This is a genomic window from Halodesulfovibrio spirochaetisodalis (assembly GCF_001672295.1).
Taxonomy (GTDB): Bacteria; Desulfobacterota; Desulfovibrionia; order Desulfovibrionales; family Desulfovibrionaceae; genus Halodesulfovibrio; species Halodesulfovibrio spirochaetisodalis.
In genome coordinates, this window is the sequence record NZ_JXMS01000026.1 from 43,914 (window position 1) to 97,137 (window position 53,224).

Below are 53,224 nucleotides of genomic sequence, written 5' to 3' on the forward strand. Positions count from 1 at the left end.
TCTGTAGAAAGGTTTCACCCAGCCGTCGGAGGCCACCTATCATCCTCGTAATACAGCAAATATCAAACATGCAGCCATGTAACCATGCTACACTCTTCTGCAATCATACGTACGCAGGAGAAAGACATGCGCAAAAAAATTACTGACAACATCTCATGGGTCGGAAAAATAGACTGGGAAATCCGCACAGCACACGGAAAAGAATATTCCACGCATAAGGGTACTTCATACAACGCCTATCTTATCGAAGATGAAAAAACCGCTCTTATTGATACTGTATGGGAACCATATGCTGATGAGTTTGTAACCAACCTCAGACGTGAGATTGATTTAGAGCAGATCGACTACATCATCTGTAATCACGCAGAACCGGATCATAGCGGCGCACTACCAGCCTTAATGAAATATATACCGGACACACCGATTTACTGCACAAAACAGGCAACACTGTCGCTTTCAGGACACTACCATCAGGACTGGGACTTCCGCACAGTAACCAGCGGAGACACACTGAGCCTGGGCGAAAACACCCTCACATTCTTTCCGGTTCCCATGGTACATTGGCCAGACTCCATGATGACCCACCTTTCCGGCCAGAACGTCCTGTTTTCCAATGACGCATTCGGGCAGCACTACGCACATGAACTGCTTTTCAATGATCTGGCTGACCAATGCACGCTCTACGAAGAAGCAATCAAGTACTACGCTAATATTCTCACACCGTTTTCCCCAGTTATTACAAACCGCATTCAAGAATTTCTTGCAACAGACCTTCCGGTAAATCTTATTGCCACCAGTCACGGTATCTTGTGGCGTGACAATCCTGAACAAATTATTGAGCAATATTTGCGGTGGTCTGATGCGTATCAGGAAGACCAGATAACAATTATTTATGACACAATGTACAACTCAACCAAGGTAATGGCGGAAACAATTGCAGCAGGCATCTTACAGCATAGCCCGGCAACACACGTAAAACTCTTTCATGCAGCAAAAGCAGATAAAAATGACATCATTACTGAAGTTTTCCGCTCAAAAGCTGTACTTCTTGGTTCTCCAACGTTCAATAAAGGCCCGCTGGCAAGCCTTGCCGCCATACTTGAAGAATTTAGGGGACTAAAATTCACAGGCAAAAAAGCCAGTGCGTTCACTTCCTACGGATGGAGCGGCGAAGCAGCAAAGCTTATGCTTTCAGAGTTGATTGATGCCGGTTTTGAGACCGTCGATGAAGGATTCCGCATTAATTGGCGAATGAATGCAGACCAGCGGCACGATGCACTGCAATTTGGAGTGGAGTTCGCTTCTTTAGTCTTTTAATTTTACAAAAAAATAGAAAAATATGATTTATAAGACATATAAACCTAAAATCAACAAGTAATAAGACCCATTACACTTGCCTTAGGATATACAACATTTAGTCTTATTGACATTGCCGGAGGAAGATTATGAAACGATTTCTGACTGTTGTTTGCATTAGTACAATAATTTTTCTTTTTACAGCTTGCTCTTTATTTCGACCTGTTAACCAAAAAACACCTCCAGCAACAAGTGCAGCAGAACTTTGGCAATTCATTAAACTAAAAGACAATTACTCTAAGTGGGATCAATTTGATGACGCCGAAGGATTACTGCAAGCTGCCCCGCCTCACGGCCCATTGGTGAAAATTTATGCAAATGACATCGCGACCGGCTCTACCTACACAGGCAGAAAAGGCTCCATAGTCATCATGGAAAACTACGAAAATGATGGAAAAACACTCCTTACCATAAACCTCATGCAAAAACGCCCCGGCTATGCTCCGTCCGCCGGAGACTGGTTCTGGGCAACGTATGAGCCGAGTGGAAAAGTTCTGGAAGAAGGTAAAATCAAAAGCTGTGTTGAGTGTCACGTCAGCATGGCATTTGATGATTACACGTTCATCCATAAGTGGTGATTACGCAACTCGTGTAATAGTTCTCCAGCTTTCCACTCCTGCTGCTCCAAGCCCCCAACCGGAGCAGGCAAACTCCCTCGTTTGCTGCGGCGCTGGCCCACAGTAAACAAAAAGGCAGAAACGTAGCCGCATCACTACGTTTCTGCCTTTTAGCATTCTATAGCGCTGAAAAAACTTATTCAGCAGATTCTGTTTTAATTTCGCGCAGACGCAGGCTCAAATCACGAAGCTGGTTATTAGAAACAGCAGATGGTGCGTTTGTGAGCAGGCAAGTCGCCTTCTGAGTTTTAGGGAAGGCAATAACGTCGCGGATAGAAGCAGAGTTAGTCAGGATCATAACAAGGCGATCAAGACCGAATGCGATACCACCGTGAGGAGGTGCGCCGTATTCAAATGCTTCCATGAGGAAGCCGAACTGTTCTTCTGCTTCTTCTTTGGAGAAACCAAGTGCAGAGAACATTTCTTCCTGACGCTCACGGTTATGCATACGGATAGAACCACCACCAACTTCGCTACCGTTCAGTACGAGGTCGTACGCACGTGCTTTAGCATTTGCAGGATCTGTTACCATCACGTTCTCTTCACCATCCTGAGCAGCGGTGAACGGGTGGTGACACGCTACGTAGCGTTTTTCGTCTGCATCGTACTCGAAGAGAGGGAAGTCAGTTACCCACAGGAAGTTGTAGGTATTCTCAGGAATAAGATCAAAACGTTTAGCAACTTCGATACGCAGGTAACCGAGCGCGTTGTTAACAATCTCTGCAGGGCCAGCCTGGAAGAATACGATATCGCCAACTTCGAGACCAAGCTCTTCTGTAAGGCCTTTACGCTCTTCATCAGAGAGGAATTTCGCAATAGGAGACTGCCATTCATCTTCTTTGATCTTGATCCATGCAAGACCCTGAGCACCGTAAATTTTTACGAACTCAGTGTACTGATCGATCTCTTTACGGGAAAGCACAGCGCCACCCGGTACACGCATAGCTTTAACAAGCTCTGCGGTGGAGAAAAGACGGAAGCCTGAGTCTTTTACAACATGACTTACGTTTTTAAGACGCAGATCAAAACGGGTATCCGGCTTATCAAGACCGTACTCTTCAATTGCCTGATCGTATGTCATACGCGGGAAGGTGCTTGGAACCTCAACGTCGAGACAATCTTTAAACACGCGCCCTACGAGGCCTTCCGCCATTGTCTGAACCTGCTTTTCGTCCGCAAAGCTCATTTCGATATCAACCTGAGTAAATTCAGGCTGACGGTCAGCACGAAGGTCTTCGTCACGGAAACAACGAACGATCTGGTAGTAACGATCCATACCGGCAGCCATAAGGAGCTGCTTAAAAATCTGTGGAGACTGTGGCAGAGCGTAGAATTCGCCCTGATTCACACGGCTCGGCACGAGGAAGTCACGTGCGCCTTCCGGTGTAGACTTGGTAAGACACGGAGTTTCCACTTCGAGGAAATCCAGCTCATCAAGGTAACGGCGGATAGACTGTGCAGCGCGGTTACGGATGATGAAGTTATTTGCAAGCTTAGGACGACGAAGATCAAGGTAACGGTATTCGAGACGCAGGTTCTCAGATGCTTCCACACGATCTTCAATCTGGAACGGAGTGGTTTTCGCAGTGTTAAGCAGCTTCCACTCTGTTACGTACACTTCAACTTCACCAGTCACCATGCCGGTGTTTGTCATCCCCTCAGGGCGATGACGCACTTCACCTTTAACAGCAACAACATATTCAGTACGCAGGATATGTGCGAGTTTGTGTGCTTCTTTGTTCACGTCAGGGCTGAATACTACCTGAGTAAGGCCTCTGCGGTCACGAAGGTCGATAAAAATCAGGCCACCATGATCGCGACGGAACTGCACCCAACCCATCAGGCATACTTCTGAGCCGATATTATTGGCATTCAGCTCGCAGCAATTATGGGTGCGAACCCACCCGTTAAGAGGCTCGATGTACTGCTGATGGTCCTGCTGAATATCCAGATTTTGATCGCTCATTCTCGTTTCCTTTAAAAAATGTAGTAAAGACAGCTAGGCTGTCCAACGGTTAGGGGTTCTACACGATTGGTGTTATCAGAGTGCGGAAAATACGGCCGGATCAAACGTTCCGGCCGGGTAAAATCTGCTTCTGACTATATTAAATATGCTCAATAAGTTCAGACTGGGAAACTGTGGTTTGCTCACCGGTTTCCATATCTTTGACTACAACAGTTTTCGCTGCAAGTTCGTCTCCGCCAAGGATAAGAGCTTTACGAGCGCCCTTTTTACCGGCTTGACGCATCTGCGCCTTCATGGATTTGGAGGCAAAACTTACATCACCGGTCTTTCCGGCAAGACGCAATGTCTGTGCAAGCATCAGGCCATCTTCAAGGCCATTTTCGTCAAGCACTGCAATGTAGAAATCAGGCTGCACAACTTCGCGCTCTCCGAGCATAAGCGCAAGACGCTCCATGCCGCAGGCAAAGCCGATACCCGGAACATCTGCACCGCCGAGCTGCTTAATCAGCCCGTCGTAGCGTCCGCCACCCGCTACGGAACTCTGCGAACCGATAGCGTTGGAAACAACCTCAAAGGTTGTGCGGTTGTAGTAGTCAAGGCCGCGTACAAGACGGTCATTCTGTATAAACGGAACATCTGCGGTACGCAGTGTTGAAAGCACCTTATCATGGTGAGTACGGCAAGTCTCACAAGTGTGTTCGATGATTGTCGGAGCACTTTCAGTCAATGCTTTACAACCAGGAACCTTACAGTCCAGTACGCGAAGCGGATTGGTATCCATACGGCGACGGCAGTCTTCGCAAAGCTCTTCTTTATTCAGATTAGCAAGAAAGCTGCGCAATGCTTCATTGTACTGCGGACGGCACTCACGACAACCAAGAGAGTTAACCTCAAGCACAAGCTCCTTAAGACCAATTTTGGTAAGGAACGTCATAAGCATAAGGATAACTTCTGCGTCTGCATGCGGCTCATCAGGGCCAAGGCACTCACAGTTGATTTGATGGAACTGGCGCATACGTCCTTTTTGCGGACGCTCGTACCGGAACATAGGGCCGAAGGTGAAAAGCTTGGAAATCTGCTCTGATGCGTTCACATTGCCTTCAATGTATGCACGCATAACACCTGCGGTTGCTTCCGGACGCATAGTAAGAGAACGACCTTTACGGTCATCAAAAGTGTACATTTCTTTCTGTACAACGTCTGTTTCATCGCCAATAGAGCGTTTAAAAAGCTCTGTACGCTCAAGAATAGGCGTACGCAGTTCTTTGTACCCAAAACTGCCAAAAACTTCGCGTGCAACAGTTTCCATAAAGGTAAAGGTGTCGCTCTCCGGAGAGAACATATCCGCAAAACCTTTAATTCTTTTTACTTTACTCATGCCGGTTCCTAAAAATTGTATTTTTTTCAATGTGCTGCACACCCTGCATTGCAGCAAATCAGAGATGCCGTTTGCACATAAAAAAAGCTGTGTCGGCAAAATTGTGCCGAAACAGCTTTGAGTAGTCTAAAGTCGCTTACTTGTCAAAAGCAGAAGAAGAGTTTCTGGCAGCAATATTAGTGCGACAAGCATTCATAATTGCAGGTTTTGCACCACATTTTTTAACCATCAGAGGAATTGTCATTCCTGCCTCATTGTTATCTATGCAGATGCCGGAAAGTGCGCCCACACCGTATGGAACCACACTCGAATTAAGCCAGTTATACACAGGCGCATCCTTCCATGTGCTCACAGGACCAAGCAATACAGAACGGCGCGTTAGCACACCAGAGGCAGCCTGATTGCGCACCATACGGTCAAGCGTGAGAGGACTGAGCCAGTTCCTGTGCTTACCGTACACCTCGACAGACCAGTTGCGGAACAAGTAGTATAGCGACCACTTTGAATACGCAGTCACAATAACGCCACCGGAAGCAACCCGTAGCGACTCTGCAATAACTGCTTCAGGATCGTCTACAAATTCGAGAACAGAGCCAACGCCAACGTAGTCAAACTGATTATCATCAAACGGCAGGTGTTCTGCTCTTCCTAAAAAAAACTCTGCACGACATCCAAGTAAGTCTCTGGCTGCTTCAAGCATAAGAGGAGAGCAGTCCAGCCCTGTAACATCAAAGCCGGCATGATAAAACATCTCGGTGACAAGCCCTGTTGCACAGCCAACCTCAAGAAACCGTCTGCCGCGTCTAGGCCAGCCGGAAATCAAGTCAGCCACGAGCTTCATCTTTGAGCGCAACGCAAGCACGCCTGCCGGAGACTCTGCCCATCGACGGTATTCATTCACAAGTTTTTCATCAGCCCAAATTGTCATGTCAGATCACCTTGTTGCAAAAAAGTATGCATCTCAGGATATACCAAGCAAAAACAACCTCTGCTCAATCAGCTCAAAAATAGTACTCGAACTCTCCCTCCGCAAGCAACCACAAACTGGTACTCAAACCAGTCGCCACCTATATACCAACCAACCGCCATCTTTCTGTAAAAAAACGGCACAGGAAGAAGGATATCTTTGTAACACTAACCCTATCGTCTGCATTGCAAAGAAAAGGTATACTGCCGTAAAGAAGGCATGCAGCCTCTACAGATTCTCTTGCATATTTCATTTTCCAACATTATGACTCTACTTAGAAATAAAGCAATATTAGGTAGATGTATTGCCGCAACACGTAATGAAAGATATAGAACCCAGTTATTCTGGGCAGGGAGACTCTATGGAAGGTCGGAGCGTAACCAGCAGCGAAACACTCATGACTCACCGAGCGTTACCGGGCGATACAAATGCAGCTGGTAATGTACACGGTGGTGTAATTTTAAAGCATATCGATCTCGCAGGAGCAGTTTGCGCCATGCGTCATGCAAGAGGATGCACAGTAGTAACTGCCTCTATAGACCGCATGGAATTTAAGGCACCTGTACACGTGGGAGAGCTTATGGTTTTAAAATCCTGCGTCAACTTTGTGGGATCAAAATCCATGGAAGTAGGGGTTCGGGTAGAATCTGAAAACCTGCTTACAGGAAACATCCGCCACGTTGCATCTGCGTACTTAACGTTTGTGGCAATGGATACTGATAAAAAGCCGACAACCATCCCACCTCTTGTAATTGAGACTCAAACTCAGGAACGAAGATTGCAAGAAGCTGCGCTGCGACGAGCTGCAAGGAAGGCTGAACGAAAACGGGAAAAAATGACCCAGGATCAAATGGAGCAAAGCCCTATCTACAGCCCGGAAGAGGTATTTTAGCGGTGTTTTTTGCTTCTTCCACTAAGGCAAAAAAGCACCCTGCAGTAAAAGACAAATAACTGACACTCCCATAAAGGGTTGATGCCTGCTTACCGCACTAGTCGCAAACTGTTAAACAGCCCCGACATCACAACAGGGATTATTCCTGCCGAGCAGGGATACTCTGTTACTCTTTTTGAACAAAGAAATGATATGAACAAGGCAAAATCGCCGCCTTGTTTAGGGGGCATGGGTTTATATAAGCTACGCTATGTTGTGCATCTGCACCCGGACAAGTAGCCCCCCCTACCATGTAGAGCAACTAGATGCACAATAAGTAGAATCCCCCTTCTACTGCTTATTACCCATTGCCCCCATTTATATCTTATCGACATAGATTAGTGTTTCTTTACAATCCTACGCCATTCCGCCCTATTACAACATGTATTTTCTGTTAATCATCCGTAGTTATAGGCAGTTTTGTTTTATAAAAAGCGCACCGGACTTCACCACAAAGACACCAAATCTTAATTCCGAATAAAACAGTATAATTACCTGTCCAGAAACATTACAATAACAGTTGCACCAGACTGCAAAACTAAAAAAACGGATAAAGAGTATAACCCCTCATCCGTTTTTCCAGTTCATGGCAAAGGGCAGATGACAAATTCACCCACCCCGCGGAAAATGTGCATTAATTGTGTGTCTGGCAAGCGTCACATACGCCTTCAAACTCAATATATGCAGCATGAATAGTAAAGCCGGGAGCCTCAGCACCCCGGGCGGAAGCGATGTATTCAGCGTTCATCACGTCGCCCACCTTACCGCAAATGCTACAACGAACATGAGCATGAGGATTCGTATTACCGTCAAACCGTTTCTGTGATCCTGCATGTTCGAGTTTAAGAATATCTCCACTCTCTGCAAGCACATCAAGGTTACGGTACACTGTGCCCAGACTAATGCGCGGCAACCGCTGTCTGACCATGTCGTACACTTCATCTGCTGTTGGATGTGTAGTGACCTTACACAGCTCTTCAAGGATAACCTTGCGCTGCTTGGTCATACGTGTCTGTACAGCCATACGTGCACCCCCTGTTATTAGTAATAGTTTTTAGTATCGACTTATCGATATGTTGTCAACACCCAAAAATTTTATTTCAACTGACTAAAATGCAAAAGAAAAAGCCCTCACATTATGTAAGGGCTTTTTCTCTTTGTCCTGTGTCCAGTACAACTATTCGGACTGAAACACGCCACTCTTGCCGCCTGCCTTATATACAAGCCTGCAATCGCGGATGATAATATCTTTCTGCACAGCTTTGCACATATCGTAGATTGTCATGGCTGCTGTCTGCGCTGCCATTAACGCCTCCATCTCCACTCCCGTCTGGGATGTGGTTCTGGCTTCAGCTTCAATCTCAATAGCATTCTGTGCTTCATCTATTGAAAAACGTACGTCAACGTAACTCAAAAAGAGCGGATGGCACAAGGGAATAAGTTCCCATGTCCGCTTAGCAGCCTGAATACCGGCTACTTTGGCGGTTGTCAGAACATCACCCTTAGGCAAAGCCTGACGAAGAAGCAGATCAAGGGTATTAGAAGAGACTTCAACCACAGTCCGTACAATTGCGGTTCGGCGAGTGTCGTCTTTATCGCCGACATCCACCATAGTTATGGAACCATCCGTATCCATGTGGGAAAAACTCTTCTCATCCATTAATCAACCCCCATTGCTTTTCCGGCCTTTTTGAACATCTTCTTTACTTTGGAAAGTGGCTTCTCTTCTTCAAGAGCGGCAAATTCCTGCAGCAATTCTTCCTGACGTTTTGAGAGCTTAGTAGGAGTCTTAACGATGATCTCAACCATCAGATCACCCTGCTGTGCACCGTACCCAAGGTTTGGCAACCCATACCCTTTCATACGGAAGACTTCACCACTCTGGGTTCCTTTTGGAATATCCATAGTGATAAGCTCATCAAGAGTCGGAACTTCAATTTTGTCACCAAGCGCAGCTTGAACAAAAGAAATTTCTTTAGTCAGAATCAGGTGATGCCCCTGACGACTGAATGTTTTATCTTCCTCAACGGTAAGAACAACATACAAGTCACCCGGAGGGCCACCGTGAATGCCCGGCTCACCTTCTGCACGCAGACGCAGACGGTTACCAGTATCAACACCGGCAGGAACTTTAACCTGCAGCTCCTTGGTTTCCTTTACAATGCCGACACCGCGACATTTAGGACAAGGGTTCGGAATAATCTGACCGGAACCGCTACACACCGGACAAGGGCGGGAAATAGAGAAAGGCCCCTGACTCTGGCGCACCTGTCCAGTACCGTGACAGTGATTACATGTTTCAGGCGAAGTACCCGGAGCAGCTCCGGAACCGTCACATTCATCACAGACAACGTTCTTAGGAATTTTCAGGGTAACTTCATCACCATGCGCAGCCTGACGGAAAGAAACTGTCAGATTGTAACGCAGGTCTGCACCGGCCTGAGCACGGGGACCACGAGAGCCGCCGCCCATATTAAAGCCGAAGAAATCACCAAAAATATCTCCGAATGAACCGAAGATATCTTCTGCACTGTTAAACCCGCCAAAACCGTTGCCGTCGACACCGGCATGGCCAAACTGATCGTAACGGCTACGCTTTTCCGCATCATGCAGAACTTCATACGCCTCAGAGGCTTCTTTGAATTTCTGTTCAGCTTCCGGATTATCCGGATTTCTATCCGGATGGAACTCCATAGCTTTTTTGCGGTAAGCCCGTTTAATTTCGTCTGCAGAGGCAGATCGGGAAACCCCGAGTACCTCGTAATAATCTCTCTGGCTCATAGGAACTATTCAGCGTCATCCTGTTCGTAACCGATTTTCATATCAACACCGTCAGCAAGCACCTTGCCGGCAGCAATCTCACGAAGCGCAGTTACTACTTCTTTGTTTTTGCTATCGACGAGGGGCTCGTAACCTTCACGGAACTGCTGAACACGTTTAATTGCCATCTGCACGAGAAGGAAACGGTTGTCTACACGTTCCTGACAGTCTTCTACTGTAATACGGGCCATTGAGGACTCCTTATGTATGAATGCGGCTTAGCCGTTTTTTCAACAAAAATGTTACTGATTAAAAGGAAGACGTGCCCGCAGATCATGCAATAAACTGCTTGATACGGGGTACCACACGCTTTCCCTTTGCAACCTAACCCAGCAAACCCCTTCCGGAAGCTTCGGGTCGGTATAGAAATACAATTCTACAAGTGGAACACCATCCGCAGCATAGATGTTCCAACTCAGCGACAACAGAGCACTCTCTGGCCTGTTACGCACCGGCAACCTGCGATACTGCATCTGTCCAAGTCGCCATATAAATAAATCCATTCCGGTAAGCTCCTGATTGGTAAGGTTGTCCACCCACCCTTCAGCAGTTTTCCTGATGGTAATATTCTGTACTTGTTTTCCGTCAATGCGTGTCAGCTTCTGCTCAACGGCCTCACTGACATTCACGGTAAAAATCGGTTTTTCCTGCAAAGCAAATGCAGTCACTTTCAACTGCTTGACCAGTTGAGGCGAAAGCTCAACCGGGTCAGGCTGACGACTATCCTTTGCCTTGTATGGCCCTTTAGCTCCATCACGTTTAAACACAACAAGTGATGTAGGTTCGGAAACACCATCCTGCCAGACAGAGATTGCAAAATCAGCAACAGCACCAACGAGGACTGCGGCAGTTTCGCAGGACGCTCCACCATTTACGAGCGTATGAATAAAAAGATCAGCTGAATTCTGGTTTACGGCGTGTTTCATTAACGCTTCAGGATAGGAGAAAACAAAACCATCATCAGTGCGCTCAATTTCCCATGTCCCTGTCTCGTCACCCTGCATACGAATTTTTGTAATCCGGTCAGAAGGAATAGCAAGCAGTCTGGAATCAATAAAATTTGCTACCGGCTGGGCAAGCATGTACACATATTCCAAAGGAACCATACACACCTGTCCGTTGCCTTTTCTACCATAATAGGCATCACGGCTTTTTGAAAGGGCACCTACACCTAAATGCCACAGGTCTGTTCCAGACAACGTAATTCGTATCTTAGGATTGTCCAGACCGTGTTCAAGTATCTTGTGCGGCGCAACATCACCACAATTCTGTGGCGGAGTTTCACGCATTTTGGTGAGGAGATTGTCCAGAACATCCTGCCGTGCAAGACATTTTTTTCCGTTAAACAAAACAAACCAGCGTCCTTTTTCCCGTATAAAAGAAAAATGGCCGCTGTTATTTATCAGATCAATCTTCTCTACAACCTCGGACGATTGTGTAAACCAAGAAGCATTGCTCACGCGCGTCGTACTTGTGCGCTGATATTTTTGAACTCCTGCTACAACTCCGGCAGAAAGGAGGAGCAGAGCAATTGCTACTAGTACTGTTCTTTTCATAAACAACCGTTCGACGGTATAATTTAATGATAACGCCTGGCGCGTCCGCCATCATCACCAAAATAAGCCTGTCTGCACGTGCAGGAACTCCCTGCTGAACTCAGCAATAAAAAAAATGCAGACTATCCGGCAAGCTTTGCAGTATACTTCCCGCAATAATGTCTGTCAAGAATAGCAACAATATTTCAATCTTCCTCAATAGCTACCCGTCATCTAATACGCTTTTGCAATTTGCAGTCACGCAACAGCTTCAAATCTGCAAAAACGTACTTGCGCGACAATGCCCGCACTGCTAATGCCAGTGACACCCCGGAACACTTCGCACACCTTAGTTGCGCCTGTTCAGAGGTAAAACTGACAAAAACGCTGCCCGCACAGCACGGCACCATGCACAACATGCCGAAGGCAGCGTCAGGAGCATACATGGCTAAAGAAAAATTAAGCTACGCACAGAAGCAATGTATCGGCAGCGCAGGCAAACTGATGCAGCAAACCGAGATGATCCACCCGGGCGCACGCATCGGCATTGCCATGTCCGGCGGCATGGACAGTTGGGTTCTCATGAAAACCCTTCTCCACCGCCAGAAAATCGTCCCGTTCACATTCGAGATGATGGCACTGCACATCAATCCCGGCTTTGACAACACATGCCATGCACCTCTGGCTCCGTGGCTGATCAAACACGGAATTCCGTATCATATTGAAACGACAACCGACGGGCCTGATGCACATTCAGACGTTAATAAAAACAACTCACCCTGTTTTTACTGTGCAATGAAGCGCCGGACGAGGCTTTTCGAACTCTGCAAACAGTACGGACTGACCCATCTTGCATTCGGACACAATGCAGATGATCTTGTCGGAACCTTCCTCATGAACCTATATGAAGGAGGCAGTGTTCGTGGAATGTCAATTAAAGAAGATTTCTTTAATGGCGATCTAACTATTATACGTCCACTGCTCATGGTCAAAAAAGACATCATCAGAAAATGCGTAAAGCAATGGGAACTCCCATTGTGGGACAATCCGTGCCCTTCAGCGTTTGATTCCCGCAGAAAAGACGTCATGGACGACTTTTGGGAGCTGGCCGGCAAGTATAAAAACTTGAAGCAAAACGTTTTTAACGGCCTGAGCAGATGGCAACTTGGCTTGACACTTGACTCTAAAGCGAAGTAACTTCGAAAATTATTTTTTTCACCCTAACTTTCAGAGCACACACAGATACTATGCTGTTAAATCGCTACCACGTTGTTGTCTTCAAGGACAATCAGGGACACTGCAAGAAAGTAAGTCTGCGCGGCTGGTTTTTTGCGTGTATACTGGTTCTTATTCTAGCACTATCCGCTGGTAATATTTACCTGTGGAAGTACTACCATCAGTCCCAAACCCTTGCGCAAAACCTCGCTGACTCTGAAAAAACAATTTTTGAACAGAACAGTCAAATCCTGAGCATGGTAGACAAACTGCGCATTGTTCAAAAAGATCTGCAACGCGTGCAGCAGTTCGACACAAAACTGCGCATCATGATCAACCTTGATAAAGATCAGGGTGACACAGCCTCTGCAGTAGGTGGAGCCAAAACAAAAGATTTTACTGACAACTACCTGCCGATTCACAGGCAGGAACTCCTCGCCCGAAAAATTCACAGCTTCATTAAAGACCTCAACACAGAGGTCAGACTGGAAGAAGTGAACCAGCAGGAACTGATTCAGACATTCCGCAAAAACCAGCGCCTGCTTGCCGCAACGCCATCTATCTGGCCTACTGAAGGCTGGGTGGCGTCACCGTTCGGCCCGCGTCGATCACCATTTACAGGTCGTAAAGACTTCCACAAAGGTATCGACATCGCCAACCGCATCGGCACTCCTGTGTATGCCACTGCCAATGGACGTGTTTCCTTTACAGGCACTGGTGGCGGATACGGCGTCAACCTGATGATCAACCACGGCGCTGGCGTTATCACACGATACGCCCACCTGAACCGCTACGTAGTCAAGAAAGGTCAGAAGGTAAAACGCGGAGAATTGATCGCATACATGGGTAACACAGGACGCTCCACAGGGCCTCATCTTCACTATGAAGTTAAGCTAAACGGCGTCGCACTTAACCCTAAGAAATTTATTCTGAACTAAGCATCATCAGGGGAAGCAGAAGTATCTGTTTCCCCTTTATTTTTTTTCTAATCACCTTCCCAGATCGTTCAGAGTACGTTTCATTTTATGAAATGCACTATCCTGATCGCATCGCAAAATATCCTCGGAAATACAGGCTCTTCCAGAATTATTCTGGCAAATATCAAGTACCTGACTAACGCAGGGCACACCGTATGGACTATCAGTGAAAAATGCGACAAAGAGCTGGTGGTCGAAGCTGGCGCAAAAGCCATACTTGTCCCTAAAATCAAGCTGAGCAAGTATTCCAGACGCCTTATCTTTTCCAAGTTTGTAGACCTGACTGCAGCAGTAATAAAGCCGGACATTGTATGGGGTCAGGGAGAAAACCTGAACTCGGACATCATCAGCATGCATAACTGCGTCCATCTTGCCTCAGAACGCCTTGACGGAATTGATGCTAAACAGGGTAGTGTACACCGGCTTCATAACGCATTTCTTTCAGCACATAATTTCAAATTCATTATTGCCAACTCCCACCTGATGAAAAACGACCTCATCACGAGGTACGACATTTCTCCCGATAAAATAGTCGTCATCTATCCTGGCTACTCTCCTGAGCAATTTTCCCTCGATCACAGGGAAGAAGATAGAATCGCCCTGCGAAAACAACTCAACATTGCTGAAGACAAGAAAGTCATTGGCTTGATTACGTCAGGTGACTTCAAAAAACGCGGCATTAACACGCTCTTCAAAGCCATCTCGCTTGTCCCGCAAGAAAGCAGAGACAAAATCGCCATAGTTATCGTGGGAAAAGAAAAGAATAAAAGAAAATACGTACAAGAAGCAGAAAAACTAGGGCTTGCAGAACAAACGCACATCCTGCCAGCCACCCCCGAAGTCCACAAACTCTACCACGGGCTTGACCTTATGATACACGCAGGCCCCCTTGAAGAGTTCGGTCTCATCATCCTTGAAGCAGTTGTTTGCGGCACACCAGTTCTTGCCAGCAAGGGGGTGGGCGCAATGGAACTTGCAGACCCAGAGAACACCGAATTTGTTATTCCAGATAAACCAAACCCGCGATTTTTTGCAGACGAAATCGAGCGATTCACCAAGAACCCGCAATACGGTTCACATTGGCTTGAAATCAACAGAAAGCGGTTCGTGGAATGCACTGATCGCAAACACTTTGAAGAAACCATACAATTTCTCAAAGAAAAGGTATTTGCCCCCGAAGGCGCTTCAACCTGTCTACGGTAACCATTGAATACCTATAAAGGGATCTTGCCCGTCGAAAAGCATATCAGGCAGAGCGCTAGCAATTAACGGATAGCACGCCCGCTTGTTTTAGAAGCGAATTTTGCCAACAGGTAGAGCTTTGTTCCGAGCCAATCAATGACTAGCGGCGCAGCAACAAGCGCATTCAGCGAATCCTGACATTCACTCAGCACCTCATCGAGCTTGCGCTGGCGTCCCATATCAAGCTGGGCAAATAACCTTGCCAGCTCACCGGCTTTCCTGCCTGTAATGGCATTTGTCAATTCATGCTGACAATGCACAACAAGCTGCATGGCAAGCGTCGCATCCAATGCCCCGCGCGTACCAGTTTTGGCAAGCAGACCAGTGCCTTCAACCATGAACGTTGCAAGCAAGTCTGCCCATTCACGCACTTCGTCAGAAAGCGGGGAGTCGGACTCACCTATAGGCCATGCAAGCGTTACCACCCAACTGCGCGACACGAGCGTCGGCAACAGACGTTCCCGCTGAGGCGCAAGAAGCAAAAAGCTTGTATTTGGACGGGGCTCTTCAAGAGATTTCAGCAACGCATTTGCTGAGGCAATACTCAAAGACTGTGCTTCAAAAAGCACAACAACACGCTTCTTTTCTGAACGCGGAGGTTCTCCAAGCACTGAACGCAACTCACGAATCCATTCAATTTTAATGGTTCCGGTATTATTAGGCTCACCATCGTAGCCGATGGAACCTGCACGTCCGTCAAAGAAAAAGAGATCGCGGGATGATTTGTTAATCATCTGCCTGCAGGAACTGCAATCCATGCAGGGGGCAGGAGAATTAAGGCAGTTTATTCGTGCAGCCCAGTAAAGAGCCACAGCTTCCCGTTCTTCGGTGGTTCCACCTTCGAACAAAACAACTTGTGGCGGGTCTTCTGCGAGCTGCTCAATAAAGCCCCGCACTCTGGCATGACGAGCATCCAGAGACGGGGCTATAATATCATGAGGCTCCAGAGCGGACTGGGTTGATTGGTCTTTTGACGTACCCAAACCGTTACCTCCGGTAGTTTAGCGCATGATGGTCTGATCGCGTTCAGGACCGACAGAGATGATGCTTACGCGTACACCTGTGAGGTCTTCGATGCGTTCAATGTACTTCTGACAGTTTTCTGGAAGATCTTCCCATGCAGTCGCTTTAGTGATGTCTTCATCCCACCCCGGTACGGATTCGTAAATCGGAGTGCATTCGCCAAGAGCGCCCTGCTCCTGAGGAATAATGGAAACACGCTCACCTTTGTATTCATAAGCGGTACAAATTTTAATTTCTTTCATTCCGCTAAGAACGTCAAGCTTGGTAAGAGCAATATCAGTAGGACCGTTAAGGCGTGCTGTTTCACCAAGAACTACAAGGTCAAGCCAGCCACAGCGACGGCGACGACCGGTGGTTGCACCGAATTCGTGGCCTTTTTCCTGCAAGTAGCTACCGTCTTCATCAAAGAGTTCAGTCGGGAACGGACCTGCACCAACGCGGGTTGTGTACGCTTTAACGATTGCAATAATACGATCGAGACGGTTTGCTGGAATGCCAGCACCGGCAGATGCGTTACCTGCAACAGTATTGGAAGAGGTTACGAACGGGTAAGTACCGTGGTCGATATCGAGGTGAATACCTTGGGCACCCTCAAACATCACGTTCTTACCAGAGTCGAATGCTTCCCAGATTTCACCAGTAACATCGGCAAGGTATGGCACAAGACAATCACCTGCTGCCACAACTTCTTCGAATACTGCGTCAACGGAAACAGCTTCACGACCATAGAGGGAAGTGAACAATGCGTTCTTTTCAACCAATGCAGCTTCGATCTTAGTGCGCAGAAGAGCATGGTCAGCAAGGTCTCCGGCACGAATGCCGATGCGTGCTGCCTTATCTTCATAGCATGGACCGATACCACGACCGGTTGTACCAATTTTGTTATCAGCGGATTTATGATCTTCACGAGCACCATCAAGCGCACAGTGGTACGGCATGATGAGATGCGTTTTTTTACTGATCTTCAAGCGCTCCGGACTTACATCAAGTCCTTTTTCACGAAGCCCTTCAATCTCTTTCCAAAACACGCCCGGATCAAGAACAACACCGTTACCGATGAGGCACTTTTTGCCTTCGTGCAGGATGCCTGACGGGATGAGATGAAGGATGTATTCCTTATCACCTACGATTACGGTATGACCGGCGTTATTGCCGCCCTGAAAGCGGACGATTACGTCGATGTCGCGGGTGAGGAGGTCAACAATTTTACCCTTGCCTTCGTCTCCCCACTGAGCGCCCATCACGATTACGTTTGACATTAGCCTCTCCTTCTGGAATGAAACTGCACTTTCAGCACCTTGGCTTTCCAAGGAACGCAAAAAATGCATCTTCTCTTAATACACTCTCTACACAGCCGTCAATTGATTCGAAAAGAAATTTTCAGTAGCGGGGTATTAGATACCTGTTATAGTGCATTGGAACAAAAATAATCAAAAGATGCTCACCAGCACTTTTTTCGGAGACCTCATAATGAGACGTTTTTTCACCTCGCGGGAAGCTGTTTTCCTGCTTGTACTCATCGTCGCTCAAGTGGCACTGATGCTGGGCACAGATATTATTGCCTACCTGCATCGCCTGCCTCCAGTGCGCGTCGTTGTGCCCAACGTCTCCCAGTTTTCATCTCTTGTATCCCCGTATGGACTTGGCGTTGACGGCGAACTGTTAAGCGCCTTTGCCAAAGAAAAAGGCTACACCATATCTATCCTGCGGGTAAAAACCACTGAAGAAGCATGGGATCTGGTTGCCCATGACGAAGCAGATCTGCTTGTAGGATTCGGCGGTCATGTTCCCAAAGAATACGCCTCCCAAATCACAGCGGGGCCAGCATATGACGACTATCAGTCGATTACTATCAGGGATACAAAACAAGCCGACAACAAAGAGCTGCAAGCACTGTGCACCAGTCTGCTTGCAGCAATGCCGGAAGGCGTAGATGAAGAGATTTATAGTGAAAACGACACGTTCATCTCTTCTGTTGTCGATGCGCTCCCGCAGGCAATTTCGCCACGGGAAGACAGTGAACCTTCGAGTCACACGCCGTACGCAAAAGAAAAACTGGGCGATGAAGCCATACATAAAGATACAACTGATTCTGTTGCGAAAACAGTTGCCACCAATACTTCTTCAGCGGAGGAAGCACTTGAAAATGTGGACTGTGTCGACTTTGACCGGTTCCATATGTACCACCTGATGTCATTTGATGATGACAAAAACGGTACTGCACAAATTGATGTGCGCAACTTTACTCTGCTTCAACCGTTCTTTCTGGATGTAGTACCGCGTGCACAAACTACACACAAAGAGTACTACCGCTGGTTCTGGCGTAATAAGTTCTTTGCCGGAGCGGGGCTGCAAAAAGATCTTGAAGAGTTTTGGAAAAGCGCAGAAGCCAACGGCACTGTGACAGCGCTCAAAGAAAAGCATTACGGCTTTTTTCCCGCTGACCTGAACTACTACGTTATCGGAAAATTGAAAAAAGCACTGCGTAAAAAGCTGCCAAAATATGTAAAAACAATGGAAAAAGCGAGCAAGAAGACAAAGATTGATCCTCTTCTCCTTGCAGCAGTGATCTTTCAGGAATCCCACTTCAATAACAACGCACGTAGCAGAACCGGAGTGCGCGGATTAATGCAGATTACCCAGAACACCGCAAAAGAACTCGGTATCAACCGCCTTGACCCTCACCAGTCTATTACTGGCGGGGCAAGATACCTGCGTAAGTTATGGGACAGATTCGAAGAGTATGATCTGGCAGAGTGGGACAGATGGTTCTTTACACTTGCCGCCTACAATCAGGGATTCGGGCATATTACCGACGCCATCAAATTGTCGCAGAAGCGCGGCGGCACAGGTAAAACCTGGATGGAACTTAAAGAGGTTCTGCCGCTTCTGGCCTGGAAGCGACATTACTCTCAGACCAGATACGGCTACTGTCGCGGCTATGAAGCCGTAACCTATGTAGAAAACATTCGGTATTACTACTATCTTATCAACGGATTAGTCGCCCTTTCTCGGCCGGAAGGGGAGAACCTTGGCAAGCTTAGGAGCAGCATCGGAACCATCACGTCCGGCGTTTGATGCAAGCTGTTCTTTTGAGTCTTTTTCAACAAGATCAAAAGCGGCCTGCGGTGGAAGACTGTGCATATTTCCCTGTTCAGACTCAGCCCAATGATGGTTGAACAGCTGGTTTTTCCAGCGCACAGCCTGAATCAGGGAAAAGATGAGCGCAGCTTCCTCCCATTCGCGGGTTGGTGCAAAATCTTCTGTCTTCTGAGCATACTTTTCCCATAAGTCCATGAGAGATGCTTCATCATATCCGTTAAGCTGTGCAGCTAATTTTCGAAGGGCGCGTTCCATAGCAACAATGTGCTCCTTTCTGCATGTAAAAATTGGTACTACTGAATCACTACTGCAATCTGCCATTGCCTTCAAATGAAAATTGCCCCCCGTGCTACTGTATGATACTTTCTTGCGCCTCTGGGGGTGTTGTTGCCAGATTCTGGCAACGGAAGTCGGCACTGCACCACATGTTTGTGTTTTATTCGGGCTACTAACATAAGACAAGCGGAGTCAAAACCTCATGAGCGACTTGAAGAATATGTACAAAACTATTCTCGGTGATCCTTTTCCATCCGAGATGAAAGTTCAACTGGGCGATCAAGAGCTTGTGTATCGCAAGCGCACGTGGGAAATTGACGGAGAAGAAAAGGGACTTCGCTATGGCGAAAACCCTGACCAGCCAGCAGCTGTGTATGAGCTGGCAGAAGGTTCCCTTACTCTGGGTGGCGTAGAGTTTCGTGGACCGGGCAAAGGACTTGTTTCTGCATTGACTGAAGAAAATATGATTCAGGCAGGCAAGCACCCCGGCAAGACCAACCTGACAGATGTTGATAATGCTATTAATATTTTGCAGTACCTTACTGCAAAACCGGCAGCCCTCATCTTAAAACACAATAACCCTTGCGGCGCTGCGTGGTCCGAAAAGGGTGTTGCTGACGCGCTTGAAAAAGCCTTCTGGAGCGACCGTATTGCTGCCTTTGGCGGCGCTGTGGTTGTAAACCGGCCTATGGATCTAGCGTGTGCAAAAGTCATCAACAGCGCATATTTTGAGGTGGTTGCAGCACCTGCGTTTGAAGAAGGTGTTATTGATGAACTGAAAAAACGCAAAAACCTCCGTATTCTCGAAATTCCGGGAATGGCACACCTTGAAGAACTGGTTAACGTTCCTATGCTCGACTTCAAGAGCCTTATCGACGGCGGCATTGTCATGCAGCAGTCATTCCGTAACCGCATTCTCACCGCAGACGATTTTATCCCTGCCACGGCAGAAAAAGACGGTGTGGAAGTGGCAGCGCGTAAGCCGACTGCACAAGAAGCGGACGACCTCCTCTTTGCATGGGCTGTAGAAGCCGGTGTTACCTCCAACTCTATCATCTTCGCCCGTAACGGGGCCACCGTTTCTATCGGCACCGGCGAACAGGACAGAGTCGGTTGCGTAGAACTGACCATCCACAAAGCATACACCAAATTTGCAGACATGCTTGCGTTTAAAGAACAAGGCATGTCATTGTACGAACTTAAGCTTAAAGCGCTTAAGGACAAGGATGCACAGGCAATTCTGGACGACATTGAAGCCCGCACCCGCGCTGAAAAAGGTGGACTCATGGGAACCGCAATGGTTTCTGACGGGTTCTTCCCGTTCCGCGACGGTGTTGATGCAGCACTTGCACACGGTGTAAGTGCCATTGCTCAACCGGGTGGCTCTATTCGTGACCACGAAGTTATCGAAGCGGTGAACGAAGCCTCACCACAGGTAGCTATGGTCTTTACTGCCCAGCGCTCCTTTAAGCATTAATTGAAAAAGCTTCCCGCAGGTGCAGTTACCTGCGGGAAGCTATTCCGTTTCTGCTCAAATTTTTTCGCTTCCAAGGAAGCTTTCTGAACAATGTACGGTGAGACACACACCGCATCCACAAGAATGAATACCGGAAAATCCGGTTACCAAATAAAGCAGGTTATATGAGTGCTTCTTCTCTGGTCCGCTATCCCGGGCCGGGCTGCGTTGTAGAATTTATGCACGGTAACAAGGCTCAGCAAGGCTGGGTGCTTGACGAACAAGGTGGAAAACTGCGGCTTCTTACCATCAATAAACGGGAGATGAAGCTCGCTTCATCACGTGTTCTGCCTTGGGCTGGTCCATCGTACAGCGGCGAACGTTCCCGTCAGGAAATCGGTACGCTGCTGGAAGAACATCGTGCAAAGCGTGATGCCATGAGCGCAGAAATCGATGCACTTGAGTTATGGGATTTTGCACAGGGTGAAGTCGACAAGGAATCCATCCAGTGGTTTGCAGAACTGCTGTGGGAAGACCCTACGATTGACCAGCTGGCTGCACTTGGAAGTGCCATGCTGGCTTGCAAAACTCATTTCAAATTCCAGCCACCGGAATTTGAAATCTACCCTGCTGAAAAAGTAGAAAAACGACAGGAAGAAGAGCGCAAACGACAGGAACGTGAAGCGCTGGTCACGCAAGGTGTAGGATTTTTCCGCAATCTCTGGGAAAAACATTCCAAAGGACGCACCCTTGGTAAAGCGCCTGACGAAGGAGTTGCTGAACAGCTCAAAACTATTATCCTGAACCGTATGAGCGATCCGGACAGCCACGAAATTGAGCAGGTCTGGAAACAACTTGCCAAGGGACTTCCAGAAGATCCGCATATGGCACTGCATCTTGCCCGCGCTTGGGATCTGGTGCCAGCTCATCATAACTTCTGGCTGGATCGTGCCGACTACGATTGCTCTAACAACTGGGCAGACGAATTTACTTCAGAAGTTAACGATATCAAAGAAAAGTGTCTTTCCGTTCAACAGAAACCGGAAGAACGCACATATATTTCCATAGACTCAGCTACTACTAAAGACATCGACGACGCGTTCAACATCGAACCGCGCGGTGACGGTGGCTACCGCCTTCGGATTTCCCTTGCTTGCCCTGCAGTAGCTTGGCCGTTCGGCAGTCCGTTCGACAAACATGTTCTGCGCCGCGCCACAAGCGTGTATCTGCCGGAAGGTGATTGCCACATGATGCCGACAGCGCTTGGCACTGACTTCTTCAGTCTGCATGCAAACGAAGCACGTCCGTCACTGATTCTTGATATGGAATGCAGCAGCACAGGCGAACTTGAGCGTTGTACCCCGACTACAGTCTGGGTTAATCTGGCTGCAAATCTGACATATATCGACTCAGAAGCAGTAATTAACGGCGGTGGAGAAAGTACACCAGCAGGAGCCTTTGCAGAGCAAATTAAACTTGCTGCTGAACTCAGCGATAAGCTACAGGAGCAGCGGATAGCCAACGGTGCTGTTATTATCGAACGGAACGATCCAAAGGTAAAACTCTCCGGTGAAGGGGAGCAGACCAAAGTTGAAATTCTTCCTGCCGACGATACACCGAAAGCAATGAAGCTGGTCAGCGAGATGATGATTCTCGCAAACTCCGGCGTTGCGTTATGGGCAAAAGAGCATGGGGTAACCCTGCTGCACAGAACGCAGGATGTTGCAGTTCCTAAAGAATATGTAGGCATCTGGAGTGCTCCGCACGATATCGCCCGTGTTGTAAAAGCACTCTCATCTGCTATTCTGGAAACAGCACCCAAACCGCACAGAGGTATCGGTGTAGATGCATACAGCCCGATCACTTCGCCGCTCAGACGGTACCCTGACCTTGTCAACGTAGCACAAGTAATACACTATATTGCTACAGGGGAAGCACGCTGGAGTGCAGAAGAAATTACCAACATGCTTCCTTTGCTGAATGCTCGTCTTGACTCTGTCGGACAGATTCAGCGCTTCCGCCCGCGTTACTGGAAACTGCTGTACTTCAAGCAGCAGGGTGACAAAGTATGGCGTGAAGCAATTGTCACAGAAGAAAACGATGCATTTGTCACGGTATCTTTACCGAACGAGCAAATTTTCGTACGTGGCAGACGTAAGTCATTTGGCGATAAGGTGAATCCGGGGCAATATTTTATGGTTCGCATCGGTAAGGTTCACCCTTTGAATAACGAAATCCAGATTCTGGATGCAATGGAAAGTTAACTGACTGTTCTTCAATTATCCGCAATCACTGCGTAGAGAACAGATTATTGAATTATCGCAAGGAGAGTGAACATGCTGGCAAAACTTCTCTGGCTTGGTATCGCGTATGTTATGGGTTCCATCCCGTTCGGCCTGCTTATCGCTAAAGCTGCATGCGGCATTGATCCGCGTCTTGACGGCAGTAAAAACGTTGGCGCCACCAACGTAGCCCGTCTTTGCGGCTTTAAGTTCGGTGTAGCAACACTGGCATGTGACCTTCTTAAGGGTGCAGTTCCAGTAGCCATCGCGTTTACTATCAGCCACAACTGGCTCTTTTTAAGTCTTGTTGCTTTCGCAGCCCTCATCGGACATGTCCGTTCCTGCTTCCTTGATTTTAAAGGCGGCAAGGCTGTTGCAACAACCGTGGGTGTATTTATCCCGTTGGCATTCTACCCTATTCTTTTCAGCTGTCTCGCCAGCGCATTTGTCATCTGGCGTTCCGGCTACGTGTCTATGGGGTCACTGACTCTCGTAGTCACCCTTCCTGTATTCCTGTTCCTGTCCGGCCACTGGTCTTTTATCCCTCTGGCAATCGCAGTGCTCGCACTCGTATTCTGGACTCATAGAGAAAACATCGGCCGCCTCGCCCGTGGTGAAGAAAAATCGTGGCTCAAAAAGAAGCACGAGGAACAAGCATAATGAACAACGCATCAGTATTCCCTGAATATCGGGGAACAATGGAATATTTCTGTCTCGGTTGTGGAAAACGCTTCGGTATCGAAGAACTTCTGTACACCTGCCCTGAATGCGGCGGCGTATTCCTGCTCGACAACCTCGACTTTGAAAAGCTGTCTCAACGCAGCGGTGAAGAGTGGCGTGAACTGTTCGACACCCGTGCTGCTTCCAAAAACACAGCTCTTCGCGGCATCTTCCGCTTTTACGAGTTAATGGCACCTGTTCTGGAAGAAGATGATATTGTGTACCTTGGTGAAGGTAACACCCCGATTGTTGAAGCAAATGATCATCTTGCTACAAAAACCGGCATCCGCTTTGCCTTTAAAAACGACGGCCAGAACCCGAGCGCGTCGTTTAAAGATCGCGGCATGGCTTGTGCTTTTGCATACCTCAAAGCCCTTGTTCGTAAAAACGGCTGGGACGAAGTTCTTACCGTCTGCGCATCCACTGGTGACACCTCAGCAGCAGCGGCTCTGTATGCATCCCACATCGGCTCTCCGCTCAAATCCGTAGTACTTCTGCCGCACGGTAAAGTTACTCCGCAGCAGCTTTCACAGCCTCTGGGTTCCGGAGCAACCGTACTGGAGATTCCGGGTGTATTTGACGACTGCATGAAGGTTGTAGAAAACCTTGCTGAAAACTACCGTGTTGCCCTGCTCAACTCCAAAAACAGCTGGCGCATTCTCGGTCAGGAATCCTACGCATTCGAAGTTGCACAATGGTGTGACTGGGATCTCAAAGGCAAATGTGTCTTTGTACCAGTAGGTAACGCAGGTAACATTACTGCTGTTATGAGTGGCTTCCTCAAGCTGCACCGCCTCGGCATCATAAGCGATCTTCCTCGCGTATTCGGTGTGCAGTCTCACCATGCTGACCCTGTTTACCAGTATTACAGCGTAGAAGACCCTGCAAAACGTGAATACAAGCCGGTAGCAGTAACACCGTCCGTTGCACAGGCTGCAATGATCGGTAACCCTGTGTCCTTCCCGCGTGTAAAGCACTTTGCAGAGCAGTTTGAAGCAATCGGCGGCAAAGGCTCTTTTCAGGTACTGCAAGTCACCGAACAGATGATCATGGACTCCATGATTGAAGCAAACATGAACGGTCACATTGCATGTACACAGGGCGGCGAATGTTACGCAGGCCTCAAGCGTGCAAAAGAACTCGGCCTCATTGCTGAAGATGAATTTGCAATTCTTGATGCTACAGCACATGCACTCAAATTCTCCGGCTTCCAGGACATGTACTTCAGCAACAGTTTCCCTGCTGAGTTCGGCGTTACGCCGGACACCTCACTCGCCAATGCACCGCAGCTGGTCATTGAAGAGTCTGCAAAAGCAGAGCTGGCACCTGAAGCATTCACTGAAACTGCTGCAAAGACCATTGCCGGCAAACTGGGACTCCAGAGCAAATAGCGAAACACGTTTCGCACTCTCTAGCCCCTGCTATCCGCAAGCTATGGGTAGAAGTCCCACAACCTTGCCGGATACTCAGTATATCGTACAAAACAAGGCTGTCCTTTCGTATAAGGACAGCCTTTTCTTATTGTGAACCTAAAAAATGCAGCAAGCAAAACCGGAACTGCTGAAATCTTCACTCCCCTTATTGAAAAGCTATTTTTTTTGCATTACCGTTAATAACAAATTTGTAATCACACTCGGGAGCCGCATAGCATGGAGGATTTTCAGCACGTGAAAAACACTTCGCCACACACTTCAATCACATATCCTTCTCTGCTTATGTGGCACTGGTACTTTCTTGCGTGGCTTGCCGGCTTGTGGGGTGCGCGTTACTTCATCCCGTCACTCGTTCTGCTTGGCTCCATTGTGTTCTTCTACGCCCTCACAAGGCACATTGCACGGCAGCTTCCTGAAAAAAACCTGTCGCTCTCGCAAGGCTCAGTCCGGCTCGGGCTCCTTTGCGTCCTCTTTTTCATTGGAATCCAAGTCGGCTCCGCTGCTATCCCCGCACGCCCCTATGATATCCGTACGCCAGACTCCCTGCCTTCTGTTGTGCTGGGAAAAAAGCCCGTGCAGGTCACTGGCCGCATCCGTGAAGTCATTACCTCGCCGGACAGGCGCATTAAATTCATCCTGACCGACGCAACGTACAGCGTAAATGAAAGTACACACCCAGTTACCGGAGATATCGTCTGGACATGGGCAAACCGGAAAGACGCATGGAACAAGCAACAGGCTGCTGAAACGCCTAAGACAGGGCAAAGAGAGACAAAAAAAGGCACACTGGACGAAGGTAGCAGAATACAACGACTGCGTCCGATGGTAGGCGAAACAGTTTCTCTGAAAGCAAAGCTGCTTCCCATAGTCGGATTTCGCAATAAAAGCCTCTGGAACAGTCAGGAATACTGGCAGAACAAAGGCGTTTTCTGGCGTATGTGGACTTGGGGAGATAAGGCTATCCCTGTCCGTTCCGGTGATATCTCGCTGCTCACAGAGTGGCGTGAAACAATGCGCTTTACTGTCTCAAACCAGCTTGAAGAGCTTATCCATACAGATCTTGGAAAGAAGTTGGCTTCCACATTAGGAGTCACGCCATTCAGGGACGCAGTGCGGTTTATCCCAGCGCTTGTTTTCGGTGACAGATACGATATTCCGAGCAGACGGTACTCCCAGCTTTCCAGAGCATCACTCTCCCACTCCTTTGCGCTTTCAGGAATGCATCTGGCGATTGTTGCACTCAGTGTTTCCCTTCTGCTTTCCATCTGTATACGGCGGGCAAGTATCTATGAACTCATAAGCCGCCCAAAGCTGTTGGCACTTGCTATTCTTCCGGCTGCGGCTCTCTATGTATGGATTGGCGGCGGATCACCGTCTCTGGTGCGGGCATTCATAATGCTCTGCTGCTGGTGCACCCTGTTACTGTTCAACAGGCCACAAGTCTTTATGGATGGTCTTTTCTGGGCACTTGCCATCATGACTATTGCTGACCCGCTCATCATTTTTGATTTACGCCTTCAGCTTTCCGCACTGGCTATTGTTGCCATTATCATCGCTATGCCTTTGGTTGCGTCTGCCAAAGCGTATCTTTTGCCCGAAAAGAAGACACGCCTCCAACGGCTCAAACGAGCTGCTTTCGATATTTTCCTGCTGTCCATCGCTATTCAGCTTGTGCTCTATCCGGTCACTATCTGGAATTTTAATGAGCTTTCCTTATGGAACATCCTGAATATCGTCTGGCTGCCGTTGCTCGGCATGATCATTATGCCGTTAATGCTTTCAGGTCTTATCGTTGCATGCGCAAGCCTTGCCTTCCCTGCGCTGACACCGATTGCGGAAACTATTTTTGCTACTGCTGCTGCGCCCATTGCGACGCTGTTTGCTTTCCTTGATGATATGGATAATGCAGGATTTCTGGCTCCCATAATCATGCAACGTCCCGACTGGCTGGGCATTGTTGCATGGTACGGCACAATCCTTTCTGCACTTGTATGGTGGCAGATTGAAGGACGATACGCCGTGCCCGAAATGTTTACCTCCCTGTACGAAGGTGCGCCGACATGGGAAAGCAAATTGTTTACGGCTGCGGGATTACCGCTAGTTGGCGATGACATTGAAAATCAGCCAAGCACACAACGTCCTTCCGACAACACACGTCAGGATACGCCTGCAACACACCAGAACAGGCTGATATCAACACCTGTTCCGCAATCACGACTTGCTCACTGGATGGCACGACTTGCACTTACCGGCTTTATACTGCTGGCCTTTGTACCGGAGATTCAACAGGCATATTCACCTGAAACACGCACGAAGCTGAACATTCTTGATGTAGGGCAAGGGCAGGCTTTACTGCTCACGTTTCCAAACGGAAAACGCATGCTTGTTGACGGTGGCGGCTTTTCTTCCCGCTCGTTTGATATAGGACGCGCCATAATTGTTCCATCTATAACCCGACAGCACGACGATAGCCTGCAATGGATTCTTTCCACACATCCGGACACGGATCACATTCGAGGCTTATTCCACCCACTCGCGTACGCAGACGTGCAAGGATACTATGCTACAGCAGCTATTCCTCATGGATGGAATAAAAAGCAGCTGGCAAATTCACTCAAAAAATCAGGAATCAAAAAAACAGTCCTTGCTGCAGGAGATACCCTGACGATTTCAGAAAATTTGGAACTGGAGGTTCTGCATCCTTCTCAAAACTCATTTCTAGAAGGAAACAATAGATCGCTGGTACTCCGGCTGGTGGAGCACACCGGCAATGCACGTAAGGGACTTGTGCTTCTTACCGGAGATATCGAACTGAAAGGTATAGAAGAATTGCTACGATCAAACGTCGATCTCAGTGCAGAAGTGCTCATTCTCCCGCACCACGGTTCAGCAAGCAGTTATTCACCGGAATTGTATAATGCTGTTTCTCCAAAGCTGGCTATCGCCTCTTGTGGATTCATGAACAAATACAATTTTCCATCTACATTGGTCATGGGCGAACTGCATAGAAGGGGTATCCAAACTCTTACAACAGCAAAACATGGTGAAGTAGAACTCTTGTTAGAGTAAGCTACGATATTAGAAAGGGCTTGTTCTGTAATATGAAGATGTTAGATTCGAATTATTTTCATTATTTTTCGAAAAATAACATGGTTAAGGCTTGTGGAATATATGATGTGTGGTAGAAAAAAAGAAAGCATCCTGATGGGTTGGTGAGGAACAGGACTACCCCTCCGTGACTACAACCTGTCAAATGCTTCAGGAGATTGCTTCGGTCTATCCGGACATGCGGCGGCCCCATTCCGCTTAAAAAACAGGGCCGCTACACACATTATCCTGATGCTGAAGAGTGACCAGCTCTAGCAGCAAAGTCCTTGAAGGATGACCCCCTTCAAGAGACAATATCTCAAAAAGGGCACGCATGAGCGTGTCCTTTTTAGTTCGTGTATAAAAAAATAATGCTATTCAAAAAAACTTGCAACCTTAGCTTTCAACTCTGTCAAATCCACAGATTTTACCACATAGTGATCTGCCGCTATGGACTTCATATCATGTTGAAAACTGTCGTAAGCTGTACTGAGAATAACCGGTAACGTTGTATTTGTGCTCCTGATATCCTGTAATAAATCCAAGCCGGTCAGCTTCTGATTCAAACGTATATCCAGTATAACAACGTCAGGATCTTCACGCTTCAGCACATCCAGAATCGGTTCAGAACCGTCAGAAAGTGCCACAACGTATCCATCCTCTTCAAATGCATCCTTATATAACAACCGGATGTTCTCTTCATCATCAACAATAAGCACTTTTTTCTCAGCCATCTCATTCTCCCTGACACGAAAAAATGGATAATTCTCTACATGGTAATCTCGCGTAGAGGCTGATTTCGCAATGATTAAAACATAGCGCGGCTATCGTCTGTAGATGTTGCGACGTAAATATTCGCATGTGAATAGCACCGCGTATACTTGGCATACACTGCCGCCAATTGCAACGACAATTGTAACCCCTTCAATAAAAAGTATAAAACTCCAGCATGCCCAAATTACTACCTAAATATATGCACACTCCTTAAAAAAAGATAACAATGCAATTTACATGAATATTTCTGCTTACGAAAATTGAGTTTTCGTGTGCCAATACATCAGCAAGCGCTTACAGTAGCAATTCTTGTCATGCTGTAAAAAATGAGTAAAGTATGCACGGACTGTCCTGTGCCTGCGCCATGCCGCTGTATCGATACCGGCAGTAGCCGCAAGACATCCATCGTCTGAAGTAAACTCCTGTCTCGGCTCACAAGAGGCAGGAGCTGTTCATTAACTCTATTTTTTCCGGATGACCTACATGCAAGAAGAAAAGGTTGTTTACACAAGACCATACGGCGTTACTGTGACGCTTCAGCCGCAAAACGAAACACGTACTGTTAAAGCTCGCTCTGTTCGCCAACTTTTGAACATGGTGAAAGCAAGCCCGACCACAGTGCTTGTTATCCGCAACAACGAATTACTTACATCTGATCGCAAGCTCTCTCATGGCGACGAAATAATCGTGCGCACCGTTGTTTCCAGCGGCTAACTCTGTATTGCACGCACACGTCTCTGCTGTGCGGCATTTTCCACTATATCCTGATCATGTCTCCGGCGTCGGCTATCCAAGACGCCGCTTATGACCCAAAAGGAAAACACAGTATGAAATGTAAAGTATGTAAAGCAACTGCGGTTGTTTCACTTCCCAGCCATAATACAGGTTTCTGCCCCGACTGTTTTATGTCGTTCTACGAACGCTCTGTAGAACGCAGCATCCGCCGCCAGAAACTGTTTACGTTTGAAGATAAAATTCTTGTCGCTCTTTCCGGTGGTAAGGATTCTCTCGCCTGCGCTCTTGTACTGAAAAAACTCGGCTACAAGGTTCACGGCCTGCACATCGACCTTGCCATCCCCGACAGTTCTGCTGCAGCACGCGGTGTTGTAGAACGCTTCTGCGCCGCACACGATATTCCGCTTATCGTAAAAGAAATGGAGCAGGAAGGCCTGCAGATTCCACGCGTTAAAAAAGTGCTTTCCCGTTCTGTCTGCTCAGCATGCGGACGCATCAAGCGATACTTCTTCAACAAGGTAGCCATGGACGAAGGCTTTACCGCACTTGCCACAGGGCATAACCTTGATGATGAGATTGCACGCCTGTTCTCCAACACATTGCGCTGGGATATCCCGCACCTGAGCGATCAGGGCCCGCTGCTTGAAGCAGAAAACGGTTTTGCCCGCAAAGTGCGCCCGTTGTTCCGACTCACTGAATTTGAAAACGCTAACTACGCTTTTCTCAACGGTCTGGAATATCATTACGCACCATGTCCATACTCACCAGGCGCAACATCCACTGCGTACAAAAAGCTCTGGAACCAGCTGGAAGAAGAGATGCCGGGACGAAAACTTGCGTTCTACACCGCATTCCTTTCACACGGTCGTGAACCGTTCCGTCAATTCGAAAAAGCAGAAGGCACCAAGCCAGTTCCATGTGAACGCTGCGGCTACCCGACCTCTGCCGGTATCTGTGGCGTATGCCGCACACGCGATGCAGTCGCTGCCGACGAATAGGTCTCATAGCATATCTAAAAATAAGGGCTGTTCTGATTTCTCAGAACAGCCCTTATTTTATTAACAAACCAACATATCCCAGCGTCATTTCAAAAAAGTCAGACGCTCATATATGCCTATAATACCAATCGGCTACTGAACAGTCTCCGGCTTTGCAAATGAATCAACGAGCTGAACAGCCTCTGTCTCCCCAAGGTACCTTTTCAATGTTCTCAGCGGCGTTTCTGCCAGATCGATCATAAGAAATGCATCCAGTGTTCCGAATGCGCTATCTACATGGAACGCTCCTATTTTTCCAGCAAGTCGCAGATAGTGCTTAAAGAGAATAGGCATTGTCCTGCCTTCTTCCATGTCTTTCACCAGCCCGTTGAGACCGGTAAAACTCAGGTCTGCGATATTGAATGCTGACGGAATTCCTTTCGGCAATTTCAATTTAGGTACTTTTTTACCGGCAACCAGTTCTGCCAGCTCTGTATCAATGTGATGTTCTTTAAGATAGTTCACAGCCGTCACAAGGGTAAACGGATTAAACTCAAGCGGCAGACTGCACGGCCCGAAGAGATAGCGGCTTCCGGGACGACGTAGTATGTATTGGCCGATGCCCTGCCAGAGAAGCATCAACGGGCTGTAGTCCCTCTGGTATTCCGGATGGACAATAGCGCGTCCCAATTCAACAGCATGCTCAAATCTTGTGAAAAATTCCGGCTTAAATTTGAAAAGCGTACTGCAATACATACCTTTCACACCGCTTCTCGGTACAATCTTATCTGTACACCCGAGACGGTATGCGCCGGCAATACATTCTTTTTCGTCATCCCATAGAATCAGGTGATCGTATTCGTAATCATAGGTATCAAGATCAAGATCCAATCCGGTTCCTTCCCCTACGGGGCGGAAGGTCAATTCACGAAGCCTGCCAAGGTCATGGAGCATATTAGGAATCTGAAACGCCTGAGCTTCAAATACGGTGAATCCATTTTCTTTCACCAAAATCTGCTCAGAAGGAAGATTGTCTATTTCCCTCAGCAAGGAGTCATGCGGCCGCGCCTGCGCAATTTCCATCTGATCTTTTTCTTTCTTAAGCGGAATAAAAAATTTCTTTGCTGAAGGACGCTTAGCCAGAGAATAGCTACGTACACGAAGATAGTTCATCACATCATCTTCTGTAGCAAAGGTTTTAAGCATATTGGAAGGGATGATGTTCCCCACGCTGTACGTAATCTTTTTATTTCGCTTGTTATACAGCTGGGCAGGAAGCAATGCGGTGCGTGCCAGCGGGTGGACAAGCCCCATCATGTTAAAGAACAGACTGTTCCGACCGTGGAAGTATAACGGTAGCACATCTGCATTTGTTTTACGGATAATCCGCGCAACGTTTCTGTTCCAGACCGGATCAACAATGCCACCCATCTTTGGCTGAAGATGGGAAACTTCACCAGCTGGAAAAACAACAAGACTTCCACCGTCACCCACATGAGTAATGGCATTACGAAGCCCTCGTACGTTGGCACGGCGTGCTTCCTGAGATTCAAACGGGTTCACTTCAATCATGCATGGGCGTAATTCGGGCATAATTCCAAGCAAAAAATTCGCTAAAAACTTACATTCAGGACGCAGCGGCAGAAGCTCTGCCATCAACGCCACTCCTTCAATCCCCCCGAACGGATGGTTAGAAACAATCACAAGCGGATTATCGTGCGGAATATCGCGCAGCCCCCTGCCAAGCGCTTCCACCTTGATATTCAACAGTTCAAGTCCGTTCTGACAAAATTCAAGCGGCGTTTCTCTGCGGGAAATGCTGTCATACACTGAAAATAGTCCGTCAACGCGGGTAACGTGCATCAGCGGCTTTTTAATAGGTGCAAGTACCTTTTTAACCTTAGGCGGAATAAAATCCAGATTGATATTACTGTGCTCAATACTCCGTCTCATCATGGTCGACCTCTCAAGGCTTAAGTCACTTCATCAACTCACTGTGTCGCGTGCTTCTCTCACTAAATACTATAGTTCAGACTTCTATCGGAAAATTATTACACGACTGTTCCAATGCTATAGCGTGTTTCCAAAGTTTTTTCGATAATAAAACCATAATTTCGACCAATTACAACTTTGGGAAATTTTGAGCATTGTGTTTTTTATGTTACACTATTTTATTGAGGGATTCTGAATAAAGAAGGAGGATAGGCGAAAGAAAAACACTGTTTGTACATTTTTGTTATTTATAAAAAGAAGAACACCACTCTGAATGTGCATTTTTTGACAATATTGTAAATACGACTTATTTCGAGGTTGCTCTTATGACAAAATTGTCATAAATAGAAATCAACAGAAGATGACATTTTCCATAACTTGTTGATTTTACAACACTGGCATCATCTGTGCTTTATATTTTTGCAAAACAAAACGCAGACGCCAGAAAACGGCGTGTACCATTTATATTGCGCGAATCAGTGTAAAGGAGAGATTTTCATGAGTGGATCGTTAGCAAGACTTAATGCCATTTCGGCAGTAAACAACGCAACAACAACAAACAAGCCTTTAAACTTCAGCGAAGAAAAGCCAACCGATCTGTTCGGCTGCAACGTGTTCAATGACAAAGTCATGCAAGAACACCTCCCGAAGGCTGTGTACAAATCTCTCAAGCGCACAATTGAAAATGGCGAGCAGATGGACCCATCCATTGCAGATGCAGTTGCAGCAGCAATGAAAGAGTGGGCTCTTTCCAGAGGTGCGACTCACTACACACACGTATTTTACCCTCTGACCGGCCTCACTGCTGAGAAGCATGACAGCTTCCTTGAGCCGGACGGACGCGGCGGCGCTATTGCGCAGTTCTCTGGATCTACCCTTATTCAGGGTGAACCGGACGCATCCAGCTTCCCTAACGGTGGACTTCGTACCACTTTTGAAGCTCGTGGCTACACTGCATGGGACCTTACAAACCCTGCATACCTGCTTGAAAATGACAACGGCATTTTCCTGTGTATCCCGACAGCGTTCGTTTCCTGGACCGGTGAAGCACTCGACAAGAAAACTCCGCTCCTTCGTTCCAACCAGGCTGTTCACACTCAGGCCAGCCGCTTGCTCAAGCTGCTCGGTCACGAAAATTTCGATCGCATCCAGAACTTTGCCGGTGTTGAGCAGGAATACTTCCTTGTTGACCGCAACTTCTACTTCTCCCGTCCGGACCTCTACCTTGCAGGCCGCACACTCTTCGGTGCAAAGCCAGCGAAAGGTCAGGAGCAGGATGACCACTACTTCGGTACCATCCCGAAACGTGTTCTCGCCTTCATGATTGAAGCAGAGCGCGAACTTTACAAACTCGGTGTGCCGGTAAAAACCCGTCACAACGAAGTAGCACCTGGTCAGTACGAAATCGCACCGATGTTTGAAGATTCAAACCTCGCAAACGATCACAACCAGATGATCATGAGCGTGCTCAAAAGCGTTGCAAAACGTTACGGTATGGCGTGCCTGATGCACGAAAAACCGTTTGCAGGCATCAACGGTTCCGGTAAACACCTCAACTACTCCATCGGTAACGGTCAGTTCGGCAGCCTTTTCGATCCGGGCGAAACCCCGCACGAAAACGCACAGTTCCTCCTCTTCTGTGCTGCTATGATCCGTGCTGTGCACAAACACGGTTCTTTGCTCCGCTCAAGCGTAGCTTGTGCAAGCAACGACCACCGTCTCGGTGCTAACGAAGCTCCTCCTGCAATCATGTCCATCTTCCTCGGCGACCAGCTCACCGATATCTTTGACCAGATTAAAGAAGGTGCTGAAGTTACCGGTAAAGAAAAAGGCATCCTGCGTGTCGGCGTTGACACACTGCCTCCGATCCCAATGGATGCAGGTGACCGTAACCGCACAAGTCCATTTGCATTTACCGGCAACCGCTTTGAATTCCGTGCAGTAGGCTCAAGCCAGTCCATCGCTGGTGCACAGCTTGTTCTGAACACTATTCTTTCTGAGTCTCTCGCATACATCTCTGATCGTCTTGAGAAACTTGTTGAAGACGAAAGTGTTGAGCTCAACGTAGCGGTTACAAAAATTATTCAGGAAATCATGAAAGAACACGACAACGTTGTGTTCAACGGTGACGGTTACTCTGAAGAGTGGACAATTGAAGCTGCAAAACGTGGTCTTGCGAACCTTCGCACTACCCCGGAAGCGCTTCCTGCACTCAACAGCCCGTCCAGTGTTGCTGTATTTGAAGAATTTGGCGTTCTGTCCAACCGCGAACTCGACAGCCGCGTTTCCATCTTCTTCGAGCAGTACATCAACACACTGCAGACTGAAGTTGAACTTGCGATCAAGCTTGCCCGTACTTCCATTCTTCCGGCTGCTGTACGTTACCAGACTGAACTGGCACGCAACTGCCTGAACATGAAAGAACTCGGCCTCGGCTGCATCACCGGCCCGCTGACCAAGCTGACCGAAAACCTGAATGGCCTTGAGTCCGCTGCGAATGAACTCGAATCCATGCTCGCAAAGTCCCATGCAGGCGAACAGGAACATGCACACTCCCTGTGCAATGAGACACTGCCAGTGATGACAGAGCTTCGTGAGTACGCAGACAAACTTGAAGAAATCGTTGCTGACGATCTCTGGCCTCTGCCTACCTACCAGGAAATGCTGTTCATTAAATAGCGCTATCCAGCACCTCCAATTGACAAAGCCACTCCCCTGTTTTGAAAAAGACAGGGGAGTTTTTTATGCACTGATAAAATTAAGTATAGAAAAAAATTCCATTGTGTGACAATTTTGTAAACAAGGATATTGTTAACTGCTTGCTATTCATTGGGATGCTGATTAATGATGCGACCGTGAATAACAGGGATGTGGCATAAAAAACGCAATCATTTTCAATGTCACGCAGTAAGTCCCGCATAAATTGTAATATTTTCAGGAACAAGGTAGATATCTGCAGTCCACTTTATGCAGAATTTGCCTTTGGGAGGTATGTTGTGACCGAAGAATACACTGTGTTCAACTGCAAGAACGGTGATGACGTTATCCGTGCAGTAAAAGAGCACAACATTAGTTTTGTACAGTTTTGGTTTGTTGATATCCTTGGCACCCTTAAAAGCTTTCAGGTAACGCCGAAAGAGCTTGAAGCAGCGTTCGAAGAAGGCATGGGCTTTGACGGCTCTTCCATTCTCGGATTCACACGCATTGAAGAATCCGACATGGTAGCCTATCCTGACGCAACCACATTCCAGATTTGCTCATGGCGTCCGTCCGACCGCCCTGTGGCTCGCATGTTCTGCGACATTAAAAATCCGGACGGCACCCCGTATGAAGGTGATCCCCGCTATATCCTCCGCAAGCTTATCGAAAAAGCAGCACAAAAGGGATACACCTACTATGTCGGCCCTGAGCTTGAATTTTTTCTCTTCACAGATTCCAATAATCCGCAGGCTATCGACTCCGGTGGATACTTTGACGCACCACCGCTCGACATGGGCAACGATGTGCGCCGTGAAATCATTTTTGCGCTGGAAAAAATGGGCGTGGATGTTGAATACTCCCATCACGAAGTAGCTCCTTCACAGCACGAAATCGATCTCAGATACTCTGAAGCGCTTAGAATGGCAGACATTGCCATGACCTATAAGGTGGTAGTGAAAGAGATTGCCCGCAAACACGGCTACTACGCTACCTTTATGCCTAAGCCGCTGTTCGGTGAAAACGGCTCCGGCATGCACGTACACCAGTCATTATTTAAGAACGGTAAAAACGCCTTCTTCGATGCTAATGACCCGCACAACCTTTCCAGCGAAGCACGCAGCTACATTGCAGGTCTACTGAAGCACGCTAAGGAATACACCTGCATCACTAACCAGTGGGTAAACTCCTACAAGCGTCTGTTACCGGGCTATGAGGCTCCGGTGTATGTCGCATGGGCACAGTGCAACCGCTCTTCCCTTATCCGTGTACCGATGTACAAACCGGGCAAAGAGCAGGCAACACGCATTGAACTTCGTAGTCCTGACCCTGCAGCTAACCCGTACCTATGCTTTGCTGCTACCCTTGGTGCCGGCCTTGAAGGTATTGAAAAAGGGTACGAGCTTCCTGCTGCGGTTGAAGAAAATATTTTCGCTATGGAAACAGAAGATCTTACCGCAAAGGGTATTGAGTCATTACCTGGTTCTCTCCATGAAGCGGTTGAACACCTCGAACAGTCAGAGCTTATGAAAGGTATTCTCGGAGATCACATGCACTCCAACTTTGTGAACAACAAACGAATAGAGTGGGACGAATACCGTACCCATGTTTCCGAGTTTGAACTTCGCAAATACTTGCCGATTCTCTAGTGCTCAAGACCAAAACTGCCTTTATCTGACAGATCAGGCAGTGCAAAATATACTAAAAAAGTCAGATGGTCACATACGATATGTACATGACCATCTGACTTTTGCATTTGGTATCAATTATAGCCGGACTCACAATGAGTCCGGCTGTATTTTTTCTCTTTCAATGATCAGCAGATGAATTCTACCCAATTCACCCAATCTGTATGCTACATGTGTCTGCCGTTATGACCACCATTGTGTCCGCTGTAGTGACCACCGTAATGGCCGCCGTGGCTACCGTGTCCGCCATGCATTCCAAAGAAATTACATACAGAATCCCACATTGAAGAAGAGTTGGCTTTGCCCTGTTCTGAAAGCTGGTACATATGATTTCCATTCTGTCCCATCGGGCATGCATATCCCTGAGTTTGAGTGTACCCGCTGTTGTTCATGGCCATGTGCCCCATTGGAGCGTTGTTTGCGGCAAATGCCATTGAACCTGTTAACACCATAATAACAGCCGCAGCTGCGATAAACTTTTTCATAACTAACCCCTTTAGTTTTTCGTTGATATGCCCCGTATGAAGCAACCTGTGTGCCAAACACGATAACAAGCTGGTACTAAAAAACATTCTTTAAGAGAGTCATGGCGCGCTGTCATCGCTTGTAAAAAAAGCATACAGCAGGCACAAAAATAGCTTCGATATAGTGTGTAAATTTTATGCAGCCGTCCAATTTCAATACAACACACCAACGGAAGGAATTGCTCAACACACTCCAGCAAACGCCATAGTACACTGAATACATTGGAGTACTTGCAGAGCAAAGATGTGAATGCTAGAGCCTTGCCTGACAACACACCTATTATTGGGAGAGACTATGATTGAATATGTCGTAAGTGCATGCCTTGCCGGCTGCAAATGCAGATATGATGGAGAGGCCACTGCGAGTGAGCAGGTGCAACAGCTGGTACGGGAAGGTCGCGCTTTGCCAGTCTGTCCTGAGCAGCTTGGGGGCTTTCCTACTCCGAGAATACCTTTTGAATTGCTGAATGGACGTGCTGTCTCTAAAGACGGGCAGGATATTACTGACCAGATGAATCGCGGAGTGGAAGAGGCATACAAACTTGTTGAGCTGGCAGGATGCACAAAAGCGATTCTACAAGCCCGCTCCCCGTCCTGCGGCAAGGGTGTTATCTATGACGGGTCATTTTCAGGAACCAAAATCAGCGGCAACGGCCTGTTCGCAGCAAAACTGCTCGAAATGGGGCTGGACGTAACCTCACATGATTAGCTTTGGCTATGTTGTGCACAACAGGCTCTCTGCACATGTGCAACTCTTGCACATGCGAACTTGCACATGTGCTTTTCTTTTAGTGCAAACTTTGCACATATTTTTTACCAAAAATTCTGTACGTAAAAATAAACACCTGTTTTATTTGATATAAAACTTTTGGCACGCTGTATGCTTATATACAATCAAACAGCATAGAGAACGCAAGTAACATTGCAACTACATAGTTTGCTCCTTTCCGCATTGTGGCAGATGCGTAAAAAAAACTAGTATACACTCCTCGTTGAAAACGTGTCGATTGCTTCAGTCCCCCTTACACACCCCTGGGCAGACTGAACAACTGCCTCTAGCAAAGGCATCTGGACTGTACCCCCCACACTGGTGCAGTCAGGGTTACAAAAGAAATGGTATACCTCCTCACCATTTCAATCAGGTCCCAACGGGGGTTGAATGTTCAACCCCCGCTTACTGAGCAAGTAACAGTTTTAACTGTTTTTATATATACATAGACGAGCATACTCACTCACACTAGCCCACGTTTTTTTCCTCCTTTAGCAAGGCCTCTTCTACTCCCCGACCACCATCGGGGAGTACTTTTTTGTGCTCTGCTCTTCACCTGCGCATGCGCAACACCTGTCTTTTCGTTTAATCATCCCTTGAAAAAACTGCGCAGACAGCAATTTTACGTAATTTTTCTGTCATGTTGTGTCGCATACACGTCTTGTCCCCACATATGCCCCCCAGAGTAATCATAGAAGCTATAAAAAACGGCTGTGTACCCTACGGGAATGGAACAGAATCTTTACTATATGATGCACTCGACCAGTGACCATAAAACAGAACTCATCAAGGCTCTGTCTTCTTTGAACAAGCAGTATGCAGGAATAGTGCGCCGTAAACCACCGGGGGAAGACCGGTGGTCTCCAATTATGGTGCTTGAACACATTATCCTTACAGAACGCTCCCTGTTAGGCGGGTTGCCAAACCCTGAAGACATGGAACCGGTGCGACGAACACTGGGGAATAAAATTTCCTACGGTATTACATCGTACGTTTTTAACCTGCACCTGCTGCTTCCTGTACCGGAACTGGCTCTGTATCCTAAAGGCGAATACGATATTGATGAGCTCTCCTCCATGTGGGATGAAAACCACAAATGGCTGCGAGCATTCATCACAGAAGCGCCACGCGACTGCCTTGCGGAAAACTATTTTACCCACAAAATAGCCGGCCCCATGAATATTCAGCAAGCCATGAGCCTGAACCTCGCCCATATTGTTATGCATGAATTCCAGCTTTCACATATTTTTATGGAACTCAACGTGCAAACGCCTCTTCTTCCGTATGAGCCATCAACATAAAGACCTAACCGGTACAAAAAAAGCCCTGTTCCACACGGAACAGGGCTTAATTTTGAAAACTGCGGCTCTATACAAACATTACATACAGCCACGTGAGCAGGTTAGCGACAATGGCAACACCAACAGCGGCAGAACCTGCGTCTTTTGCGCGTTTAATAAAGTCGTTTTTCTCAGGCATAACTAAATCTGCAATATTTTCAATCGCGGAATTGCATAACTCAAAAGCACAGACTATAAGCCACATGCCGGTCAGCAATAATGCGGAAGGAAATCCAAAGAAAAACCAGGCGACAAGCAGTATTACTGGAATAAGAGCAATTTCCTGTTTGAATGCAATTTCAGAACGATACGTAGCAATAAGTCCTTCAATCGTGTAGCCGGTTGCCTGGAAAAAGTGTGCAACACCTGTTGTAATCGAATCTTTAATCGGCACAGTGCCCCCTGTCCGGTATTATATACATGTTTTTTTATGCAGCACGGCGAAACTATTATGCTATCATAGTTCGCGCCGTTCTAATATATGCGTAAAAAATTCAGCAGATTTGTGTAATTCTGCCGAAATTAATACAATCTTCGGTTCCGTTTTTCAGATTTTACATACTGTTTGTAGCACAAATGTGCAAACAGCTTTCAATAAAGGCAATATATGGCAAAGGTTCCACCAAACAAAGCAATCAGACGATTCTGCCTCGCATGTCAGGGCAGCTCTTCTAAACGTGTAGACGAATGCGAAGACAGCGACTGCCTGTTCTTCAACCACCGGCTTGGCACAACACCGGAAAATCCGGAACGCAGCACAGTACAGCAAATTCGCCAGTACTGTCTCATGTGCTCCGACAACAACCGTACAGAAGTACGTGCCTGCAGCGCTCGCGAGGACTGCCACTTATGGTCATTCCGTTTCGGATGCACTCCGCAGACATGGACACGGGTAAAGCAACGGGTAAACCAGCCCCGCAAACTTCTTTTACCCGGCCTTGGATAACCATATTTGTTCATACCCCAGACCATACTGAAGTAATAAAAAAGTCAGATGCCCACACGTTGTGATGCACCTGACTTTTTCTTACTTCATCTTTCAAATTTCATGTTGAGTAGTGCAAAGCGAGCATGTCACACCACCTGCTCAACACCTCATCAATTCGGACGGGCTTTTGAAGCATTGAATAATCGGCAAACAAGAAGTCCTCATTTGTCTCACTATCAGGCAGCTTCATCAAGCTGCATTCCCACCACAGACTGATCATACGCTGCCAGCACATCCTGTTCTCTGAGGGTTCCAATCAGCGTACCATCTGCACGCACCACCGGAAGCTGCGAAATACTGAACTCCGCCATTTTGTGCAGTGCTTCCAGCACCACATCATTTTCCTTCACAGTTTCAATGCAGGTTGTGGCAATGTCCTTGGCAATGAGCAAATTGTCCAAATATTCTTCTGCAAGAACACTGCGCAAATCACGAAATGAAATAATCCCGCTCAATTCCCCTTTGCTATCCACTAAATGCAGATACGGAGCATTCTTTCTGCGGAATGTTTCAAACACCTGCTGCAAGGATGCCCCTTCATACAGGGTATCTGCAACAGGGTGCATCAGATCTTTCACCCGATACTTCTTCAAAATATTCTGCTCCATGCCATCTTGCAAATCTACGCCACGGCGCATGAGCTTTATTGTATAGATAGATCCTGTACTGATAGAGGAGGCAATAAGCGTACTGATTATACACGTAAGCATGAGAGGCAGGATAATGTGATAATTACTGGTGAGCTCAAAAATAATCAGTATTGCTGTAATTGGCGCATAGGTAGTCCCCGCCACAAGACCTCCCATAGCGATGAGTGCAAATATCCCGGGAGTTGGCACCACTGCCGGAAATGCATAATGCACGGCAACACCAAACACCCCGCCTGTCATGGCGCCGATAAACAACGAAGGCGCAAAAATGCCACCACTGCCTCCACTACTTATGGTGAGCGATGTGGCAAATATTTTTAAAAATACAAGCACCAGCATGGTTCCCCATGCCATTTTATCCATAAGCGAAAGGGTAATGGCACCATACCCCACTCCCATAAGCTCAGGGAAATACAGCAACATTCCACCAATACACAGGCCGCCAAGTGACGCCTTGAGCATAGGCGGAATGGCAACACGATCTGCCAAGTCTTCCATTTTATACAAAACAAACACAAACAGTACTGCAATAAGCGCAGTCACAACTCCCAGAACTGGAAACAACCCTAGTTCCCATATGGAACCAAGTTCATACACAGGAGAAATGAACGCTGGAAAATCTCCGAAATAGTAACGGGAAATGGCTGTTGCAGTAACGCTGGAAAGAACCACAGGAGAAAATGCGGCAAACCCGAAATCACCAAGCAGTATTTCCAAAGCAAACAGAATGCCTGCAATGGGTGCGTTAAATGTTGCGGCTATACCCGCAGCTGCTCCACAGCCCACCAGTGTTCGCTGATTTGTTCTGTTCACCTTAAGAAGTTGTCCGAATGTTGAACCGATGCTGGAACCTATCTGCACAATAGGGCCTTCCCTCCCCACAGAGCCACCGGAACCTATACAGATGGCTGATGCTGCTATTTTCACAGCCGCGACTCTTTTACGGATAACCCCGTCGCGTAATGCGACAGCCTCCATCACTTCAGGTACACCGTGACCTTTGGCTTCAGGGGCTCCTTTGGAAGTAAGCAGACCGACAATGGCTCCACCTACAGCAGGAGGCAGTACAATAGCGTACCACGGAAGCGTATCACAAAACTCCAGAAAATCGGCTCCGTTTCTATAAAACAGAACCTGTACCGCATCTATGGCGTACCGAAAAAGAACAGAGCCATAGCCAGCGAGCACACCTACTCCAAGCGCCAGCAACAACATTGGCGTGTGCGCATTTATTCTGGATGAAACACCAAGCCAGGGACGGGAATCGCATACATTTTGTTGCGGCATACATCTCCTCCGGTGCAGTGAACAAAGAGTAGCTCAACTATAACAAAAAGATCATATGGTTTCCATATATTACGAATCTTTTCTTACTCTCGGCCTCATGCTCCTTGCTCCCCTGCCACAACAAAGACTTGTGCTGTTAGAGCATGGTTCCCCGTAAACACATTTACTCCAATTCCCAAATGCGCTTAATCTTCTTAACTATCCGAAAATTCAATGAACACTTGTCACCCATCATTTTAACTTGCACTCCCTGAGTTCAATGAGTACAAACTAGCCACAAACACCCAACGTATCTTGTTGCCGATACAAACATAGCAGCACCTTGCTCTACATCGAAGAGCCTGCTGCTTTTCAGAGGAATATATGGCGTTTCCAACTCCCGAATGGGATTTAGCCCTTTTCAAACTTATCAATATGCAATGGCGTAATGATGTCTTTGACTTTCTTATGCCTATCTTTTCTGACCGTATGATGGTCTGGGTTATTGCGATCCCGCTTTTACTCATCACCGGAATCAAAACAAAAAAATGGCGTCACCTTCTTATCGGGTTAGCCATTATCGGTGCCACTGTCGGTGCAAACGACATCGGTACAAACATTATTAAAGATTCAGTAGGCCGCGTTCGCCCTAAAGATGCGATTGCCCAGTCCTACCACTACAGTTACAAAAAAGCGGAGTGGCTCCAGCGACCAGCCAACTTTATCCAGACAGACGATCACGGCTCTTCATTTATTTCCGGCCACGCATCCAACTCTGCTGCTGCGGTTGTCATGGCAATGCTGCTCTGGCCGAAGCTTCGCTCATTCTTATGGATACTTCCGCTTCTTATCGGATATTCACGTGTATACCTAGCAAAGCATTACCCGCTGGACGTTCTAGGCGGATGGGCTTTCGGAATATGCATCAGCCTTATTCTATGGAAAGTTCTGCTGCACCGATTCTACCCCTCATGGGATGAACCGGAAAAACAGATATCAGAACAACAGTCCTGAAAAAAAGGGTGGAGTTTGTAACAACTCCACCCTTTTTTATACACTATGGTACCTACCGCTATGCTGTTTTCTCATCACCCAGCATATGAATAAAATCGTCAGCAGCAACAGGTTTTGAGAACAAAAAGCCCTGCGCTTCTTCACAATTATTCTGTTGTAAAAACATAAGCTGTTCGTCCGTTTCAACGCCTTCTGCCACAACATGCAGTTTCATCTGCTTTGCCATGGAAAGAATTGCGGAAACAATGTTGCCGTCGTGCTCATCCCCTGGAATGCCATCAATAAATGATCGATCAATTTTCAAAATATCAATCGGAAAAATCTTCAGATAGTAGAGGGAAGAATATCCGGTTCCAAAATCATCAATAACAATCTTTACCCCCAATTCCGCCAGCTCACGTAAAATCTGCGCTGTCTTATCGAGGTTTTTCATCATGATTGTTTCTGTGATTTCAAGCTCCAGCTTCTTAGGATTAATACCGGACTCTTCAATGGCATTGCTTACAGTTGTATACAAATCTTCCGTAAACTGTACCGCAGAAATATTCACAGAGATTGTCAGGTCAACATAGCCAGCCTCATGCCATGCATGCATCTGTTTGCACGCATCAAGCAATACGTGCTCACCCAGCTCCCGAATCAGCCCTGTTTCCTCTGCAACCGGAATAAACTCCGCAGGGTTGCCGATGGAGCCGTCTGCACGAATCCAGCGCACTAGTGCTTCTGCACCGAGAATATCCCCGCTTTGCACATCAAAACGCGGCTGGAAGTACGGGATAAACTCTCGGCGTTCCAACCCTTCTCGAATCAGGCGTTCCAGCTTCAAGCGTTCAGTCACCTGCTCCAGCATGCAACGGTCAAAACGCATCCAGCTGGAGCGTTTATCCTCTTTGGCGCGGTACATAGCAATATCACTGCGGGTAAGCAGAGTATTCGCATCATGACCGTCATCAGGGTAGCAGGTAATGCCGATGGTTACAGACAAATGAAACTGATGGGAAGCTACAGAAAAAGGCTCTTTAAACACGCTGCTTAATCTTTCAGCATGTTTTGCAATAACCCCTTCCTCAGTAACATTCGGAAGCAAAGCCAAAAATTCATCGCCGCCTACACGGGCAACCTTGCCATTGTTACCAATCATTTTTTTAAGCCGTGCTGCAACAAGCTTAAGTAGCTGATCACCAAGGTCATGCCCAAGACTGTCGTTAATCCGCTTAAAGTTATCGAGATCAATAAACAGAAGACAAAACTTGGTGTTGCCGGAGTCCTGTGCCAGCAATTCATGGAGAAAGTTAACAATATGGAAGCGGTTAGGGAGCGAGGTCAACTCATCATGATATGCCTGATGCGCCACAAGCTCTTTTTGTGCTTTTAATTCCGTAATATTGTACAGCACCCCAAGTGTGCATATCTTCCCGTCATTACCGTTTGTAAAAGCACTGCGATACAGCACGTAATGAGAAGTTGTCCGGTCTTCATTTATGTATGTAATTTCGCAATCACCGCTATTGTTGTTCGAAAAAACATCACCGCACAGGACATCTACGCATGTGCGGTTAGAAGAAAGCAATTCCGGAATACTCCGGTCAACAACGTCGCTTTTATCAAGCTGAAGCATGTCGCAAAAAGCTTTATTGCAATCTATGCAGACAAAATTCTTATCGCTTATGTAGAGGGGACTCGGGATAGCTTCAACAAGGTTGTTTACAAAACTGCTATTTGACCGCAATAATTGTTGATAGCGGATTAGTTGATCATTTGTGGTTTTCAGTTCGTCTGAATGCGTCTTAAGGCGGGATTCGAGCAGAGTGTGGTACTGGTTGCGCTCAAGTAACAGGCTGGCACGTTCCAGACACTTTTTTACCGCATGATCAAGCACACCATGCTCAATAATCGGTTTTGTAATAAATTCCCACGCGCCTTTTTTCAGTGCCTTAACGGCTTCATCCACGAGATTAACGCCGGAAATGACAATTACAGGCACATACGGGGCTTCTTTTTTTACATGTTCGACAACAGCAAGCCCGTCAGTTTCCGGCATAAGCAAATCAACGATCACTATGTCCGGATGGTATTGAGAAAAAAGCTCAATACCCTCTGTACCATTACAGGCCTGTGTTACAACAAAACCGCTATCTTCAAAATAAACTGAAATATTACGGCGTAATATTGCGTCATCATCTATAATCAACAGATGCAGTGTATCCCCTTGCATGCGTTTCAACCCTCTTTCTCTCTCGCTGCGTGTAAACGGATAGAGCAACCTTCGCTGCAAAATACATCAAAATATGTAAAAGAATCGTAAAAAATATTTTGCGTATATTACATGGAATACTAAATACTGAAAAGTAATTGTTACAAACAATTATTGTACTGGAGGAGAGATGGCTCACAGCGTACTGCGAAAGCAGATCGGATTAAAAAAACGTATTGATGAGTTTTTAGATCAAGTAAGTGAAGCTTCTTTGCTTTTTAAGCAAGGAGTTAGTTTTTATATTGAAGAAAAGCATGACCAGTTTGAAGAAAAACTGAAACAGATATCAACTGTTGAACATCACGGCGATGAAATGCGACGTGCCATTGAGCGTCAGCTTTACCTCAAAACACTTATCCCTGAATCACGCGGGGACGTTCTGCAACTTTTAGAACAGCTCGATACATTACTTGACTGTTGTAAAGAGGTACTCTGGCAATTCCAGATTGAACTTCCGGAAGTACCATTTAAATCCCATGACGACATGCAAGAGCTTGTTTCCTATTCAGTAGAGTCAGTAGAAGCAATTGTCCGCTCTGCACGAGCCTTTTTCCGCAGTTCTGATGTTTCTGACCACCTTCACAAAGTTTCCTACTGGGAAAGTGAGTCTGACAAAGTAACCACCCGTATGCTCATGGATATTTACCGTCGTGACGATTTGAGCCTCTGCCACAAAAGCCAGCTCAAAGATCTGGTGCGGCAGGTCGCACAAATTGCGGACAGAGCAGAAGACGTAGCGGACAGACTGACAATTTACGTGATTAAACGCATGCTTTAGGACGGCCTTTATGTTGCCTGTATTTTTATCCAGCGGCCTTTTTCTTGGCTGGTCACTGGGCGCAAACGATGCCGCAAACGTATTCGGCGCTGCTGTGGGCTCCCGCATGGTACGGTTCAGAACCGCGGCCATCGTCAGCTCTATCTGCGTTATTGGCGGCGCTATGTACAGCGGCGCAGGAACAGCTGACACCCTTGGTAAGCTCGGTGAAGTAAACGCTCTTGCCGGTGCCTTCATGGTCGCATTTTCTGCTGCCATTACCGTATACCTGCTTGTTAAAGCCCGTTGTCTTGTTTCCACGTCACAGGCAATTGTCGGTGCCGTTGTCGGTTGGAACTTATTCAGTGGTGCAGCAACAGACCCTGCTGTTCTCAGCAAGATTATGCTCACATGGGTTGCCTGCCCTGCTCTTGCCGCTGTGTTTTCCATCTTGCTCTATAAATGTATCGCCACCCTTATCCGTGCTGCGCAACTGCATATTTTTACCTTAGACGGTATGACCAGATGGGGGCTTATCTTTGCAGGCGCCTTCGGCTCCTATGCGCTCGGGGCAAACAACATGGCAAACGTCATGGGGGTATTTATTCCTGTAGCGCATTTGCAGCCTATTGAAATTTTTCCCGGCTTTATTCTGTCTGCCACTCAACAGCTTTTCTTCCTCGGCGGCGTCGCAGTTTCCGTCGGTATTTTTACATACTCCCAACGCACAATGATGCTTGTAGGCAGTGGTATTGTTAAGCTTTCACCAGTTGCCTCGTTTGTTGTCGTAATGGCAAACTCCCTTGTATTGTTCATCCTGTCCTCACAAGGGCTTTCCAATTTTTCTGTATCACTGGGCTTGCCACCTATTCCGCTGGTTCCTGTATCCAGTTCACAAGCAACCATCGGCGCAATCGTCGGCATCGGCCTGCTCAAAGGCGGCAGGGGAATCCGCTGGAGATCACTGGCAAACATTGCCTTCGGCTGGATTCTGACCCCCGTCATGGCTGCCACTATCTGCTTTGTATGTCTCTTCTTTCTCCAGAACGTATTCCAGCAGACAACCTACCAGCCTGTGTCCTACGAACTGACTCCAAGCGCATGGGAAAAGCTGACGGAACTTGATGGAATCAATCAAGACACGCTGGAAAAAATTGATGATCTCTGGCTCGAGCGCTTCCCGGATGCATCAAGCTTCCGCAAAGCACTCGTTACACGACTTGGTGAGAATCCCGATACAATCCGCGAAATCATGACCTATGCAAAGCGCGATTCACTCAGGCTATCACCACGGCTGATCGAACGCCTCGACACGCAAAAGCTCACAGAGGCCGAAATAGCAGTGTTGTATGATTTGTCAGGACAGGTGTTTGTCCATAGCTGGCGCCTCAAAGATGTTCTAGGTGAAATGTCCCCGCTCTGGCGTTATTCTGCAACAGATGCAGAACATAACAAGCAACTTGATGCTAAGTTTACGTATCTCGAGTCCAAGCTGCATATTCAGGATACTGAGGACTTTTAGCTTGTTGTCTCCGACGGGCAGGCGGGCGTTGCCCCCTGCACCCCCACAAGGGGACACCGTCCCCTTGACCCCGAGTATACGCGACAAGGCTCGTAATTAACGACGCTGGAAACCGCGTAGAAGCTACCTTTCAATAGTATAAAAAAGGGCTGTTCCAGATAATCTGGAACAGCCCTTTTCATTTTCAGAACTATGATGGAGTGACTCTGTTGTCTTCAACAGCAACAAAGGTCGCTCGCATCTAAACGTTAAAGGAACGTCCTGAGAATTCAGAACACTCCTCAACTCTCGGCTAGATGTCAGCACTCAGTTTTTTCTGAGCGCCCATACCACCAGCAGAAGCTTTAATGTTCTCGATACCGAGCTCGCAAGCAAGAAGCATAGCTTCGTAAGAACGCAAACCAGTGTTGCAGATCATAACAACCTGCTTGTCTTTTGGAATCTCGTTGATGCGCTCGCGAATTTCTTCGTTAGGAATGTTATGCCAGTGGTCAGGATGTGCTTCACACATATCTTTTGCGCCACCAGCAAGACGGGTATCGATGAAGTAGTAGTCACCGCAATCGCGATCTGCCCAACATGTTTCAAAGTCTGCAGGGTCCATGTACTTGTTGTTTCCTGCAAGCACGTTATCAGCAACGTTTGCCACTGCGTTCACGATATCCATAGCGGAAGAGAACGGTGGAGAGTATACAACTTCGAGGTTGGATACGTCATCGATGGTTGCGTGGGAAGAAATGAGCGGTACTACTGCGTTAATACGTGCTGTAAGAGCATCACCAAACTCGTTCATGCCCTGCATACCAAGAATACGGCGTGTAGGACGATCAACAACGATCTGGAGAGACATAAGCGCTTTTTCTGGGAAGAAGTGCGCTCTGTCCATCTGCTCAACGTGAACGGAAATAGCATCAAAACCGTTAGCAAGAGCCTGCTCAAGAGTGAGGCCGGCACCGCTGCAGGACATTTCAAATAATTTTACGCACCAGCTGCCGATTGCACCAGCCATGGTTGCATTACCACCGGCAAGGTTTGTACCGATGATACGACCCTGACGGTTAGCCATGGAACCAAGCGGGTAGAAGCCGCGCTTACCTGTTACGAGGTTAGGAATAGTTACGCAGTCACCACCGGAGTAGATAGCCGGATCAGAAGTCTGGAAACGTTCGTTAACAATGATAGCACCGCGCGGATCGCATTCAATACCAGCTTCAACAGCAATTTCAGTGTTCGGAGAAACACCGACTGCGAGAATAACGAGGTCTGCTTCAATCTCACGCTTGTTGGTGATAACTTTGGTAACTTTACCGTTTTCACCTTCAAAACGAACAACAGACTCGTCAAGGTACACATTAACTTCGTTGTTTTCGAGGTCAGTCTGCGCCATGCGAGCCAGAGATTTAGGCATAAAGCCAGGAAGAACCTGATCCTGAAGCTCAACAACGCTAGTGTTGATGCCCCACATATCTGCAAATGCAACAGCCATTTCAAGACCGATAAAACCAGCACCAACAACAACTGCGTTGCTTACTTCACCGTTAGCTACAGCGTTTTTGATAACTTCAGCTTCTTCAAGGTTGGTAGCAGGAGTAATGCCTTTGAGGTCAATACCTTCAAATGGAGGCATATTCGGCTTGGAACCGGTAGCGATTACGAGCTCGTCGTAAGAAAGAACTTCTTTTTCGCCAGTCAAAACGTTTTCAATGGAAACAGTTTTTGCTTCGCGATCAATAGAAGTTGCGCGGGTATTAATAAGAACGTCTACGTCTTTGTTTGTTTTAAAGAACGCAGCGTCACGAACAATGTGATACGGGGTGGACTGAAGGTCTACAACGGTGTTTACTTCACCGGAGACAAAGTAAGGAATGCCGCAACCACCGTAAGAAATACGCGGAGCCTGATCAATCATGGTTACTTTAGCATCAGGGCACAGACGCTTGTAACGACAGGCAGCTTTTGGACCAAGGGCAACAGCACCAATAACAATTACGTGCTTAGACATAAAACATCCTCCGCAAAAGATGTGTAAGTCGGCGGCAGGCTCGCTCTCACAATGAACTGTCTGTCGCACAATTTACTGTAAAATAAAAAGAAACAAACCAGTTAATACGTGTCCGCTGATATCGCGAAACACTAAAAGCAGCAGGTTAGTAAAAAGCTAATTAGTAACCGCTGCCGCAATCAACGCTCTGAACCATCCAAAAGAAAGCAAGAGCAGGCCGTTGGTCTGTGCATACTTACATCCACGATAGTCACCGACTATGCAAGTACATACTCTCCGGCTATATTGCGTGAGGGTAGGACTAGCATGTTTGGCTATTTTTGCAAGCAGTGATTGCATACTGATTATTCACTACCAACAAAGTAGGATATTGATCAATCACATTGGTAACCGGATGCTTACAGGAAGGCCACCTCACAGGTTCCATGCTATATATCACTTATCGGCCGCCTGCATTGATGCACATCAAGACTCTCCCTGATTGCGTGATTTGCGCAATCAAAAAAGGGTGCCTTACTGAAAAGACACCCTGAATATTTTTGTAATGAGAGAATCTCTAACCTTGCTGCATTTCGCGAACGATCGCAGCCAAATCTCCAGTCAGCGTAGAGAGTTCTGCCAACGCTTCTGAAGCCTGTTCCATGGATTCATTATTTTCCGTACTAACGCGGGAAACTTCCTCTGTGCTTCGATGAATTTGTTCAGACGTTGCAGCCTGCTCTTCTGAAGCCGTAGCAATGGCACGAACCTGATCAGCTGTAGATTCTGCAAACTCAACAATTGCAGCCAAAGATGAACCGGACTGCTGTGCCTGCACTGTGCTGTTTTCAACAACAACAGCTACTCGGTCCATGCTGGTAATATTGTTGCGTGTACCGGACTGAATAGACGAAATGGCCTGCCCGACTTCACTGGTTGCAGCCATTGTCTTTTCAGCAAGTTTGCGCACTTCGTCCGCAACAACCGCAAAACCGCGCCCCGCTTCTCCAGCCCGTGCAGCTTCAATGGCAGCATTCAAGGCAAGTAGGTTTGTCTGGTCAGCAATATCTGAAATAACATTCATGATCTGCCCGATGCCTTCTGCTTGTTCACCAAGCTCATCAAGCCCTGTTTTCATTTCAGCAATTTGGTTGTTTATCTCTGTAATAGACTGAACAACCTCGCTTACCACAGTAGCGCCCTCAACAGCACGAGACTTTGAAGCATCTGCATTTGCAGCAGCTTCTGAAGCGTTTTTAGCAACTTCTAGAACGGTTGCGTTCATCTCCTCAATGGCAGTTGCGGCTTCTGTTGTTCTGTCACGCTGAATCAAAGCACCTTCGCTTGAGTGGGCGACCTGCACAGACAGTTGTTCAGATGCAGAGGACACTCGCTCAACAACATCCTGAATACGCGATGCAGCCTGTGCAATACCGCGCTGCATGGCCTGTTCGCCTTCACGTTTGGCCTGTTCGCTCTCCTTCACTGCCTGTTCAGCAACCCGCGCCTTATCTCTGGCTTCATTAGACTGAGTTTCTGCGTTTCCAAGAGCGGCAACAGCCTGTTCGACCATACTCGAAAAACTTCGATGCAGATCCAGCAACTCACCATAAAATTCTTTTTCTTCTGGAATTCCATCAAGCTTCTGGAAAGAACTGTCAGCAACAACGTTTGCGGCTTTAGACATTTTAATCAGCGGATTAGCAATCTTGGATGCAACAATCCACATCCCAGCAAGTCCCAGTAACATGAAGGCAAGAGCGGTAATAACAAGGTCCACAACCTTGGATGTCGCTTTATCTGTAATAAAACTCTTTGGCAGCGTAACCATCACACCCCAAGGTGCTTTTGCCTTACCTACCCATATAGGTTCAAAAATCTGATATTTGCCGATCTTTTCATTGAACAGTATCTGGACTTTACCTGCTTTTATCTGGTCATTCAGGCCATCAAGCTCAGGATACAACTCAGAAATATTACGCCCTACATTCGCAGGCTGGCCGGAAAAAGCCACAACTTCACCGTTATACGCAATTACAGACAGTTCACCGGCACCATCAAAAATTTTCTCTTCATTTGCCTGAACTTGCAGGAACGTCAGATTGATATCAATACCGGCAATACCGACAAATTTTTCATGAACAAAAATCGGACAAACCAGTGAGGTGATATACTCCGCGATACCGTCATGCTCATACCGGTATGGATTAATAATCACTTCCTGCTGAACACTTTTGGGTACTAAATAGTATCCTTCTGTTCCGTAATCAGAAAGTGGCTTTACTTTGTAGCCACCGGAACCATCACGAGTCCAAAACGGAATGTACTGTCCACTTTCATCATACCCTTCTTCATCAGCGTAGTTATCATCACGTGCATCGAATTTATTCGGCTCCCAAATCGTGTAGCTACCCAACAATCTTGGATTCGCTGCCAGCACATTTTTAAGCATAGCATCAATAGCAACCCTGTCCAGATACTGCGATTCCCGCATTCCCCCCAGGGACGTCGCCATGGTACGTGAAATCACCAATGCCTTATCCAGTTCAGTTTGCGTCTTGCTGGCATACCCGAGCGCTATTGCTTCTGCATTTACCAGCGCATCCTCAATGGAGGAATTCCACATAGTATTCCCCGCCACCCCAATAAGCGCTACCATTACAATCAATAAGGTAATGCCGGAAAACGAAGTTATCCGAACTTTAATTGAATCCAGTCTCATAAATAACAGCCCCTTTAGTATACAGTTCAGTATCGACAAGAAGCATGAAAACTATAGTATTGCTTTAAAATATAATAACTTAGCATTACGATACTGCTGCAAATCTGTTATAATAACGTAAGTAATCACTTATGCAAGAAAAAAAGAATTTAAAAAGTTTGAAAATAAAACTTTCTACATAAAAAAAGTGC

The 53,224-nt window shown here is 47.2% G+C and carries 41 protein-coding genes; 22 read left to right on the forward strand and 19 right to left on the reverse strand.

The window, feature by feature from the left end:
• The first annotated feature begins 126 nt into the window (after positions 1-126).
• Positions 127-1,317: an oxygen-binding di-iron domain-containing protein gene (locus tag SP90_RS12975; protein ID WP_066857035.1), complete on the forward strand. Its 1,191-nt coding sequence runs from the start codon at positions 127-129 to the stop codon at positions 1,315-1,317.
• Between the two features lie 128 nt (positions 1,318-1,445).
• Positions 1,446-1,934 (forward strand): cytochrome P460 family protein, encoded by a 489-nt coding sequence (locus SP90_RS12980; protein WP_066857038.1) that lies wholly within the window; start codon positions 1,446-1,448, stop codon positions 1,932-1,934.
• Positions 1,935-2,109: 175 nt separating this feature from the next.
• Here SP90_RS12980 and aspS read toward each other — a convergent pair whose 3' ends face one another.
• The 3 genes from aspS to SP90_RS12995 all read right to left on the reverse strand — a co-directional run bounded on the left by aspS (position 2,110) and on the right by SP90_RS12995 (position 6,245).
• Positions 2,110-3,939: an aspartate--tRNA ligase gene (aspS, locus tag SP90_RS12985; protein ID WP_066857041.1), complete on the reverse strand. Its 1,830-nt coding sequence runs from the start codon at positions 3,937-3,939 to the stop codon at positions 2,110-2,112.
• A gap of 139 nt (positions 3,940-4,078) precedes the next feature.
• Entirely contained in the window at positions 4,079-5,317 is a 1,239-nt protein-coding gene (gene hisS, locus SP90_RS12990; RefSeq protein WP_066857044.1) for a histidine--tRNA ligase, read from the reverse strand.
• Positions 5,318-5,453: 136 nt separating this feature from the next.
• Positions 5,454-6,245 (reverse strand): class I SAM-dependent methyltransferase, encoded by a 792-nt coding sequence (locus SP90_RS12995; protein WP_066857047.1) that lies wholly within the window; start codon positions 6,243-6,245, stop codon positions 5,454-5,456.
• Positions 6,246-6,645: 400 nt separating this feature from the next.
• On the opposite strand from SP90_RS12995, the gene SP90_RS13000 reads away from it, so the two are divergent.
• The gene (locus SP90_RS13000) at positions 6,646-7,176 is read left to right on the forward strand and encodes an acyl-CoA thioesterase (RefSeq protein WP_066857050.1); all 531 of its coding nucleotides are present in this window, start codon (positions 6,646-6,648) and stop codon (positions 7,174-7,176) included.
• Positions 7,177-7,849: 673 nt separating this feature from the next.
• Here SP90_RS13000 and SP90_RS13005 read toward each other — a convergent pair.
• From SP90_RS13005 to SP90_RS13025, 5 genes are all read right to left on the reverse strand, one after another.
• The gene (locus SP90_RS13005; RefSeq protein ID WP_066857053.1) at positions 7,850-8,239 is read right to left on the reverse strand and encodes a Fur family transcriptional regulator; all 390 of its coding nucleotides are present in this window, start codon (positions 8,237-8,239) and stop codon (positions 7,850-7,852) included.
• Between the two features lie 153 nt (positions 8,240-8,392).
• Entirely contained in the window at positions 8,393-8,875 is a 483-nt protein-coding gene (gene moaC / locus SP90_RS13010; RefSeq protein ID WP_066857057.1) for a cyclic pyranopterin monophosphate synthase MoaC, read from the reverse strand.
• Complete coding sequence (gene dnaJ / locus SP90_RS13015) at positions 8,875-9,996, reverse strand: molecular chaperone DnaJ (protein WP_066857060.1); 1,122 nt, start codon at positions 9,994-9,996, stop codon at positions 8,875-8,877. Before dnaJ ends, moaC begins: the two co-directional genes overlap by 1 nt.
• Positions 9,997-10,001: 5 nt before the next feature.
• A complete protein-coding gene (gene rpoZ, locus SP90_RS13020) occupies positions 10,002-10,226 on the reverse strand; it encodes a DNA-directed RNA polymerase subunit omega (protein WP_066857063.1) in 225 nt (74 codons plus the stop codon).
• Between the two features lie 51 nt (positions 10,227-10,277).
• Complete coding sequence (locus SP90_RS13025; RefSeq protein ID WP_066857066.1) at positions 10,278-11,591, reverse strand: DUF4340 domain-containing protein; 1,314 nt, start codon at positions 11,589-11,591, stop codon at positions 10,278-10,280.
• 423 nt (positions 11,592-12,014) lie between these two features.
• Between SP90_RS13025 and SP90_RS13030 the strand changes: the two genes are divergently transcribed.
• The 3 genes from SP90_RS13030 to SP90_RS13040 all read left to right on the forward strand — a co-directional run bounded on the left by SP90_RS13030 (position 12,015) and on the right by SP90_RS13040 (position 14,965).
• Positions 12,015-12,767, forward strand: coding sequence for a tRNA lysidine(34) synthetase (locus tag SP90_RS13030; RefSeq protein ID WP_066857146.1), 753 nt, complete (start codon positions 12,015-12,017; stop codon positions 12,765-12,767).
• Between the two features lie 50 nt (positions 12,768-12,817).
• Positions 12,818-13,723, forward strand: a complete 906-nt coding sequence (locus SP90_RS13035; RefSeq protein ID WP_066857069.1) for a M23 family metallopeptidase — start codon at positions 12,818-12,820, stop codon at positions 13,721-13,723.
• A gap of 87 nt (positions 13,724-13,810) precedes the next feature.
• Positions 13,811-14,965 (forward strand): glycosyltransferase family 4 protein, encoded by a 1,155-nt coding sequence (locus SP90_RS13040; protein ID WP_066857071.1) that lies wholly within the window; start codon positions 13,811-13,813, stop codon positions 14,963-14,965.
• Positions 14,966-15,027: 62 nt separating this feature from the next.
• Here SP90_RS13040 and SP90_RS13045 read toward each other — a convergent pair whose 3' ends face one another.
• Both SP90_RS13045 and SP90_RS13050 read right to left on the reverse strand, forming a co-directional pair.
• Positions 15,028-15,987, reverse strand: a complete 960-nt coding sequence (locus tag SP90_RS13045) for a DNA polymerase III subunit delta' (protein ID WP_066857075.1) — start codon at positions 15,985-15,987, stop codon at positions 15,028-15,030.
• Positions 15,988-16,005: 18 nt separating this feature from the next.
• The gene (locus tag SP90_RS13050) at positions 16,006-17,286 is read right to left on the reverse strand and encodes an adenylosuccinate synthase (protein WP_066857078.1); all 1,281 of its coding nucleotides are present in this window, start codon (positions 17,284-17,286) and stop codon (positions 16,006-16,008) included.
• 211 nt (positions 17,287-17,497) lie between these two features.
• On the opposite strand from SP90_RS13050, the gene SP90_RS13055 reads away from it, so the two are divergent.
• The gene (locus tag SP90_RS13055; protein ID WP_066857080.1) at positions 17,498-19,105 is read left to right on the forward strand and encodes an MltF family protein; all 1,608 of its coding nucleotides are present in this window, start codon (positions 17,498-17,500) and stop codon (positions 19,103-19,105) included.
• On the opposite strand, the gene SP90_RS13060 is transcribed toward SP90_RS13055, so the two are convergent.
• On the reverse strand, positions 19,025-19,384 hold the full coding sequence (locus SP90_RS13060; RefSeq protein WP_066857083.1) for a hypothetical protein: 360 nt from the start codon (positions 19,382-19,384) through the stop codon (positions 19,025-19,027). The genes SP90_RS13055 and SP90_RS13060 overlap by 81 nt on opposite strands.
• A gap of 223 nt (positions 19,385-19,607) precedes the next feature.
• Here SP90_RS13060 and SP90_RS13065 point away from each other — a divergent pair, with 223 nt between their 5' ends.
• The 5 genes from SP90_RS13065 (at position 19,608) to SP90_RS13085 (ending at position 28,365) form a co-directional block, all read left to right on the forward strand.
• On the forward strand, positions 19,608-20,882 hold the full coding sequence (locus SP90_RS13065; protein WP_066857084.1) for an IMP cyclohydrolase: 1,275 nt from the start codon (positions 19,608-19,610) through the stop codon (positions 20,880-20,882).
• A gap of 164 nt (positions 20,883-21,046) precedes the next feature.
• Positions 21,047-23,125, forward strand: coding sequence for a ribonuclease catalytic domain-containing protein (locus SP90_RS13070; RefSeq protein ID WP_066857086.1), 2,079 nt, complete (start codon positions 21,047-21,049; stop codon positions 23,123-23,125).
• 72 nt (positions 23,126-23,197) lie between these two features.
• A complete protein-coding gene (gene plsY, locus SP90_RS13075; RefSeq protein WP_066857088.1) occupies positions 23,198-23,803 on the forward strand; it encodes a glycerol-3-phosphate 1-O-acyltransferase PlsY in 606 nt (201 codons plus the stop codon).
• On the forward strand, positions 23,803-25,254 hold the full coding sequence (gene thrC, locus SP90_RS13080; RefSeq protein ID WP_066857090.1) for a threonine synthase: 1,452 nt from the start codon (positions 23,803-23,805) through the stop codon (positions 25,252-25,254). Before plsY ends, thrC begins: the two co-directional genes overlap by 1 nt.
• 258 nt (positions 25,255-25,512) lie before the next feature.
• Entirely contained in the window at positions 25,513-28,365 is a 2,853-nt protein-coding gene (locus tag SP90_RS13085; protein ID WP_066857092.1) for a ComEC/Rec2 family competence protein, read from the forward strand.
• A gap of 392 nt (positions 28,366-28,757) precedes the next feature.
• Here the strand turns inward: SP90_RS13085 and SP90_RS13090 are convergent, their stop codons facing one another.
• Positions 28,758-29,117 carry a response regulator gene (locus tag SP90_RS13090; RefSeq protein ID WP_066857094.1) on the reverse strand — a complete coding sequence of 120 codons (360 nt, stop codon included), beginning with the start codon at positions 29,115-29,117 and terminating at the stop codon, positions 28,758-28,760.
• A gap of 523 nt (positions 29,118-29,640) precedes the next feature.
• Between SP90_RS13090 and SP90_RS13095 the strand changes: the two genes are divergently transcribed.
• Positions 29,641-29,871, forward strand: a complete 231-nt coding sequence (locus SP90_RS13095; RefSeq protein ID WP_066857149.1) for a MoaD/ThiS family protein — start codon at positions 29,641-29,643, stop codon at positions 29,869-29,871.
• 113 nt (positions 29,872-29,984) lie between these two features.
• Positions 29,985-30,890 (forward strand): ATP-binding protein, encoded by a 906-nt coding sequence (locus SP90_RS13100; protein ID WP_066857097.1) that lies wholly within the window; start codon positions 29,985-29,987, stop codon positions 30,888-30,890.
• A 132-nt stretch (positions 30,891-31,022) separates the two neighbouring features.
• Here the strand turns inward: SP90_RS13100 and SP90_RS13105 are convergent, their stop codons facing one another.
• Positions 31,023-32,825: a lysophospholipid acyltransferase family protein gene (locus SP90_RS13105; RefSeq protein WP_066857101.1), complete on the reverse strand. Its 1,803-nt coding sequence runs from the start codon at positions 32,823-32,825 to the stop codon at positions 31,023-31,025.
• A gap of 534 nt (positions 32,826-33,359) precedes the next feature.
• Here SP90_RS13105 and SP90_RS13110 point away from each other — a divergent pair.
• Entirely contained in the window at positions 33,360-35,540 is a 2,181-nt protein-coding gene (locus SP90_RS13110) for a glutamine synthetase III family protein (RefSeq protein WP_066857103.1), read from the forward strand.
• A gap of 317 nt (positions 35,541-35,857) precedes the next feature.
• Complete coding sequence (locus SP90_RS13115; RefSeq protein ID WP_066857106.1) at positions 35,858-37,207, forward strand: glutamine synthetase family protein; 1,350 nt, start codon at positions 35,858-35,860, stop codon at positions 37,205-37,207.
• A gap of 206 nt (positions 37,208-37,413) precedes the next feature.
• Here SP90_RS13115 and SP90_RS13120 read toward each other — a convergent pair whose 3' ends face one another.
• On the reverse strand, positions 37,414-37,731 hold the full coding sequence (locus tag SP90_RS13120) for a hypothetical protein (protein WP_066857108.1): 318 nt from the start codon (positions 37,729-37,731) through the stop codon (positions 37,414-37,416).
• A gap of 334 nt (positions 37,732-38,065) precedes the next feature.
• On the opposite strand from SP90_RS13120, the gene SP90_RS13125 reads away from it, so the two are divergent.
• Entirely contained in the window at positions 38,066-38,479 is a 414-nt protein-coding gene (locus tag SP90_RS13125; protein WP_157471298.1) for a DUF523 domain-containing protein, read from the forward strand.
• A 788-nt stretch (positions 38,480-39,267) separates the two neighbouring features.
• Positions 39,268-39,840: a DinB family protein gene (locus SP90_RS13130; RefSeq protein WP_066857110.1), complete on the forward strand. Its 573-nt coding sequence runs from the start codon at positions 39,268-39,270 to the stop codon at positions 39,838-39,840.
• A gap of 67 nt (positions 39,841-39,907) precedes the next feature.
• On the opposite strand, the gene SP90_RS13135 is transcribed toward SP90_RS13130, so the two are convergent.
• Complete coding sequence (locus SP90_RS13135) at positions 39,908-40,273, reverse strand: diacylglycerol kinase (protein WP_082936451.1); 366 nt, start codon at positions 40,271-40,273, stop codon at positions 39,908-39,910.
• Between the two features lie 213 nt (positions 40,274-40,486).
• On the opposite strand from SP90_RS13135, the gene SP90_RS13140 reads away from it, so the two are divergent.
• Positions 40,487-40,825 (forward strand): hypothetical protein, encoded by a 339-nt coding sequence (locus SP90_RS13140; RefSeq protein WP_066857112.1) that lies wholly within the window; start codon positions 40,487-40,489, stop codon positions 40,823-40,825.
• A 218-nt stretch (positions 40,826-41,043) separates the two neighbouring features.
• Here the strand turns inward: SP90_RS13140 and SP90_RS13145 are convergent, their stop codons facing one another.
• Positions 41,044-42,804, reverse strand: coding sequence for a chloride channel protein (locus tag SP90_RS13145; protein WP_066857114.1), 1,761 nt, complete (start codon positions 42,802-42,804; stop codon positions 41,044-41,046).
• 363 nt (positions 42,805-43,167) lie between these two features.
• Here SP90_RS13145 and SP90_RS13150 point away from each other — a divergent pair, with 363 nt between their 5' ends.
• Entirely contained in the window at positions 43,168-43,797 is a 630-nt protein-coding gene (locus tag SP90_RS13150; RefSeq protein WP_066857117.1) for a phosphatase PAP2 family protein, read from the forward strand.
• 58 nt (positions 43,798-43,855) lie between these two features.
• Here the strand turns inward: SP90_RS13150 and SP90_RS13155 are convergent, their stop codons facing one another.
• Complete coding sequence (locus tag SP90_RS13155) at positions 43,856-46,012, reverse strand: GGDEF/EAL-containing response regulator (RefSeq protein ID WP_066857120.1); 2,157 nt, start codon at positions 46,010-46,012, stop codon at positions 43,856-43,858.
• Between the two features lie 169 nt (positions 46,013-46,181).
• On the opposite strand from SP90_RS13155, the gene SP90_RS13160 reads away from it, so the two are divergent.
• Together SP90_RS13160 and SP90_RS13165 are read left to right on the forward strand one after the other, a co-directional pair.
• Complete coding sequence (locus tag SP90_RS13160; RefSeq protein ID WP_066857122.1) at positions 46,182-46,829, forward strand: DUF47 domain-containing protein; 648 nt, start codon at positions 46,182-46,184, stop codon at positions 46,827-46,829.
• 10 nt (positions 46,830-46,839) lie between these two features.
• Positions 46,840-48,330, forward strand: a complete 1,491-nt coding sequence (locus SP90_RS13165; protein WP_066857124.1) for an inorganic phosphate transporter — start codon at positions 46,840-46,842, stop codon at positions 48,328-48,330.
• 292 nt (positions 48,331-48,622) lie between these two features.
• Here the strand turns inward: SP90_RS13165 and SP90_RS13170 are convergent, their stop codons facing one another.
• Together SP90_RS13170 and SP90_RS13175 are read right to left on the reverse strand one after the other, a co-directional pair.
• Positions 48,623-50,332 carry an FAD-dependent oxidoreductase gene (locus tag SP90_RS13170; RefSeq protein ID WP_066857130.1) on the reverse strand — a complete coding sequence of 570 codons (1,710 nt, stop codon included), beginning with the start codon at positions 50,330-50,332 and terminating at the stop codon, positions 48,623-48,625.
• A 556-nt stretch (positions 50,333-50,888) separates the two neighbouring features.
• Entirely contained in the window at positions 50,889-53,033 is a 2,145-nt protein-coding gene (locus tag SP90_RS13175; RefSeq protein ID WP_066857133.1) for a methyl-accepting chemotaxis protein, read from the reverse strand.
• Between the last annotated feature and the right edge of the window lie 191 nt (positions 53,034-53,224).

What these genes read in the sequence shown, in the direction of transcription:
- SP90_RS12975 (WP_066857035.1), top strand. Translation starts at nt 127, where the DNA reads ATGCGCAAAAAAATTACTGACAACATCTCATGGGTCGGAAAAATAGAC.
- SP90_RS12980 (WP_066857038.1), top strand. Translation starts at nt 1,446, where the DNA reads ATGAAACGATTTCTGACTGTTGTTTGCATTAGTACAATAATTTTTCTT.
- aspS (WP_066857041.1), bottom strand. Translation starts at nt 3,939, where the DNA reads ATGAGCGATCAAAATCTGGATATTCAGCAGGACCATCAGCAGTACATC.
- hisS (WP_066857044.1), bottom strand. Translation starts at nt 5,317, where the DNA reads ATGAGTAAAGTAAAAAGAATTAAAGGTTTTGCGGATATGTTCTCTCCG.
- SP90_RS12995 (WP_066857047.1), bottom strand. Translation starts at nt 6,245, where the DNA reads ATGACAATTTGGGCTGATGAAAAACTTGTGAATGAATACCGTCGATGG.
- SP90_RS13000 (WP_066857050.1), top strand. Translation starts at nt 6,646, where the DNA reads ATGGAAGGTCGGAGCGTAACCAGCAGCGAAACACTCATGACTCACCGA.
- SP90_RS13005 (WP_066857053.1), bottom strand. Translation starts at nt 8,239, where the DNA reads ATGGCTGTACAGACACGTATGACCAAGCAGCGCAAGGTTATCCTTGAA.
- moaC (WP_066857057.1), bottom strand. Translation starts at nt 8,875, where the DNA reads ATGGATGAGAAGAGTTTTTCCCACATGGATACGGATGGTTCCATAACT.
- dnaJ (WP_066857060.1), bottom strand. Translation starts at nt 9,996, where the DNA reads ATGAGCCAGAGAGATTATTACGAGGTACTCGGGGTTTCCCGATCTGCC.
- rpoZ (WP_066857063.1), bottom strand. Translation starts at nt 10,226, where the DNA reads ATGGCCCGTATTACAGTAGAAGACTGTCAGGAACGTGTAGACAACCGT.
- SP90_RS13025 (WP_066857066.1), bottom strand. Translation starts at nt 11,591, where the DNA reads ATGAAAAGAACAGTACTAGTAGCAATTGCTCTGCTCCTCCTTTCTGCC.
- SP90_RS13030 (WP_066857146.1), top strand. Translation starts at nt 12,015, where the DNA reads ATGGCTAAAGAAAAATTAAGCTACGCACAGAAGCAATGTATCGGCAGC.
- SP90_RS13035 (WP_066857069.1), top strand. Translation starts at nt 12,818, where the DNA reads ATGCTGTTAAATCGCTACCACGTTGTTGTCTTCAAGGACAATCAGGGA.
- SP90_RS13040 (WP_066857071.1), top strand. Translation starts at nt 13,811, where the DNA reads ATGAAATGCACTATCCTGATCGCATCGCAAAATATCCTCGGAAATACA.
- SP90_RS13050 (WP_066857078.1), bottom strand. Translation starts at nt 17,286, where the DNA reads ATGTCAAACGTAATCGTGATGGGCGCTCAGTGGGGAGACGAAGGCAAG.
- SP90_RS13055 (WP_066857080.1), top strand. Translation starts at nt 17,498, where the DNA reads ATGAGACGTTTTTTCACCTCGCGGGAAGCTGTTTTCCTGCTTGTACTC.
- SP90_RS13060 (WP_066857083.1), bottom strand. Translation starts at nt 19,384, where the DNA reads ATGGAACGCGCCCTTCGAAAATTAGCTGCACAGCTTAACGGATATGAT.
- SP90_RS13065 (WP_066857084.1), top strand. Translation starts at nt 19,608, where the DNA reads ATGAGCGACTTGAAGAATATGTACAAAACTATTCTCGGTGATCCTTTT.
- SP90_RS13070 (WP_066857086.1), top strand. Translation starts at nt 21,047, where the DNA reads ATGAGTGCTTCTTCTCTGGTCCGCTATCCCGGGCCGGGCTGCGTTGTA.
- plsY (WP_066857088.1), top strand. Translation starts at nt 23,198, where the DNA reads ATGCTGGCAAAACTTCTCTGGCTTGGTATCGCGTATGTTATGGGTTCC.
- thrC (WP_066857090.1), top strand. Translation starts at nt 23,803, where the DNA reads ATGAACAACGCATCAGTATTCCCTGAATATCGGGGAACAATGGAATAT.
- SP90_RS13085 (WP_066857092.1), top strand. Translation starts at nt 25,513, where the DNA reads ATGGAGGATTTTCAGCACGTGAAAAACACTTCGCCACACACTTCAATC.
- SP90_RS13090 (WP_066857094.1), bottom strand. Translation starts at nt 29,117, where the DNA reads ATGGCTGAGAAAAAAGTGCTTATTGTTGATGATGAAGAGAACATCCGG.
- SP90_RS13095 (WP_066857149.1), top strand. Translation starts at nt 29,641, where the DNA reads ATGCAAGAAGAAAAGGTTGTTTACACAAGACCATACGGCGTTACTGTG.
- SP90_RS13100 (WP_066857097.1), top strand. Translation starts at nt 29,985, where the DNA reads ATGAAATGTAAAGTATGTAAAGCAACTGCGGTTGTTTCACTTCCCAGC.
- SP90_RS13105 (WP_066857101.1), bottom strand. Translation starts at nt 32,825, where the DNA reads ATGATGAGACGGAGTATTGAGCACAGTAATATCAATCTGGATTTTATT.
- SP90_RS13110 (WP_066857103.1), top strand. Translation starts at nt 33,360, where the DNA reads ATGAGTGGATCGTTAGCAAGACTTAATGCCATTTCGGCAGTAAACAAC.
- SP90_RS13120 (WP_066857108.1), bottom strand. Translation starts at nt 37,731, where the DNA reads ATGAAAAAGTTTATCGCAGCTGCGGCTGTTATTATGGTGTTAACAGGT.
- SP90_RS13125 (WP_157471298.1), top strand. Translation starts at nt 38,066, where the DNA reads ATGATTGAATATGTCGTAAGTGCATGCCTTGCCGGCTGCAAATGCAGA.
- SP90_RS13130 (WP_066857110.1), top strand. Translation starts at nt 39,268, where the DNA reads ATGGAACAGAATCTTTACTATATGATGCACTCGACCAGTGACCATAAA.
- SP90_RS13140 (WP_066857112.1), top strand. Translation starts at nt 40,487, where the DNA reads ATGGCAAAGGTTCCACCAAACAAAGCAATCAGACGATTCTGCCTCGCA.
- SP90_RS13145 (WP_066857114.1), bottom strand. Translation starts at nt 42,804, where the DNA reads ATGCCGCAACAAAATGTATGCGATTCCCGTCCCTGGCTTGGTGTTTCA.
- SP90_RS13150 (WP_066857117.1), top strand. Translation starts at nt 43,168, where the DNA reads ATGGCGTTTCCAACTCCCGAATGGGATTTAGCCCTTTTCAAACTTATC.
- SP90_RS13155 (WP_066857120.1), bottom strand. Translation starts at nt 46,012, where the DNA reads ATGCAAGGGGATACACTGCATCTGTTGATTATAGATGATGACGCAATA.
- SP90_RS13160 (WP_066857122.1), top strand. Translation starts at nt 46,182, where the DNA reads ATGGCTCACAGCGTACTGCGAAAGCAGATCGGATTAAAAAAACGTATT.
- SP90_RS13165 (WP_066857124.1), top strand. Translation starts at nt 46,840, where the DNA reads ATGTTGCCTGTATTTTTATCCAGCGGCCTTTTTCTTGGCTGGTCACTG.
- SP90_RS13170 (WP_066857130.1), bottom strand. Translation starts at nt 50,332, where the DNA reads ATGTCTAAGCACGTAATTGTTATTGGTGCTGTTGCCCTTGGTCCAAAA.
- SP90_RS13175 (WP_066857133.1), bottom strand. Translation starts at nt 53,033, where the DNA reads ATGAGACTGGATTCAATTAAAGTTCGGATAACTTCGTTTTCCGGCATT.